The organism is Erwinia sp. OLFS4 (genome assembly GCF_002752165.1).
GTDB lineage: Bacteria > Pseudomonadota > Gammaproteobacteria > Enterobacterales > Enterobacteriaceae > Izhakiella.
The window spans coordinates 1-57671 of sequence record NZ_MOMB01000007.1 but is presented as its reverse complement, the minus strand read 5'-3'; the positions used below and the strand labels follow the sequence as shown (position 1 = coordinate 57671).

The 57671-nt window shown below is 53.0% G+C and carries 53 protein-coding genes (1 of these 53 running past the window's edge); 45 read left to right on the top strand and 8 right to left on the bottom strand.

The window, feature by feature from the left end; translation table 11 throughout:
* A protein-coding gene (gene nadB, locus BL249_RS03340) for an L-aspartate oxidase (protein ID WP_099704426.1) crosses the window boundary here: on the bottom strand, window positions 1-544 show its beginning. It extends 1058 nt beyond the left edge of the window; only the first 544 of its 1602 coding nucleotides appear in the window; the start codon lies at window positions 542-544; its stop codon lies beyond the left edge, outside the window.
* Window positions 545-1004: 460 nt separating this feature from the next.
* On the opposite strand from nadB, the gene rpoE reads away from it, so the two are divergent.
* The 11 genes from rpoE to acpS all read left to right on the top strand — a co-directional run bounded on the left by rpoE (window position 1005) and on the right by acpS (window position 10347).
* On the top strand, window positions 1005-1583 hold the full coding sequence (gene rpoE / locus BL249_RS03335; RefSeq protein WP_099704404.1) for an RNA polymerase sigma factor RpoE: 579 nt from the start codon (window positions 1005-1007) through the stop codon (window positions 1581-1583).
* Window positions 1584-1611: 28 nt separating this feature from the next.
* Window positions 1612-2262 (top strand): anti-sigma-E factor RseA, encoded by a 651-nt coding sequence (gene rseA / locus BL249_RS03330; RefSeq protein ID WP_099704403.1) that lies wholly within the window; start codon window positions 1612-1614, stop codon window positions 2260-2262.
* A complete protein-coding gene (gene rseB, locus BL249_RS03325; RefSeq protein WP_099704402.1) occupies window positions 2262-3215 on the top strand; it encodes a sigma-E factor regulatory protein RseB in 954 nt (317 codons plus the stop codon). Before rseA ends, rseB begins: the two co-directional genes overlap by 1 nt.
* Window positions 3212-3679: a SoxR-reducing system protein RseC gene (gene rseC, locus BL249_RS03320; protein ID WP_099704401.1), complete on the top strand. Its 468-nt coding sequence runs from the start codon at window positions 3212-3214 to the stop codon at window positions 3677-3679. The genes rseB and rseC overlap by 4 nt, the downstream gene beginning before the upstream one ends.
* Before the next feature lie 238 nt (window positions 3680-3917).
* A complete protein-coding gene (gene lepA / locus BL249_RS03315; RefSeq protein ID WP_099704400.1) occupies window positions 3918-5717 on the top strand; it encodes a translation elongation factor 4 in 1800 nt (599 codons plus the stop codon).
* 32 nt (window positions 5718-5749) lie between these two features.
* Window positions 5750-6724 carry a signal peptidase I gene (lepB, locus tag BL249_RS03310; RefSeq protein WP_099704399.1) on the top strand — a complete coding sequence of 325 codons (975 nt, stop codon included), beginning with the start codon at window positions 5750-5752 and terminating at the stop codon, window positions 6722-6724.
* Window positions 6725-6836: 112 nt separating this feature from the next.
* A complete protein-coding gene (rnc, locus tag BL249_RS03305; RefSeq protein WP_099704398.1) occupies window positions 6837-7517 on the top strand; it encodes a ribonuclease III in 681 nt (226 codons plus the stop codon).
* Entirely contained in the window at window positions 7514-8419 is a 906-nt protein-coding gene (era, locus tag BL249_RS03300; RefSeq protein WP_099704397.1) for a GTPase Era, read from the top strand. The genes rnc and era overlap by 4 nt, the downstream gene beginning before the upstream one ends.
* A 7-nt stretch (window positions 8420-8426) precedes the next feature.
* Window positions 8427-9164: a DNA repair protein RecO gene (gene recO / locus BL249_RS03295; RefSeq protein ID WP_099704396.1), complete on the top strand. Its 738-nt coding sequence runs from the start codon at window positions 8427-8429 to the stop codon at window positions 9162-9164.
* A 71-nt stretch (window positions 9165-9235) separates the two neighbouring features.
* Window positions 9236-9967 carry a pyridoxine 5'-phosphate synthase gene (gene pdxJ / locus BL249_RS03290; RefSeq protein WP_099704395.1) on the top strand — a complete coding sequence of 244 codons (732 nt, stop codon included), beginning with the start codon at window positions 9236-9238 and terminating at the stop codon, window positions 9965-9967.
* On the top strand, window positions 9967-10347 hold the full coding sequence (gene acpS / locus BL249_RS03285; protein ID WP_099704394.1) for a holo-ACP synthase: 381 nt from the start codon (window positions 9967-9969) through the stop codon (window positions 10345-10347). The genes pdxJ and acpS overlap by 1 nt, the downstream gene beginning before the upstream one ends.
* On the opposite strand, the gene BL249_RS03280 is transcribed toward acpS, so the two are convergent.
* From BL249_RS03280 to BL249_RS03270, 3 genes are all read right to left on the bottom strand, one after another.
* Entirely contained in the window at window positions 10348-10608 is a 261-nt protein-coding gene (locus BL249_RS03280; RefSeq protein WP_099704393.1) for a YfhL family 4Fe-4S dicluster ferredoxin, read from the bottom strand. It abuts the gene before it with no gap.
* A gap of 1814 nt (window positions 10609-12422) precedes the next feature.
* On the bottom strand, window positions 12423-12584 hold the full coding sequence (locus tag BL249_RS18915) for a hypothetical protein (RefSeq protein ID WP_158233066.1): 162 nt from the start codon (window positions 12582-12584) through the stop codon (window positions 12423-12425).
* 179 nt (window positions 12585-12763) lie between these two features.
* Window positions 12764-13603: a MurR/RpiR family transcriptional regulator gene (locus BL249_RS03270; protein ID WP_099704391.1), complete on the bottom strand. Its 840-nt coding sequence runs from the start codon at window positions 13601-13603 to the stop codon at window positions 12764-12766.
* 166 nt (window positions 13604-13769) lie between these two features.
* Between BL249_RS03270 and murQ the strand changes: the two genes are divergently transcribed.
* The 4 genes from murQ to tadA all read left to right on the top strand — a co-directional run bounded on the left by murQ (window position 13770) and on the right by tadA (window position 17221).
* A complete protein-coding gene (gene murQ / locus BL249_RS03265; RefSeq protein ID WP_099704390.1) occupies window positions 13770-14684 on the top strand; it encodes an N-acetylmuramic acid 6-phosphate etherase in 915 nt (304 codons plus the stop codon).
* Window positions 14684-16033: a PTS transporter subunit EIIC gene (locus tag BL249_RS03260; protein WP_099704389.1), complete on the top strand. Its 1350-nt coding sequence runs from the start codon at window positions 14684-14686 to the stop codon at window positions 16031-16033. The genes murQ and BL249_RS03260 overlap by 1 nt, the downstream gene beginning before the upstream one ends.
* Before the next feature lie 3 nt (window positions 16034-16036).
* Complete coding sequence (gene yfhb, locus BL249_RS03255) at window positions 16037-16675, top strand: phosphatidylglycerophosphatase C (RefSeq protein WP_099704388.1); 639 nt, start codon at window positions 16037-16039, stop codon at window positions 16673-16675.
* 69 nt (window positions 16676-16744) lie between these two features.
* The gene (gene tadA / locus BL249_RS03250; RefSeq protein ID WP_099704425.1) at window positions 16745-17221 is read left to right on the top strand and encodes a tRNA adenosine(34) deaminase TadA; all 477 of its coding nucleotides are present in this window, start codon (window positions 16745-16747) and stop codon (window positions 17219-17221) included.
* 1 nt (window position 17222) lies between these two features.
* Here tadA and mltF read toward each other — a convergent pair whose 3' ends face one another.
* Complete coding sequence (gene mltF / locus BL249_RS03245; RefSeq protein ID WP_099704387.1) at window positions 17223-18680, bottom strand: membrane-bound lytic murein transglycosylase MltF; 1458 nt, start codon at window positions 18678-18680, stop codon at window positions 17223-17225.
* A 274-nt stretch (window positions 18681-18954) separates the two neighbouring features.
* Here mltF and purL point away from each other — a divergent pair, with 274 nt between their 5' ends.
* The 5 genes from purL (at window position 18955) to glnB (ending at window position 27467) form a co-directional block, all read left to right on the top strand.
* Entirely contained in the window at window positions 18955-22845 is a 3891-nt protein-coding gene (gene purL / locus BL249_RS03240; RefSeq protein WP_099704424.1) for a phosphoribosylformylglycinamidine synthase, read from the top strand.
* A gap of 733 nt (window positions 22846-23578) precedes the next feature.
* Entirely contained in the window at window positions 23579-24961 is a 1383-nt protein-coding gene (locus tag BL249_RS03235; RefSeq protein WP_099704423.1) for a sensor histidine kinase, read from the top strand.
* Window positions 24958-25662: a two-component system QseEF-associated lipoprotein QseG gene (gene qseG / locus BL249_RS03230; RefSeq protein WP_241898828.1), complete on the top strand. Its 705-nt coding sequence runs from the start codon at window positions 24958-24960 to the stop codon at window positions 25660-25662. Before BL249_RS03235 ends, qseG begins: the two co-directional genes overlap by 4 nt.
* A 2-nt stretch (window positions 25663-25664) precedes the next feature.
* Window positions 25665-26999, top strand: a complete 1335-nt coding sequence (glrR, locus tag BL249_RS03225; RefSeq protein ID WP_099704386.1) for a two-component system response regulator GlrR — start codon at window positions 25665-25667, stop codon at window positions 26997-26999.
* A 129-nt stretch (window positions 27000-27128) separates the two neighbouring features.
* Window positions 27129-27467 (top strand): nitrogen regulatory protein P-II, encoded by a 339-nt coding sequence (gene glnB, locus BL249_RS03220; RefSeq protein ID WP_099704385.1) that lies wholly within the window; start codon window positions 27129-27131, stop codon window positions 27465-27467.
* Window positions 27468-27579: 112 nt separating this feature from the next.
* Here the strand turns inward: glnB and hmpA are convergent, their stop codons facing one another.
* Complete coding sequence (gene hmpA, locus BL249_RS03215) at window positions 27580-28758, bottom strand: NO-inducible flavohemoprotein (RefSeq protein ID WP_099704384.1); 1179 nt, start codon at window positions 28756-28758, stop codon at window positions 27580-27582.
* A 334-nt stretch (window positions 28759-29092) separates the two neighbouring features.
* Here hmpA and glyA point away from each other — a divergent pair, with 334 nt between their 5' ends.
* From glyA to BL249_RS03200, 3 genes are all read left to right on the top strand, one after another.
* Window positions 29093-30346, top strand: coding sequence for a serine hydroxymethyltransferase (gene glyA, locus BL249_RS03210; protein ID WP_099704383.1), 1254 nt, complete (start codon window positions 29093-29095; stop codon window positions 30344-30346).
* Between the two features lie 563 nt (window positions 30347-30909).
* Window positions 30910-31515: a DUF1007 family protein gene (locus BL249_RS03205; RefSeq protein WP_099704421.1), complete on the top strand. Its 606-nt coding sequence runs from the start codon at window positions 30910-30912 to the stop codon at window positions 31513-31515.
* Window positions 31506-32486: a nickel/cobalt transporter gene (locus BL249_RS03200; RefSeq protein ID WP_099704382.1), complete on the top strand. Its 981-nt coding sequence runs from the start codon at window positions 31506-31508 to the stop codon at window positions 32484-32486. Before BL249_RS03205 ends, BL249_RS03200 begins: the two co-directional genes overlap by 10 nt.
* A gap of 45 nt (window positions 32487-32531) precedes the next feature.
* On the opposite strand, the gene suhB is transcribed toward BL249_RS03200, so the two are convergent.
* Window positions 32532-33335 carry an inositol-1-monophosphatase gene (suhB, locus tag BL249_RS03195; protein ID WP_099704381.1) on the bottom strand — a complete coding sequence of 268 codons (804 nt, stop codon included), beginning with the start codon at window positions 33333-33335 and terminating at the stop codon, window positions 32532-32534.
* Window positions 33336-33735: 400 nt separating this feature from the next.
* On the opposite strand from suhB, the gene trmJ reads away from it, so the two are divergent.
* From trmJ to BL249_RS03095, 20 genes are all read left to right on the top strand, one after another.
* The gene (gene trmJ, locus BL249_RS03190; RefSeq protein ID WP_099704420.1) at window positions 33736-34461 is read left to right on the top strand and encodes a tRNA (cytosine(32)/uridine(32)-2'-O)-methyltransferase TrmJ; all 726 of its coding nucleotides are present in this window, start codon (window positions 33736-33738) and stop codon (window positions 34459-34461) included.
* A 131-nt stretch (window positions 34462-34592) separates the two neighbouring features.
* Window positions 34593-35093, top strand: a complete 501-nt coding sequence (gene iscR / locus BL249_RS03185) for a Fe-S cluster assembly transcriptional regulator IscR (protein ID WP_099704380.1) — start codon at window positions 34593-34595, stop codon at window positions 35091-35093.
* Window positions 35094-35181: 88 nt separating this feature from the next.
* Window positions 35182-36396, top strand: a complete 1215-nt coding sequence (locus BL249_RS03180; RefSeq protein ID WP_099704379.1) for an IscS subfamily cysteine desulfurase — start codon at window positions 35182-35184, stop codon at window positions 36394-36396.
* Window positions 36397-36420: 24 nt separating this feature from the next.
* Window positions 36421-36807 (top strand): Fe-S cluster assembly scaffold IscU, encoded by a 387-nt coding sequence (iscU, locus tag BL249_RS03175; protein WP_099704378.1) that lies wholly within the window; start codon window positions 36421-36423, stop codon window positions 36805-36807.
* A 15-nt stretch (window positions 36808-36822) separates the two neighbouring features.
* On the top strand, window positions 36823-37146 hold the full coding sequence (gene iscA, locus BL249_RS03170; RefSeq protein WP_099704377.1) for an iron-sulfur cluster assembly protein IscA: 324 nt from the start codon (window positions 36823-36825) through the stop codon (window positions 37144-37146).
* 77 nt (window positions 37147-37223) lie between these two features.
* On the top strand, window positions 37224-37739 hold the full coding sequence (gene hscB, locus BL249_RS03165; RefSeq protein ID WP_099704419.1) for a co-chaperone HscB: 516 nt from the start codon (window positions 37224-37226) through the stop codon (window positions 37737-37739).
* A gap of 11 nt (window positions 37740-37750) precedes the next feature.
* Window positions 37751-39601 (top strand): Fe-S protein assembly chaperone HscA, encoded by a 1851-nt coding sequence (hscA, locus tag BL249_RS03160; protein WP_099704376.1) that lies wholly within the window; start codon window positions 37751-37753, stop codon window positions 39599-39601.
* Between the two features lie 3 nt (window positions 39602-39604).
* A complete protein-coding gene (gene fdx / locus BL249_RS03155) occupies window positions 39605-39940 on the top strand; it encodes an ISC system 2Fe-2S type ferredoxin (RefSeq protein ID WP_099704375.1) in 336 nt (111 codons plus the stop codon).
* Window positions 39941-40073: 133 nt separating this feature from the next.
* Window positions 40074-41360 carry an aminopeptidase PepB gene (gene pepB / locus BL249_RS03150; protein ID WP_099704374.1) on the top strand — a complete coding sequence of 429 codons (1287 nt, stop codon included), beginning with the start codon at window positions 40074-40076 and terminating at the stop codon, window positions 41358-41360.
* A 45-nt stretch (window positions 41361-41405) separates the two neighbouring features.
* Window positions 41406-42176, top strand: a complete 771-nt coding sequence (gene sseB / locus BL249_RS03145; protein ID WP_168174271.1) for an enhanced serine sensitivity protein SseB — start codon at window positions 41406-41408, stop codon at window positions 42174-42176.
* 536 nt (window positions 42177-42712) lie between these two features.
* Complete coding sequence (ndk, locus tag BL249_RS03140) at window positions 42713-43144, top strand: nucleoside-diphosphate kinase (protein ID WP_099704417.1); 432 nt, start codon at window positions 42713-42715, stop codon at window positions 43142-43144.
* Window positions 43145-43339: 195 nt separating this feature from the next.
* A complete protein-coding gene (locus BL249_RS03135; RefSeq protein ID WP_099704373.1) occupies window positions 43340-44497 on the top strand; it encodes a bifunctional tRNA (adenosine(37)-C2)-methyltransferase TrmG/ribosomal RNA large subunit methyltransferase RlmN in 1158 nt (385 codons plus the stop codon).
* 96 nt (window positions 44498-44593) lie between these two features.
* Complete coding sequence (gene pilW, locus BL249_RS03130; RefSeq protein ID WP_099704372.1) at window positions 44594-45328, top strand: type IV pilus biogenesis/stability protein PilW; 735 nt, start codon at window positions 44594-44596, stop codon at window positions 45326-45328.
* Complete coding sequence (rodZ, locus tag BL249_RS03125; RefSeq protein WP_099704371.1) at window positions 45318-46319, top strand: cytoskeleton protein RodZ; 1002 nt, start codon at window positions 45318-45320, stop codon at window positions 46317-46319. Before pilW ends, rodZ begins: the two co-directional genes overlap by 11 nt.
* A 35-nt stretch (window positions 46320-46354) precedes the next feature.
* Window positions 46355-47476 carry a flavodoxin-dependent (E)-4-hydroxy-3-methylbut-2-enyl-diphosphate synthase gene (gene ispG, locus BL249_RS03120; protein ID WP_099704370.1) on the top strand — a complete coding sequence of 374 codons (1122 nt, stop codon included), beginning with the start codon at window positions 46355-46357 and terminating at the stop codon, window positions 47474-47476.
* A gap of 96 nt (window positions 47477-47572) precedes the next feature.
* Window positions 47573-48850, top strand: coding sequence for a histidine--tRNA ligase (gene hisS, locus BL249_RS03115; RefSeq protein ID WP_099704416.1), 1278 nt, complete (start codon window positions 47573-47575; stop codon window positions 48848-48850).
* A 39-nt stretch (window positions 48851-48889) separates the two neighbouring features.
* A complete protein-coding gene (locus tag BL249_RS03110) occupies window positions 48890-49510 on the top strand; it encodes a YfgM family protein (protein ID WP_099704369.1) in 621 nt (206 codons plus the stop codon).
* Between the two features lie 54 nt (window positions 49511-49564).
* The gene (bamB, locus tag BL249_RS03105; protein ID WP_099704368.1) at window positions 49565-50746 is read left to right on the top strand and encodes an outer membrane protein assembly factor BamB; all 1182 of its coding nucleotides are present in this window, start codon (window positions 49565-49567) and stop codon (window positions 50744-50746) included.
* A 174-nt stretch (window positions 50747-50920) separates the two neighbouring features.
* Window positions 50921-52414: a ribosome biogenesis GTPase Der gene (gene der / locus BL249_RS03100; protein ID WP_099704367.1), complete on the top strand. Its 1494-nt coding sequence runs from the start codon at window positions 50921-50923 to the stop codon at window positions 52412-52414.
* A 77-nt stretch (window positions 52415-52491) separates the two neighbouring features.
* Window positions 52492-52695: a zinc ribbon domain-containing protein gene (locus BL249_RS03095; protein WP_099704366.1), complete on the top strand. Its 204-nt coding sequence runs from the start codon at window positions 52492-52494 to the stop codon at window positions 52693-52695.
* A gap of 176 nt (window positions 52696-52871) precedes the next feature.
* On the opposite strand, the gene xseA is transcribed toward BL249_RS03095, so the two are convergent.
* Window positions 52872-54242 carry an exodeoxyribonuclease VII large subunit gene (gene xseA, locus BL249_RS03090; RefSeq protein WP_099704365.1) on the bottom strand — a complete coding sequence of 457 codons (1371 nt, stop codon included), beginning with the start codon at window positions 54240-54242 and terminating at the stop codon, window positions 52872-52874.
* Between the two features lie 169 nt (window positions 54243-54411).
* Between xseA and guaB the strand changes: the two genes are divergently transcribed.
* Window positions 54412-55878: an IMP dehydrogenase gene (guaB, locus tag BL249_RS03085; RefSeq protein WP_099704364.1), complete on the top strand. Its 1467-nt coding sequence runs from the start codon at window positions 54412-54414 to the stop codon at window positions 55876-55878.
* Window positions 55879-55944: 66 nt separating this feature from the next.
* A complete protein-coding gene (gene guaA, locus BL249_RS03080) occupies window positions 55945-57525 on the top strand; it encodes a glutamine-hydrolyzing GMP synthase (RefSeq protein ID WP_099704363.1) in 1581 nt (526 codons plus the stop codon).
* The last annotated feature ends 146 nt before the right edge of the window (window positions 57526-57671 follow it).

The window sequence follows — 57671 nt, the reverse complement described above, 5'->3', positions numbered from 1 at the left end:
ATGCGCCAACGGCGCGGCGCGGGCCGGGCAGCGCCGCTTTATCACTGGTGATAATATCCACGGCGTTACACCGCTCAAGTAGCCGTATATTAGGATGTGACATGGCCTGGCTGACCAGCGTGGTTTCCACGGCGCGGCCAGTTGCATCGGCGTTGTGAAGAATACGGCGATGGCTGTGACCGCCTTCACGGGTCAGATGGTACGGTTGTCTGCTGGTGTCCTCAGCGGTTTTATCAAAACTGACGCCGTTATCGATCATCCACTGTACGCAGTGCCGGGCATTACTGGCAATAAAAGCCACCGTGTCGCGATCGCACAGGCCTGCGCCGGCGGTCAGGGTATCCTCAATATGGGACTCAATGCTGTCAGTCTGATCAAAAACTGCGGCGATACCACCCTGAGCATAAAGCGTGGCACCTTCGTTTACCGGACCTTTACTCAGCACTATCACCCGATAAGCCGACGCCAGCCGTAATGCCAGTGACAGGCCCGCCGCGCCGCTGCCAATAATCAGAATGTCACAACTGTAATCAGAAGGGTTCATTTTGTTTAATTTACTAAACAACAGGTCGGTCGAGAATAGCACCGGTTTCGCCGCGGATACAGCCCTGAAACGGAGACTTTTTTCTAATTATGCAAGCGGTGTCTGGTGATAAAAGAGAAATCGGTCACCGCAGTTGCTGTTTTCCGCTAATGTTTATTATGGCGAACATTGTCACTAATCAGAGATTATCAGGTGAAAAAGCCTGTTTGATAATGTACCCTGCCAGCGTCATCAGATAATTGATGTGCGTCGGTGAGGTGAAAGCCGGGACGGCACAGCCAGGCTGCCATTAAAGCAATTACAGTGTCTGGTGCAAAAGGTGCTGGTGACAGGATAAAAACGTGCGTGCAGGAACTTTCCGTAAAATGACCAATCAAAGCCAATGCTTGCTCAATATGAATGTGTCATTACTGGCGGTACTACTACGCGTTAACAGAGATTTGGGGAGACATTACCTCGGATGAGCGAGCAGTTAACGGATCAGGTTCTTGTTGAACGGGTGCAGAAAGGAGATCAAAAGGCGTTTAATCTTCTTGTGGTACGCTATCAGCATAAGGTAGCGAGCCTGGTTGCCCGTTACGTCCCTTCCGGGGACGTTCCCGATGTGGTTCAGGAATCTTTTATTAAGGCATACCGGGCGCTGGAATCGTTTCGTGGTGACAGCGCTTTTTATACCTGGCTTTACAGAATTGCTGTGAATACGGCGAAGAACTATCTGGTTGCTCAAGGGCGTCGTCCCCCCTCCAGCGATGTTGACGCTATTGATGCGGAAAACTTCGAGAGTGCGGGCGCGCTGAAAGAAATTTCGAACCCAGAGAACTTAATGTTGTCTGAAGAATTGAAACAGATTGTTTTTCGCACCATTGAGTCATTGCCTGAGGATTTAAAAATGGCAATTACTCTGCGGGAACTTGACGGCCTGAGCTATGAAGAGATAGCCGCCGTGATGGATTGTCCGGTGGGTACCGTACGTTCGCGTATTTTCCGGGCGCGCGAAGCAATTGATAATAAAGTCCAACCGCTTATTCAACGTCATTAATTGGCGGGCACAGGAAGGGTACTGAAGCATGCAGAAAGAGAAACTTTCCGCTTTAATGGATGGTGAAGCTCTGGACAATGAGGCCATTGCTGCCCTGTCTGGTGATGTTACGCTACAGAAAAGCTGGGAGAGCTACCATCTTATCCGTGACACCCTGCGGGGTGATGTAGGCGAAGTCATCCATTTCGATATCGCTGCCCGTGTCGCTGCTGCCATTGAGCAGGAGCCAGTCAGAAACATAACCCCGTTAATGGCTGAATCTCAGCCGGTGCCTTCCAGCTGGGCCGCGTTGCCTTTCTGGCATAAAGTCCGTCCCTGGGCGGCGCAGTTAACCCAGGTCGGCGTGGCGGCTTGTGTTTCTCTGGCGGTTATTGTTGGCGTTCAGCATTATAATCAACCGGTTCAGGGGAAAAACGGTGCGTCTGAGTCACCGGTATTTAATACCCTGCCGATGATGGGACAGGCTTCCCCGCTGAGCTACGGTGTGCCGCAAAGTCCGAATGCCAGTGGTCAGCAGCAGGTTCAGGAGCAGCGTCGTCGGGTTAATGCTCTGCTACAGGATTACGAGCTGCAGCGCCGTTTACATGCTGAACAACTGCAGATTGAGCAGGATCCCGCTCAACAGGCTGCTGCAGTTCAGGTGCCAGGAAACCAATCTTTAGGAATACAGCAGCAGTAATGAAGCAATTTTGGTATGCCGTCTCTTTTCTGACCGGCAGCCTGTTGTATTCCTCTGTCGCCCCGGCCCAAACTACCTCCGGGGCGTTATTGCAACAGATGGAGCAGGCCAGCCAGTCGCTCAATTATGAACTCGCCTTTATTAGCGTTTCCCGTATGGGAATCGAATCATTGCGCTTTCGTCATGCGGTAATTGATAACAAACCCTATGCCCAGCTGCTGCAAATGGATGGTCCGCGCCGCGAGATTATTCAGCGCGGCAATGAAATCAGCTATTTCGAAGCGGGACTGGAACCCTTTACCCTCAACGGCGGCCACATTATTGATTCGCTGCCTTCGGTGGTCTACGGTGACTTTAATCGTCTTAGCCGCAGTTACGATTTTGTGCCGGTCGGGCGCACCCGCGTGGCAGACCAGGTGTGCGATGTCATTCGTATCGTGGCGCGTGACGGTACGCGTTATAGCTTTATTGTCTGGATTGATAGCGAAACCAAACTGCCGCTGCGGGTGGATATGCTCGATCGCGATGGTGAAACCCTTGAACAGTATCGGGTAATCAGTTTTGCCGTTGATGATGGTATTCGTAAAGTGATGCAGGGGCTGCCTAAAGCAGAGATGCCGCCTTCGCTGTCGCTGCCAGTTCCGAAAAAACAGCAATTTAGCTGGCGGGTGGACTGGCTGCCTCAGGGGGTGCAGGAAGTCTCGCAAAGCCGTCGCGATATCCCTTCATTGAGCAAGCCGGTTGAATCACGGCTATACTCCGACGGTCTATTCAGTTTTTCAGTTAACGTCAGCCTGGCCGATAAGAATAGCGTGCCACAGTTGTTGCGCAATGGCTGGCGTACGGTGCAAACTGAAGTCCGGGGGAATACTGAAATCACCGTTGTCGGCGAATTACCGACTTCAACAACCAAGCGCATTGCTGACAGCGTATCTTTGGGAACGCAGCCATGATGAGAGAATGGGCCACGGTGGTGGCCTGGCACAATGGTGTGGCAACGCTGCACGCTGAAATTAAAACGTCCTGCAACAGCTGCTCAGCCCGCAAAGGCTGCGGCAGTCACCTGCTGAATAAACTGGGGCCAAAAAATGCCCATGTGATGCAAATCACCAGTCCGCAACCGCTGCAGCCCGGGCAGCGCATTGAGCTGGGAATAGCCGAAAAAAGTCTGTTAGGTTCTGCGGTGCTGGTGTATATGACGCCGCTGGCAGGCTTGTTTCTGCTTGCCGGTCTTTTCCAGATGCTGTTTGCCAGCGATCTGGCGGCCGCCTGCGGGGCATTGCTGGGTGGCACCGGCGGGTTTATCATCGCTAAAGGTATTGCTTCATTAGTTGGCCATCGGGCAGATTATCAACCGGTGATTCTGAGCGTTGCCTTACCGCCGGATGCCCTGCGCGTTGAAACCTCTGAACGCTGAAACTGCGGCCGCGCCCCTGGTGACTTGCGGCTATTATGGTTTTTTACTTCCCTTCAGCGTCGTGTATTGCGCGACCCGGCTGCCAGATTGATGGCGCTTCTCTGCGTCAATTCTTTCGTGAAGCAGGGTAACAGTGTAAGATGCGTGCTCAATATTGGTGGGAGATATCAATAAGATGCCGGTATCCGTTACCATCAACAAGACTTCAACGTTATCTTATACGAACAAATTCATATAAATGAAGCATATACGTAATTTTTCTATCATCGCGCACATCGACCACGGTAAATCCACGTTGTCAGATCGGCTGATTCAAATTTGTGGTGGTCTGAGCGATCGCGAAATGGCGGCACAGGTTCTTGATTCGATGGATCTGGAACGCGAACGCGGCATTACCATTAAAGCACAAAGCGTTACCCTCGATTACACCGCACCCGACGGTCAAACTTACCAGCTCAATTTTATCGACACTCCCGGACATGTTGACTTTTCTTATGAGGTCTCCCGTTCGCTGGCCGCCTGTGAAGGTGCGCTGCTGGTAGTTGATGCCGGGCAGGGCGTTGAAGCGCAGACCCTGGCGAACTGTTACACCGCCATGGAAATGGACCTGGAAGTGGTACCGATTCTGAATAAAATCGATCTGCCCGCTGCCGATCCAGACCGGGTTGCTGAAGAGATCGAAGATATTGTCGGTATTGATGCCACTGATGCGGTGCGCTGTTCGGCAAAAACCGGCGTCGGTGTTCCTGAGGTTCTGCAGCGGCTGGTGCGTGATATACCCCCACCGGAAGGCGATCCCCAGGCGCCACTGCAGGCGCTGATTATCGATTCCTGGTTTGATAATTACCTTGGCGTTGTATCACTTATCCGTATTAAAAACGGCACCTTACGCAAAGGCGATAAGGTCAAAGTGATGAGCACCGGCCAGGTGTATAACGCCGACCGTCTCGGTATTTTTACGCCCAAGCAGGTCGACCGTAGCGAACTGAACTGCGGCGAGGTGGGTTGGCTGGTTTGCGCCATTAAAGATATTCTTGGCGCGCCGGTCGGTGACACCCTGACGCTGGCGCGTCAGCCAGCAGAAAAAGCGCTGCCGGGCTTTAAAAAAGTCAAACCGCAGGTCTATGCCGGCCTGTTTCCGGTCAGCTCTGATGACTACGAAAGTTTCCGTGATGCGCTGGGTAAACTGAGTCTGAATGATGCCTCGCTGTTTTATGAGCCGGAAAGCTCAACGGCATTGGGCTTTGGTTTTCGCTGCGGCTTTCTCGGACTGCTGCATATGGAGATCATTCAGGAACGCCTTGAGCGCGAATATGATCTTGACCTTATCACCACTGCGCCGACCGTGGTGTATGAAGTGCAGACTACCGCCGGCGAGACTTTGTATGTAGACAGCCCGTCTAAACTCCCGCCGCTGAATAATATTGAAGAGTTGCGAGAGCCGATTGCCGAATGTCACATGTTGCTACCGCAGGAATTCCTTGGCAACGTGATAACCCTGTGTATTGAGAAGCGCGGCGTGCAGACCAATATGGTTTACCACGGTAATCAGGTCGCGCTGACTTATGAAATTCCGATGGCGGAAGTGGTGCTGGACTTTTTTGACCGTCTGAAATCAACTTCCCGTGGCTATGCCTCGCTGGATTACAATTTTAAACGCTTCCAGGCCTCTGACATGGTGCGTGTGGACGTATTGATTAATAACGAGCGGGTGGATGCGCTGGCGTTAATCACCCACCGTGACAATTCGCAGTATCGTGGCCGTGAGCTGGTGGAAAAGATGAAAGATCTTATTCCGCGCCAGCAGTTTGATATTGCGATTCAGGCAGCGATCGGTAATCACATCATCGCCCGTTCTACCGTAAAACAGCTGCGTAAGAACGTTCTGGCGAAGTGCTATGGCGGCGACGTCAGCCGTAAGAAAAAATTGTTGCAGAAGCAGAAAGAAGGTAAAAAACGCATGAAGCAGGTTGGTAACGTTGAACTGCCTCAGGAAGCCTTCCTTGCTATTCTGCACGTGGGTAAAGACAGTAAATAATGCCGCCGGCGTGTGGCACAGAGGGAAGATAGATGGCTAATATGTTCGCCCTGATTCTGGCGATTGCAACCCTGGTAACGGGAATAATCTGGTGCGTGGATAAGGTTAAATTAGCACCTGCCCGCCGGGCCAGAAGGGAACAGGCACAGATTCAGGCTGGTGGCCAGCTGGATGAAACTGCTCTGAGTAAAGTGGCTAAGCCGCAGGGCTGGATAGAAACCGCAGTGTCGGTATTCCCGGTGTTGTTGGTTGTATTTGTCGTGCGGTCATTTATTGTGGAACCTTTTCAGATTCCATCTGGTTCGATGATGCCGACGCTGCTGGTCGGTGACTTTATCCTGGTGGAAAAATTCGCCTACGGTATTAAAGATCCCATTACGCAAACGACGCTGATTGAAACCGGTCATCCACAGCGTGGTGATGTGGTGGTATTTAAGTTTCCGAAAAATCCGAAAGAAGATTACATTAAGCGCGCCATCGGCCTGCCTGGCGATCGTATTACTTACGATCCACTGGCAAAAACGCTGACCGTTTTCCCGGCCTGTCGTGATGACAATCACTGTAAGTCGGCGCTGCCCATCACCTATTCTGACGTGCGTGATGCTGATTTTATCGAAACGTTTGGCGGTAACGGCGGGAGTGAAACCAGCAGCAATTTTTATCAGCGTCCCCCGGGACAAACCATCCCTGGCGGATTGCGTCTGGCTGAGCGTGAAGAGACGCTGGGTGAAGTGACCCACCGTATTTTACTGATTCCGGAAGCGCTGGGGCAGACCAACAGCTATTATCACCAGTCTGGCCAGCCGCAGGCCAGCTGGATTGTACCGCAAGGAATGTATTTTATGATGGGCGATAACCGTGATAACAGCTACGATAGCCGTTACTGGGGATTTGTTCCGGAAAAAAATCTGGTGGGCAGAGCTTTTGCAATCTGGATGAGTTTTGAAAAACAGCCAGGTGAGTGGCCTACCGGCATTCGTTTTAGCCGTATTGGCGGTATTCATTAAGTTTTAAAGGGATGGCTCCCTGCGGGGAGCCGCTGCACACGAAACTGATAGTGTTGTCATCCAGCCCCGTTCCGTATGCAGAGTATCTGACGCATTGACCGATTGGTAACACATGAACCCCATCGTAATTAACCGACTTCAGCGTAAGCTGGGCTACACTTTTATTCATTATGAGCTGTTGCAGCAGGCGCTGACTCACCGTAGTGCCAGCAGTAAACACAATGAGCGACTGGAATTCCTTGGCGACTCGATTCTGAGTTATGTGGTTGCCAATGCACTCTATCACCGCTTTCCTCGTGTTGACGAAGGCGACATGAGCCGCATGCGCGCAACCTTAGTTCGGGGTAACACGCTGGCGGAAATTGCTCGCGAATTTGAGCTGGGAGAGTGTCTGCGTCTTGGGCCTGGTGAACTAAAGAGCGGCGGTTTTCGTCGGGAATCGATTCTGGCAGATACGGTGGAAGCGCTGATTGGGGCCATTTTCCTTGATAGCGATATCCAGAACGTTGAAAATTTAATTCTGAGCTGGTATGCCTCGCGACTGGAGCAGATTAGCCCGGGTGATAAGCAAAAAGATCCGAAAACGCGTTTGCAGGAATTTCTGCAGGGGCGCCATCTGCCGTTACCATCTTATCTGGTGGTACAGGTGCGTGGCGAAGCGCACGATCAGGAATTTACCATTCACTGCCTGGTAAGCGGTATGACCGATCCGGTAGTGGGCGTCGGTTCCAGCCGTCGAAAAGCTGAACAGGCTGCGGCTGAACAAGCGCTGATAAAGTTAGGAATTGAATGAGCGAACAAACTCCCCACTGCGGCTTTATTGCCATTGTCGGCCGCCCGAACGTCGGTAAGTCGACGTTACTGAACCAGTTACTGGGGCAGAAAATCTCTATTACCTCACGTAAACCCCAGACAACCCGTCATCGCATTATGGGCATTCATACGGAAGGTCCCTGGCAGGCGATTTATGTCGATACCCCGGGGTTACACATTGAAGAGAAAAGGGCGATAAACCGCCTGATGAACCGTGCGGCCAGTAGTTCCATTGGCGATGTGGAGCTGATTATTTTCGTCGTTGAAGGAACGCGCTGGAACGATGATGATGAGATGGTGCTGCAAAAACTGAAATCCGGCAAAGTCCCGGTGCTGCTGGCTATCAATAAAGTCGACAATATCAGCGATAAGTCGCTGCTGCTGCCTTATATTCAGCAAATTAGTCAGAAAATGAACTTTCTTGACGTGGTGCCTGTTTCGGCAGAGCAGGGGAAAAACGTCGACACGATTGCTGCGATTGTGCGTCAGCGTCTGCCACAAGCCGATCACCATTTTCCGGAAGATTACATTACCGACCGCTCTCAGCGTTTTATGGCCTCGGAAATTATTCGCGAAAAGCTGATGCGTTTTCTTGGGGCAGAACTGCCTTATTCCGTTACCGTTGAAATTGAGCGGTTTGTAACCAATGCACGCGCGGGTTTTGATATTAACGGGTTGATTCTGGTGGAGCGTGAAGGCCAGAAGAAAATGGTGATTGGTAATAAAGGCGCGAAAATTAAAACCATTGGCATTGAAGCCCGTAAAGACATGGAAGAGATGTTCGGGTGTAAAGTGCACCTTGAACTATGGGTCAAGGTGAAGTCCGGCTGGGCGGATGATGAACGTGCGCTGCGCAGTCTGGGCTATATAGACGATCTCTGACCGCAATATGGACGGCTGGCAACGCGCATTCGTCCTGCATGGGCGGCCCTGGAGCGAAACCAGCCTGCTGCTCGACCTTTTTACTGAACATAATGGTCGCGTCCGCATACTGGCAAAAGGTGCCCGGGCAAAGCGTTCACAGTTAAAGGGAACCTTACAGCCCTTCACTCCCTTACTGGTGCGCTGGGGGGGACGCGGAGAGATGAAAATTCTGCGCAACGCAGAGGCGGTTTCCCTCGCGCTGCCTCTGTCCGGCAGAATGCTTTATTGCGGGCTTTACGTTAACGAACTGCTATCGCGTGTGCTGGAGCATGAGACGCCGTTCAGTGAATTATTTTTTGATTATCTTCACTGTATTCAGGCGCTGGCTGCCGCTGAAGGTACCCCGGAACCGGTGCTGCGTCGTTTTGAGCTGGCGTTGCTGGCTCAGCTTGGTTATGGCGTTGATTTTCTGCACTGTGCCGGCAGCGGTGAACCGGTTAGTGCCACAATGACTTACAGTTATCGTGAAGAAAAGGGCTTTATTGCCAGTCTGGTGGTCAATCATCGCAGCTTCAGCGGGCATCATCTGCAGGCACTGGCCCGGCGTGAGTTTCCCGATACCGACACGCTGCAGGCGGCTAAGCGCTTTACCCGTATGGCGCTGAAACCTTATCTGGGCGGCAAACCGCTTAAAAGTCAGGCGTTATTCCGCCAGTTTGTGCCGAAAAAGAAATCAGACGTTCCCCCGGCGGCAGAAGAATAGCGTGTTGCCATATCAGAAGAACGTACATCGTTGTAAACTGGTTATTCCGTCTGCTATTCGCTGAGAAAACTATGGCTGAGTTATTACTGGGCGTAAACATTGACCACATTGCCACCGTGCGTAACGCCCGTGGCACGGCTTATCCGGATCCTGTTCAGGCAGCGTTTGCCGCCGAACAGGCAGGTGCCGACGGTATTACCGTACATCTGCGAGAAGATCGCCGTCATATCAGTGACCGCGACGTGCGCATTCTGCGCCAGACCATTCAGACCCGCATGAATCTTGAAATGGCCGTGACCGGTGAAATGGTTGCGATTGCCTGTGAGCTGAAACCGCATTTTTGTTGCCTGGTGCCGGAAAAGCGCCAGGAGGTGACGACTGAAAGCGGGCTGGACGTCGCCGGACAGGCTGAAAATGTGACTCAGGCCGTTAGTCAGCTGCAACAGGCCGGGATTCTGGTTTCCCTGTTTATTGATGCCGATCGCCAGCAGATAGATGCCGCCGCCGCCACCGGCGCCCCCTATATCGAAATCCATACCGGTGCCTATGCCGACGCGCAGAACGACGAGGTGCGTCAGACCGAACTGGCCCGTATTGCCGACGCTGCACGCTATGCTGCGGCTAAAGGGCTGAAGGTCAATGCCGGCCATGGTCTGACCTACCATAATGTTATGCCTGTTGCGGCACTGCCAGAAATGCATGAACTGAATATTGGCCACGCTATTATCGGACGCGCGTTATTCAGTGGGCTGGCTGTGGCGGTGGCCGAAATGAAAACCCTGATGCGGGCCGCCCGTCGCTGATGGCTATTCTGGGGCTGGGAACAGATATCGTTGAAATTGCGCGGATAGAAGGCGTGGTTTCCCGCAGCGGTGACCGTCTGGCGCAGCGGGTGCTGAGTGTCGGAGAATGGCAACAGTACCAGGTGCACCAGCAGCCGGTGCGTTTTCTCGCTAAGCGTTTTGCCGTTAAAGAGGCGGCGGCAAAGGCTTTTGGTACCGGCATTCGCGGCGGACTGGCTTTTAACCAGTTTGAAGTTTATAACGATCCGCTAGGTAAGCCAGGATTGCGCTTTTTTGATCAGGCCGCAGTGATTGCCGATAAAATGGGGGTGCGCCGGGTTCACGTCACGCTGGCGGACGAGAGGCACTATGCCTGTGCGACGGTTATTATTGAAGATTAATCAGACGGAAACCGCGCCCTGTAGCATGACAAACTTTTCCCATAGCGCGTCCTGGCTTTCCGGGTGCTGCGGGTCAGCAACGATAGTTCTGTCAATCGGACACACTTTCTGACAGGTCGGGCTGTCATAAAATCCGATGCATTCAGTACAGCGCGCGCTATCAATCTGGTAAATCAAATCGCCCATGCTGATGGCCTGATTCGGGCATTCAGGTTCGCACATATCGCAATTAATGCAGTCTTCGGTAATCAGTAAAGCCATTTCAATCACTTGCCTTATTTGTCTTTTATATCAAATAATTATATTGGATTTGAGTCCCTTGCCATGATTAATTATCTGTGGATTTGACCCGTGTAAAAAAAACGGATATACGCATTTGCATAACCAAAACCATAGCTCAGCGCGAAAATTATCCCTCTGAAACCCTCATATGCGAGGCGGGCCTGTCTCGTGGGAGGCAGCAGATGGAATTTCACTGCCGCGCACTGTAACACAGAGCCACGAAAAGCCCAATAATGACGAATTTCGGCGTGTTTCAACGCTGAAAGGCGCCGCAATCTTAGACAAACTTACCTATACCAGTCTGTGTTATGGCAGCAAAATTATAATTTAATTTACGAAGTCCGCAGTAACAGGATAGAAACCTGTTGCGTACGCACAAAATTCTGTGCTAGAGTTAAAAAATAGAGATTTATAAGTTAATCTTACGATATACATTGCAAAGCCTCGTTTCTTCGGATGCGGGGCTTTGCTGTTTTTGGCTTATTGAAAACATAACTTCGTGAGCCTGATGGGATTTTCAGAAATGGACTTTCTGCTGTCAGTAATAATGACGATATCCGGGAACATTGCGCGGGGTTGACGATTGCAACATATCTTATCATCGTGCTTTCATTTCAGTTAGTCAGATGTTTTTATGCGGGGAATTATGTAAGTAGCTTATATGCATTAACTCAGAATCCAATATATATAATAATTTTACTGGCAGATATATAATATGCGAAGCTTATTGCAGCCTGTAATATATAACGCCGGGGTGAAGAGTCGCCGGTCTTAGTCAGAATCGGTAACGCAGGTAAGTATACCAATATCGTAACAGGGAGGAATATACTGGCGATGCAATGCCGGCTTTAATCAAAAATTTTTTATCAATTTACCGCTAAGGCTACGTGGCCTGAAGCTGGTTCCTGTTTTACAAGCGATTTATTTCAATGAACAGTAGGTTCATCTCAAAGATATAATCAATGTGATTATGTTGAACGTTATTATCGCTTGACTATTTTAATGTAATTTTCAACAAAAAAATCAATAAGGAGTTAGGATGATGAAAAAAACTATTTCTGCCATGGTAATTGGTTTGTCGTTAACATCACTGTATGCCACCGCTGGAACCTATGTTCAGTCAGGCTATATCAACTAGATACAAGCCAGTGTCTATAATAAGTGTGTGGGAGAGCTCGAATATTCACCCAATGATAATAGCAAGATGCAGGGATTTAGTTTCGGTTGTGATTCAAACGTTTTAGGTCTTCTTAAAACGGCTCAGTTAACAGGATCAAAAGTGGATTTGGAACTGGAAGGGGATGGTAGTACGTTCAAGGCATTATATTCTGTTAAGTTGTATCCAAGTAATGAATAATAATCAGGCCGCCTTTCCATCTTGAAGTTTTTTCGTCCCGCTATGCACTTCTGAATGATATAGCCGCTCTGTGGCCGGGGGCGATTTTTAAATACAGTCGCACTGAAGAGGTGGTAAAGGTGATTTATGCTTAAAAAATACCGGCTTTCGGCCTGACGATTGGCTCTGGATTCACGGAAATGCGTCAGACTATACCTGGTTTGCTGAAGTTATTGCGCTGCTGAAGGTGGCTTATGTCGGCCTCTCTCATAGATTGAGCGGAGACTGAAAAAGTCTGCTTGCCCAGGGAAGACTATAATGAAATATAATAAAGAATAATATCGCTAATATGGATATTATTTTAAGTTATTCAGGTTTTTTGGTTATAAGCCGGAAGTATCAACTTGTTTATTAAGAAAGCCTCTTGCGAGGCTTTCTTTTTTGTCCTGATACTTTATCAGCTGCCATGAGAGAGGACATGGTAACGGTTAATATATTCAGCATCGGCCGCGACCAACGGTTCGCTACGGCGGATTGGTAAGCAAGGCAGCGTGGCCTGAGTTTTTTCTGTTTTTGCCATTAACCGGCCAATATCCCCTTCAATCAACATCCCCCTCAATCAGCATTCCCTCTCACTCAACATCCCCACTTTGCCTGCATAATTGAAACTGGCCTGCCTGTTTTCCGCGCGGGTTGATTCCGACACCGCTTCGCTATTTTCCACGACTCATTCAAACGTGCCTTTCCGCTGGTTGCGACATCCTGCGGGCGGCGTGCTTCTGGCGCCCGTCAGCGACATTAAAGCAGTTTTTTCACCAGCGCTTCACTGTGACGGATATGGTGTCCGGCCCGCTCAGGATCACGCTGAATCAGAGCCATAAACAGCAGATCGGTCAGCGCTAGCTGTGCCGCGGTGGAAGAAACCGCGGCGCTGCGCGTGGTTTGTTCTTCCGCAACCGTATACAGGCAGTGGTGTGCACATTGTTGCAGGCTGTTGGGGGTGAAACCGGTGAATGCCAGCACGGTGGCACCACAGTGCCTGGCTTCCTGGGCGGCAAGGTTGATTTCCCGCCGTTCACCGCTATACGAGATAGCCAGCAGGACATCCTCATTACTCAGTGCCTGGACGCTGGCCAGCAAAGCATGCATATCCTGCTCGGCCACCGCGCTGATGCCAATTTTCATCAGTTTCCATGAAAAATCTTTCGCCACCAGACCGGATGCGCCAATCCCTACCAGTACGATACGACGAGCTTCTTTCAGCAGATGCAGTACTTCCAGCAGCTTTTCTTCACTGTTAATGTCGAGCGTGGCACGGATGGCTGAGGTTTTTTCTGTCAGAAGTTTTTCACCAACCCGCTTTAACGGGTCATCACTGAGTATATGGTTGTGAACCATGACGGCACTTTTATCGGCCAGCGCATCGCTCAGTGCCAGCTTAAGTGCCGGAAAACCACGATAGCCAAGTTTTTGCGCAAATTTAACCACGCTGGACTGGCTGACGCCGGCGGATTCCGCCAGTTTTTGTGAACTTTGATGACGAGCCTCATCCGGCTGAGTGAGAAGAAAATCAGCCAGACGGCGCTCGTTCGCGGCCAGTCCAGGATAGAGCTGGCGGATGCGTAACAGGGCACTCATATCATCTCCTCGTCAGGTTGCTTTCTGTGTGTCTGATGGTTCGCGTGAGTCTTTAGTGTCTGTCAGAGTGTGATACAGGATTTAATCAGAGAAAAATGGTACTGCATAATGAATAAAATATTCGTATATTGTGCAAATTATAGAATTAAAAATTCCTGGAGGGGAAATGAATCTTGCAACACTGATTTCTGAAACACGTAATGCTGACACGATGGATCTGGACAACCTCAGCACTCTTGAGCTGGTGCAGTGTTTTAATCGTGAAGATGGCAAAGTTGCCGCTGCCGTTGGCGTGACGTTGCCCGCGGTTGCCCAGGCGGTAGATGCCGCCGCGCAGGCACTGGCGGCCGGCGGACGTATTATCTATAGCGGAGCCGGCACCAGCGGTCGTCTGGGGATACTGGATGCGGCAGAATGCCCTCCCACGTTTGGGGTTGCAGCGGATCGGGTGATTGGCCTGATTGCCGGGGGAACGGGCGCCATCTTTAAAGCGGTGGAAGGGGCAGAAGATAACGCGGTAGCAGGGGCTGATGATTTGAAAGCCATCGGACTGCAGGCGCATGATATGGTAATTGGTCTGGCGGCGTCCGGCCGGACGCCGTATGTCATCGGCGCGCTGCGTTATGCTCGTCAGCTGGGCTGTGCAACGGCGGCAGTGTCCTGTAATCCCGACTCCCTGATTGCCCGCGAAGCGGATATTGCTATTTCGCCACTGGTGGGGCCGGAAGCGCTCACCGGTTCAACCCGGCTGAAAGCCGGTACAGCACAAAAACTGATTCTGAATATGATCTCCACCGGCGCAATGGTTAAAAACGGCAAGGTGTACCAAAACCTGATGGTGGATATGCAGGCCACCAATATTAAATTACTTGATCGTGCCAGCCGCATGGTGGTTGAGGCAACCGGGTGTAGCGCTGATGAAGCTAAAGTGGCGCTTAGCCACTGCGACAATCAGGTAAAAACCGCCATTCTGATGATACTGGCGGATATTGACGGTGAACTCGCGCGTAAGCAGCTGGCGGCGCATCACGGCTATCTGCGCGCGGCGCTGGCAGCCAGTCAGACCGGCAGGGGGAAATAATGAATAAAAATCACAAGCTGGCCGGGGCGCTGTTATCCGGCGTCGGTGGCGGGGCCAATATCGCCCGGCTGGAGAACTGTATGACCCGGGTGCGGCTGGAATTGCACGATGACAGTAAACTGGATGTGGCGACGCTCAAGGCTACTGATGGCGTGAAAGGCTATGTCCGTCAGGGCAGTCAGCACCAGTTTATTGTCGGGCCAGGGACCAGTTCGCAGGTTGTTGAAATAATGCGTACTTCTCTGTCAGCGGTTCATGGCGACGCTGAACAAAATAAACGCGCTGCAAAAGCACGCTATCGCGCCCCTTTCAGCGATTTTTTACGACAACTGGCGAATGTGTTTATTCCGTTGATTCCGGCTTTTATTGCTTCAGGTTTAATTACCGCCTGTGTCAATTTATTAAAACGCCCGGATATCAGTGGTGATTTGGCTCAGCATTATCCGCAGATGCTGGCGCTGGTTACCCTGTTTGGCAGCGCAATCTTTAGCATCATGAATATTCTGGTTGGCGTAAATACTGCGAAGGTGTTTGGTGGCTCGATGGCGCTGGGAGGCGTAATGGCCGGGATTCTTTCCAGTCCGCAGCTGGCGCAGATTAGCCTGTTTGGTGAAACGCTGCAGCCGGGACGGGGTGGGGTGATTGCTGTGCTGCTGGTGGTGATGCTGATGAGCTGGCTTGAACAGCTTTTGCGGCGCTGGCTGCCGGAATCGCTGGAGCTGATCCTCAATCCTTTGCTGACAACGCTGATTACGGCCACCGTTGCTATTGTGGCATTGCAGCCACTGGGCGGCGTATTATCCGATGCAATTGCTCAGGGGGCATCCCTGGCGATTGATCGCGGTGGCGCGTTGATTGGGGCGCTACTGGCGGGAAGTTTTTTGCCGCTGGTGCTTACCGGTCTGCATCAGGGAATGGTGCCCATCCATATGGAGCTTATTCAGGCTCATGGCAGCAATGCGTTACTGCCTATTCTGTCAATGGCCGGTGTTGGCCAGGTGGGTGCCGCCGTGGCGGTGTTACTGAAAACCCGTAACAGCCGACTGAAGAAAATTGTGAAAAGTGCCTTGCCGGTTGGTTTACTGGGGGTCGGTGAGCCGCTAATTTTTGGTGTTACGTTGCCGCTTGGCCGACCTTTTATTGCTGCCTGTCTGGGCGGGGCGATCGGTGGAGCGGTAATCAGTAGTAGCAAAGTCGCCACTCTGATAACGTTTGGTATTTCCGGTTTGCCGCTGGCGCTGACCATCGTCAGCGGAAAAGTAGCATTCTATTTATTGGGCTGGGCCACTGCGGCCGTTGCGGGCTTTATTTTTGCCTGGTTAATAGGATTTAACGATCCTGAGGAGTAAGGTTTGAGCCGTGTCGACGCAAAGCGTGTCGTGTTTTTTGATCTGGATGGCACGTTACATCGTCAGGATATGTTCGGTTGCTTTATGCGCTACCTGATCCGTCGTCAGCCGCTGAATTTGCTGTTAGTGATACCCTTATTGCCGGTGGTGGTACTCGCACTGCTGGTAAAAGGACGGGCAGCTCGCTGGCCGATGAGCCTGCTGCTGTGGTCGATTACTGTCGGCCACAGCGAAAAGAAACTGCGTCAGTATGAAGCGGATTTTGCCCGCTGGTTTCGTCAGCGCGTGGTTGCCTTTCCGCTTGTGCAGCAACGGCTGACTGAATATCTGAACAGCAGTGATGCGGATGTCTGGCTAATTACCGGATCTCCTCAGTCGCTGGTGGAACAGGTTTATCATGATTCCGCTTTTCTGCCGCGTGTCAGACTGATTGCCAGTCAGATGGGACGTGCCTTTGGCGGTCGGGTGTTGCTGTTGCGCTGTCTTGGCCATGAAAAAGTCGCGCAGCTGGAGGATCAGCTGGGTACGCCGCTGCAGCTTTACAGTGGTTACAGCGACAGCAACCAGGACAACCCGCTGCTATTTTTTTGTCAGCACCGCTGGCGGGTGACGCCGGATGGGGAACTACAGCAGCTGGAATAGCGTTTGCAAAGCGCTGGGTATCCGGATGATATCAGGTATAATCCCGGGGTTTTTTCACCGGAGCAAATTGTGACAGATCAACAAGACCAGTACTGGATGCGTTACGCCCTGCAGCTGGCTCAGCGTGCCTGGCAGGCGGGGGAAGTGCCGGTGGGGGCGGTGCTGGTGCATGACAATCAGGTGATTGGTGAAGGCTGGAATCAGCCTATCGGTCAGCACGATCCCAGCGCGCATGCTGAAATTATTGCCTTACGTCAGGGCGGTCAGGCCCGGCAAAATTATCGTCTGCTGGATGCGACGCTGTATGTCACGCTGGAGCCTTGTACCATGTGTGCTGGTGCCATGATACACAGTCGGATTGCCCGGCTGGTGTATGGCGCCAGTGACGAAAAAACCGGAGCGGCAGGATCGCTGCTTAATGTACTGGGGCATCCGGGGATGAATCATCAGGTGCAGGTCAGCGCCGGGGTGCTGGCCAGTGAGTGTGCCGCGCTGTTGAGTGATTTTTTTCGTATGCGGCGCCAGCAAAAAAAAGCACAGCGCTGAATCAGTTCATGGCTATCTGTGGGTCAACCGCCGGATAAGCGCTGCCGAGAGTGGCTTCCAGCGCCTTTTGCTGGGCAATTTTCTTTTCCCGTTCTTCTAAATATCCCACCAGACTTAACTGATATTTCCGGATATTTTCTACATAGTTATACGCTTCCTGACCGCGGGCATAACCATAGGTTGTCTGACTGTAGTAGCGCTTTTGACTCAGCATTGGCAGTCGCATTTTAACATCTGCCCAGCTATCGGGATTGCCTTTTTGCTTTTCCGTCAGTTTGCGTGCATCCAGCATATGGGCATAGCCCATGTTATAGGCCGCCAGCGCAAACCAGATCCTTTCATCTTCCGGAATCGATTCCGGAACCTTTTCCATCATTTTTTCCATGTATTCACTGCCTCCGCGGATACTCTGTTCCGGATCGGTGCGGTCAGACACGCTCAGGCTGTCGGCGGTATTACGCGTTAGCATCATTAAGCCGCGTACCCCGGTAGGGGAAGTGGCCTGGGGATTCCAGTGCGATTCCTGATAGGAAATGGCGGCCAGCAGGCTCCAGTCAATCTGGCGGGCATAGCGCTGAAACAGCGGTTTAATATCAGGCAGAATTGCATCGATGGCTTTAAGAAAAGTGCGTGTATCGACATAATCAAACGTGCCAACGTGGCCAAGATATTTTTCTTCCAGACGGGTCATGATCCCCTGTTCATCGAGGGAATTAAAGTAATCCAGCAGGGCGGCGTTGAGGCTGTCATCGCCATCCCGTGACAGATACCAGGTTACCGGTTCTTCGTCGGTGACGTCAAACGCCACTGCCAGCTGTGGATGAACCCGTTGCAATAGCGCAATGGTGACCGAATCGCCGATAGTATATTCCAGCTTACCGTCAGCCACGGCTTGTAACAGGGCCTGCGGGCTTTGATCGGTGGAAATCGCCCAGTCAAGGTCCGGGTATTTGTTCTCTTTTGCACTGCGCAAATCCGACAGGTAGGCAGAGCCGGAGGCGGCGGTCAGGTGGCCCTGAAGATCGCCAAGGTTGCGTGGCCGCGGCTTGCCAATACGATAAACCAGCTGTTGCGAAACGGAGTAATAGGTAGGGCCGGCGCGGAAGTGTGCCAGTCGCTCATTATTATAAATCAGCCCGGCGGCCAGAATATCTGCGTTGTTGTCGTCCAGATCGTCGAACAGGTCGTTAATGTTGGCACGTACAGTGACGTCCAGCCTGACGCCAAGATAATCGGCGAATCGCTTCGCCAGCTCATAATCAAGGCCCGCCGGTGCATTATTGACAGTGTAGTAAGTCAGCGGAGAGTTAATGGTGCTCATTCTTAAAACTCCCCGCGATTTTATCTGCGCGATTCGGTCTTCTGATCCCCCGTACCAGGGAATCGACGGCCATAGGGCAAGCGCCAGCAGCACCGTCAGTACGCCAACCAGCAGATAATTAATTTTAAGGCGTTTCAAATAGTTATCTCTCGATTTTTTCTCAGGCTTCTGCCGTTAACGGCAGTATTAGTGGTTTATAATCTTCCTGAGCGTGGGGCATTTTGCTCAACAACGCCTGGATCCGCAACTTAATTCAGCAGGTTTTGTGTAATTTTCAGTCAATATTCAGCCGTGATAAATTCAGCGCAAACGGTTTCGTTGATCGTGGGGATTCTCTATAATACGCCCGCTTTCCCTGTTGGTTGCGCCCAATGAAGCGTCCTCCTGGCGTTTCGAAGATGAGAGACCTGTGATAATGGAAATACTGCGTGGTTCGCCCGCTTTGTCGGCATTTCGTATTAATAAATTACTGGCCCGGTTTCAGGAAGCGCGTCTTCCTGTCAACGATATTTATGCCGAGTACGTCCACTTTGCCGATGTGAACCAGCCGCTTAGCGATGAAGAGCATCATCGCCTGGAGAAACTGTTAAAATACGGTCCCTCACTGACTGAACATACACCAGCCGGTCGTTTACTGCTGGTAACCCCGCGTCCGGGCACCCGCTCTCCCTGGTCTTCGAAAGCCACCGATATTGCGCATAATTGTGGTCTGCGACAAATAAAAAGGCTGGAGCGTGGCCTGGCGTTTTATGTCAGTGCACCCTCACTTACGGTGCCACAATGGCAGCAGCTGGGCGCGCTGCTACACGATCGGATGATGGAAACGGTATTCAGCGAATTACAGCAGGCAGAACAATTGTTTGCCCAGCACCATCCGCAGCCATTACAACGTATTGCTATACTGGAACAGGGGCGCAGCGCGCTGGTGCAGGCAAACAGTAAACTTGGCCTGGCGCTGGCAGACGATGAAATCGACTATCTGCTGGCGGCGTTTGAAAAACTCGGACGCAATCCCACCGATATCGAGCTGTATATGTTTGCACAGGCCAACTCAGAACATTGTCGTCACAAAATTTTTAATGCTGACTGGGTGATTGACGGTAAAAAACAGCCGAAATCGCTGTTTAAAATGATCAAAAACACCTGGGAACATACCCCTGACTATGTGCTCTCTGCCTATAAAGATAACGCGGCGGTGATGGAAGGATCGCGGGTGGGCCGTTTCTTTGCCGATCCTCACAACAATCGCTATGACTTTCATCAGGAGCAGGCCCATATCCTGATGAAAGTGGAAACGCATAACCATCCGACGGCGATTTCGCCGTGGCCGGGGGCGGCCACCGGCTCCGGCGGTGAAATTCGTGATGAAGGGGCAACCGGTCGCGGGGCCAAACCAAAAGCAGGCTTAGTGGGCTTTTCCGTGTCTAATTTGCGCATTCCCGGTTTCTTGCAGCCATGGGAACAGGATTTTGGCAAGCCGGCACGCATTGTCAGTGCGCTGGATATTATGCTGGAAGGTCCGCTGGGGGGGGCTGCGTTCAATAATGAGTTTGGCCGCCCGGCACTTAATGGTTATTTCCGCACCTATGAAGAAGAAGTCGACAGCCATAACGGCGTTGAACTGCGGGGTTATCACAAACCGGTTATGCTGGCGGGCGGTATAGGCAACATTCGCGCTGAGCACGTTCAAAAAGGTGAAATCAGCGTGGGGGCTAAACTGATCGTGCTGGGCGGGCCGGCAATGAATATCGGGTTGGGTGGCGGGGCCGCCTCATCTATGGCCTCCGGCCAGTCTGATGCCGACCTCGATTTTGCTTCAGTGCAACGAGATAATCCGGAGATGGAACGTCGCTGCCAGGAAGTTATTGATCGCTGCTGGCAGCTGGGGGAAGACAACCCGATTCTGTTTATTCATGACGTGGGCGCCGGCGGGCTGTCTAATGCAATGCCGGAACTGGTCAGCGACGGTGGGCGCGGCGGGCGTTTTAATCTGCGCGATATTCTCAGTGACGAACCGGGTATGAGTCCGCTGGAAATTTGGTGTAATGAATCCCAGGAGCGTTATGTCCTGGCGGTGGCTGCCGAAAAACTCAGCCAGTTTGCTGCGCTTTGTCAGCGTGAGCGTGCACCCTATGCAGTGATTGGTGAAGCGACAGAAGCACGCCATCTGACACTGTCAGACAGCCATTTTGCCAATAAACCCATTGATATGCCGCTTGAGGTGTTGCTGGGGAAAACGCCGAAGATGACCCGTGAGGTTACCAGTCTGGCAGCTAAAGGCCAGGCATTGCTCAGAGAGGGGATAACTCTGGAAGAAGCCGTCAGGCGCGTGCTGCATTTACCGGCGGTGGCAGAGAAAACCTTTCTGATCACTATTGGTGACCGCACGGTTAGCGGCATGGTGGCACGTGACCAGATGGTGGGGCCGTGGCAAATACCGGTGGCGGACTGTGCCGTCACCACCGCCAGTCTTGACAGCTATTACGGTGAAGCGATGGCGCTGGGAGAGCGCGCTCCGGTGGCACTGCTCGACTTTGCCGCTTCGGCGCGTCTGGCGGTGGGGGAAGCCATCACCAACCTGGCGGCAACGGATATCGGTGAATTGCGGCGGGTTAAGCTCTCTGCCAACTGGATGGCCGCTGCCGGCCATCCAGGTGAAGATGCTGGTTTATATGCGGCGGTTAAAGCGATTGGTGAAGAGCTTTGCCCGGCACTGGGGATCACCATCCCGGTGGGTAAAGACTCTATGTCGATGAAAACCCGCTGGCAGGAAGGTAACCAAGCGCGTGAAATGACGGCGCCTTTGTCGCTGGTCATCACGGCCTTTGCCAGGGTGGAAGACGTTCGCCGCACCGTTACGCCGCAGCTGCGGGTTGGCGAGGACAATGCGCTGTTGCTGATTGATCTCGGCAAAGGCCACAATGCGCTCGGCGCCACGGCGCTGGCCCAGGTGTATCGTCAGCTGGGCGACAACACCGCCGACGTACGCGATGTCTCTCAGCTGGCGGGCTTCTTTAACGCCATACAGACGCTGGTGCGTGAAGAAAAACTGCTGGCCTACCATGACCGCGCTGATGGCGGTCTGCTGGTGACGCTGGCTGAAATGGCGTTTGCCGGTTACTGCAGTCTTGACGCCGAGATCGCATCAGCGGGTGACGATCGCCTTGCCGTGCTGTTTAATGAAGAATTAGGTGCGGTTATTCAGGTGCGCGCGACAGAGCGTGGAGCCGTTGAACAGGTACTGGCGGCTAATGGCCTCAGTGATTGTGTACATTATCTGGGACAGGCGCAGGCTGGTGACCGTTTTACTCTTACCGTCAACGGTTCGACGCTTTACAGCGAAAGCCGCACCACGCTGCGTAGCTGGTGGGCAGAGACTACCTGGCAGATGCAGCGACTGCGCGATAATCCCCAGTGTGCTGACCAGGAGCATGCGGCGAAAAAAGAGGACGCCGATCCGGGGCTCAATGTTGCGCTGACGTTCCGTACCGATGAAGATATCGCCGCACCTTTTATTGCCACGGGAGTACGGCCAAAAGTCGCGATATTACGTGAACAGGGCGTTAATTCCCATGTTGAAATGGCTGCCGCTTTTCATCGGGCGGGTTTTGAGTCCATCGATATTCATATGAGTGATTTGCTGGCCGGACGCGGTGATCTGGCCGCGATGGATGTGCTGGTGGCTTGTGGAGGCTTTTCTTACGGTGACGTGCTGGGTGCCGGTGAAGGCTGGGCCAAGTCGATTTTATTCAATGCCCGCGTGCGCGACCAGTTTGAGACCTTTTTCCACCGTCCGCAAACGCTGGCACTCGGCGTCTGCAATGGCTGCCAGATGATGTCGAATCTGCGTGAGTTGATTCCGGGTAGCGCACTGTGGCCGCGTTTTGTGCGCAATCAGTCAGAACGCTTTGAAGCCCGTTTTAGCCTGGTGGAAGTGGCTTCAGGCCCGTCGCTGTTACTGGAGGGAATGGCTGGTTCACGTATTCCGATCGCCGTGTCACACGGTGAAGGTTATGCCGAAATGCGCGATGCAGCGCATCTGGCGGCGCTGGAAGCGAAAGGACTGGTGGCACTGCGTTATGTCGATAATTATGGCAAAGTGACAGAAACCTATCCGGCTAACCCCAACGGTTCGCCAAACGGCATCACCGCGCTTAGCAATGAAAGCGGAAGGGTGACCATTATGATGCCGCATCCGGAACGGGTTTTCCGCAGTGTGACTAACTCCTGGCATCCGGCTGAATGGGGCGAAGATGGCCCCTGGATGCGTCTGTTCCGCAATGCCCGCAGGCAGCTGGGTTAAACTGACAATAGTGTGCTGAGCGCTTGCCGGGCTGGCGCTGGCAGGCGCAGGTGGATGCGCAGACAAAAGCCAATTGAACGTGCGCCTGCCGGTCGCGTATGGCCGGCTGCCGGCAGTCAGTGCCGGGGCCGCTCAGAAGGCGTGATTGTCTGTCGTGGGTCGGCAACAATCCACTGCTAACACTGTCGCTATTTGGTAACACATAATAGGCTGTTTTATAAGTTTTTTATATTACTCTGCCGTTTTTGTCGCTAATGGGTGACATGTTTGCGGGGGAAGTGCAGGACAGACGGCAATGTTAGCGGCGGAATTTATCTTTAATTTTATTTAAAACTAATAGGTTATAAATTAATTTTTGTTTTTGGCATGATCTTTGCTAATATCATGCTGTTGCTCATTCTCCTGTCTATGATGTTCCGCCGTACTGGCCTGGTGCTCATAAAAATGGAATGATGCACAAAACGGTGCCTGTCGTCCTCCAGACCGATAAGCGTGCTTTACGGCCGTTATCAAGCATTGGACGCAACGTTGAGTTAGGCACCACCTATTATATTACGTCGCCAGCGGCGGCGTGACTGTAACGGCAGGCTGCTCAGGCGCTGCCGTTTTCTTTTTTAGTCGCAGGCTTCACTCCGGCACGTCACTCCAGTAGCATCATAGCCTTCATTGCGGAGGGCTTATCGTGTTCAGCCAATGGCGAATTTTTCCCCGTTCACTGCGTCAGCTGGTGCTGATGGCCTTTTTGCTGGTGTTACTCCCGCTGCTGGTTCTGGCCTGGCAGGCGTGGGAAAGCTTGTCTTTGCTCAGTCAGCAAGCGGCGGATACCAACCGCAATACCTTCAGTGATATCCGGCGTAGTGAGGCAATGGCTCGTACGGCCCTGGAGCTGGAACGCAGTTATCGCCAGTACTGCGTTCTCGGTGATGCGTTACTGGAAAAACTCTATCACACCCAGTATACCCACTATGCCAGTATGCTTGATGAGTATGTTGCCGCGCTGCCGGATGCCAGCGCGGCAGAAAAACTGCGTCAGCTGCTGCCAGAGCTGGCGAGCGTTCGCTGTGCCGGTAATCTGCCCGCAGGCGACATCTCGCAAACGCTGGAGGCATTTTCCCAGGCAAATGCCGGGCAGGTTCAGACCACGCGCAAAGTGGTGTTTTCCCGCGGGCTGGCGTTACAGCGTACCATCGCTGAACGTGGTCAGTTTTTTGGCTGGCAGGCATTGATTCTGTTCATTATTACACTGGCGCTGGTGTTATTGTTCACCCGCATGATTATCGGCCCGGTGAACGCAGTTGAACGGATGATCAATCGCCTTGGGGAAGGTTATGCGCCGTCGGCAGACAGCGCTTTCAGCGGCCCGCGCGAGATCCAGTCGCTGGCACAGCGTATCATCTGGCTAAGTGAACGACTTAACTGGCTGGAGTCTCAGCGCCATGAATTTTTGCGGCATATCTCGCATGAATTAAAAACGCCCCTCGCCAGTATGCGTGAGGGGACTGAACTGCTGGCGGACGAAGTTGCCGGTCCGCTTACCGCTGACCAGCGTGAAGTTGTGACTATTCTCGATAACAGTAGCCGCCATTTACAGCAACTGATTGAACAACTTCTCGATTACAATAGAAAACTATCCGATGCACCGGTTAATCTGACGCAGGTCAGTTTACCTGAGCTGGTGGCGGCGGTTGTTGCCTCGCACAGCCTGCCGGCGCGGGCAAAGCTTATCCGTACCGAGCTTGAGCTGGGGGTTTCTCACTGCCAGACTGAAGCCACGCTACTCAGTCGTGTGCTGGATAACCTCTATTCCAATGCAGTGCACTACGGTAAACACTCCGCTACCATCCGGATTAGTAGCTATCAAAAGAATCAGCGGGTGTTTATTGAGGTTGCGAATAGTGGCCGGCGTATTCCCGCCGATGAGCAGGCAATGATTTTTGAACCTTTCTGGCAGGGAAGCGCCCATCGCAGGGGGGCTGTCAAGGGCAGTGGACTGGGGTTGAGCATCGCCAGAGATTGTATGCGTCGCCTGCAAGGGGAATTACGTCTGATTAACAGGGATGATGTCGACGTTTGTTTTCAGATTGAATTACCGCTAGCCGGGGATAATGCGCAATGAAATCATCAGAAAATTTCACCCGGGCATACCGGGGGATGGCCGTGCTGTGTTTGTCACTCAGTGTGATCGCCTGTTCTGTTGCACCACCGCCTGAGGCGTCAGCAGATATGCCGGTTGCGGCGCAGACGACTCCGATTAACGTTAGTGCACTTGCCTGTGACACCCTGTGGTCGGTTAATGATAAAAGCGCGCTTAGTCATCCACTTTACTGGCTACGCGCGCTGGATTGTGCGCTGCGATTATCACCTGCTGAGGCCCGCGCGCAAGCGCATAACCTGGTGATAGCGGACTGGCAGAGTGCTTTTAAACAGGGCATTTTGCTGGATAATGGCAACGTCACCCCGCCTGAGCGTCGGGCGTATCTTGGCTATCTCGATCGCTATCAGTTTGCCTATCCGATGGCAGTGCGGCCATTGATTCAGCTATGGCGCCAGCGGCAGATGGCTGAATTACAGCTGGCTGACGCACGCATGCGTTATGCTCAGCTACAGCAGCAAAGTGACACTGAGCTGGACAGGCTGCGCCATCAGCAGACGCAGTTACAGCAGCAGCTCACGCAAACACAGCGAAAACTGCACTCGCTGACCGATATTGAGCGTCAGCTCTCCAGCCGTCGGTCAGCAGATAGCGCTGATGCCGGTCACGGCAAACATCAGCCCGCTGAGACATCTTCTGATAACGCGCCCGGAGGCGCTGAGTAACTATGATAAAAACGCCGGCCCGCCTGCTGTTGGTAGACGATGACCCCGGATTACTGAAGCTGCTCGGTATGCGTCTGAGCAGTGAGGGTTTTCACATTGCGACAGCCATTAACGGTATTGAAGCGTTGAGGTTGTTACAGCGTGAAAAAATTGATCTGGTGATCAGTGATTTGCGCATGGATGAAATGGACGGTATGGCGCTGTTTGCCGAGATTCAGAAGCTGCATCCGGGATTGCCGGTTATTATTCTGACGGCCCATGGTTCCATTCCTGACGCAGTGGCGGCGACACAGAAAGGGGTCTTTAGTTTTCTGACCAAACCGGTGGAGCGCGATGCCCTGTATAAAGCCATTGCCGAAGCACTGGCGCATTCAGCTCCCGCCAGTGATGATGCCTGGCGGGAATCGATTGTCACGCGCAGTCCGCTGATGCTGCGTTTACTGGAACAGGCCCGTATGGTGGCACAGTCGGATGTCAGCGTGCTGATTAACGGCCAGAGCGGCACCGGTAAAGAGATACTGGCACAGGCAATTCATGCGGCAAGTCCGCGCGCCAGCCGTCCTTTTGTGGCTATCAACTGTGGCGCTCTGCCGGAACAGCTGCTGGAATCAGAGCTTTTTGGTCATGCCCGTGGCGCTTTTACTGGCGCGGTCAGCCAGCGCGAGGGGCTGTTTCAGGCAGCTGAAGGCGGTACGCTGTTTCTGGATGAAATTGGCGATATGCCGCAGGCGCTGCAGGTTAAGCTGTTACGGGTGTTACAGGAACGCAAGGTCAGACCGCTGGGCAGCAACCAGGATCTGAATATTAACGTGCGTATTCTTTCCGCTACCCATCGTGATCTGGCGCGGGCGATGGAAAAAAAAGAGTTTCGTGAAGATCTCTATTACCGGCTGAATGTTGTTAATCTGCGATTGCCGGCGTTGCATGAGCGTGCCGAGGATATTCCGTTACTGGCAACACATTTGCTTAAACAGGCTGCCGCGCGCCATAAGCCCCAGGTACGCAGTTTCTCAACCGATGCGATGAAACGCCTGATGGCCGCCAGCTGGCCGGGTAACGTGCGACAACTGGTTAACGTTATTGAGCAGTGCGTAGCGCTGAGTTCGGCTCCGGTGATTGGTGAAGGATTGGTGGAGCAGGCCCTGGAAGGGGAAAATACCGTGCTGCCAACCTTTGTGGAAGCACGTAATCAGTTTGAGCTCAATTATCTGCGCAAACTTTTACAGATGACAAAGGGTAACGTGACCCACGCTGCACGGCTGGCCGGGCGCAATCGTACCGAATTTTATAAGCTACTGGCGCGTCATCAGCTGGATGTGGCCGAATTCAAAGAATAGTTATTTCAGCGGTAATTTATGCTAGTTTAAAGGCCGGGAAATAAAGAGACAGCCCGCACTGCGGAGTCTGTCCGCAGCACATATACTCAGGCTATCGCTTGCGAGGCACGGGAATAAAAAGGGTCTGTTATGAAGAAAATCGACGCAATTATTAAGCCATTCAAACTCGATGACGTGCGGGAAGCGCTGGCGGAAGTGGGTATAACCGGCATGACCGTGACGGAAGTAAAAGGTTTTGGTCGTCAGAAAGGACACACCGAGCTTTATCGCGGGGCAGAATATATGGTTGATTTTCTGCCGAAGGTGAAAATTGAGCTGGTGGTGGCTGACGATATCGCTGATACCTGCGTCGAAACTATCATGCAAACCGCGCAGACCGGTAAAATTGGCGACGGCAAAATTTTTGTTTTTGACGTGGCCCGTGTTGTGCGTATCCGTACAGGCGAAGAAGATGAAGAAGCAATCTGATTCATCTCTGCGGGCGGTTACCGTATCAGCAAAAAGGCGCGATTTTCGCGCCTTTTTGCTTTGTTGCTGTGGCTGATTTCCCCGGTGCCGATGACTGTTTTTTGCCGCGCAGTCAGAGAACTTTATGCGGGCCAAACATTTCATAATGAATGCGGCTGGCCTCAACGCCCAGTGCGCTGAGCTGTTGCGCGACAGACTGCATAAAACCGAGCGGCCCGCACAGATAATATTGCATTTCCGGCGCGCTGATTAACGCTTCCACGGCGGATAAATGTATATGTCCGGGGCGGGCCGGCGCATCGCCAGCGTCAGGCTGGCTGTACCAGATGGCTTTTTCAAAATTGGCCAGCCGTGCGCCGGTGGCAGATACTTCATCTGCGAAGGCATCCGCCGCGCCGTTTTTGGCGGCGTGCAGCCAGACAACCGGTGACGGATGTTGCTGATTAGCCAGCGTATGCAGCATTGCCAGCATCGGCGTTTGTCCCACGCCGGCAGAAATTAATGCAACAGGCATCTCAGGGAGCGACTGCATGAAAAAATCGCCTGCCGGTGGAGCCAGGTGGACGGTATCCCCCTCACGGGCGTGCTGGTGCAGCCAGCTGGAAACGGTCCCCTGTGCTTCATGTTTTACCGCGATACGGTAACTGTTGCCGTCTGCCGCTCGGGTCAGCGAATACTGACGTATTTCGCGGTTACTGAAACCCGCCTCTTTCAGCCAGAGCGCTATGTATTGCCCGGGGTGGTAGGCTGTGACCGGTTGTCCATCCAGCGGTTGCAGTTCGAAGCTTTTAATCAGGGTGCTCTTCGGCTGGATTTTGGCAATGCGAAAAGCACGTGTGCCGCGCCAGCCGCCGGGTTGATGTTCGTTATGCTGATAAATCTCTTCTTCCCGCTGAATAAATATATCCGCCAGCACCTGATAAGCTTTACCCCATGCTTCAATAATTTCATCGCCGGGATCGAGCATTTCTTTAATGGTCGCCAGCAGGTGGGTGCCGACAATCTGGTACTGTTCCGGACGGATGACGAAACTGCTGTGTTTCTGGGCGATTTTTTCTACGGTAGGCAGCAGTGCCGCCAGGTTATCGATATTGGCACCATAGGCACAAATAGCGTTAAACAAAGCCTCCCGCTGATGACCATTACGCTGGTTACTCATGTTAAACACATCTTTCAGTTCCGGATTGTGCAGAAACATGCGGTCATAAAAATGGGCAGTCAGGGCAGGGCCGGTTTGTTGAATAACCGGTAGCGTGGCTTTAATAGTTTTGATTGTTTGTGTGTCTAACATAGCAGCTCCTTTGCTTCAATAACATGTATATTAAATGCATCTTATTAGTTATGTGCCGGTGCTGTAAACAGAACGGGTAAAAAAGCGCTCTTTTTGCCTGTTGTAAACCCTGACGTCATGATGAAGAAATTGCAGGCGCTGCATGAATAATTATACGGTTAAGACTGCGCTTTATTTAGCGGCAGAGGCCTTGCTACAGCTGAGACCAATCGTTTGCGCAAAAAGCGGGAAGTGATCCTATTCATCCTGCAGCAAACCGTTTAAACTGTTGGCAAATTCCTTTACGGATAGTTATTCACTGCCGTTAATATGTTAGCTGAGCCGGGAGAAACAGATGTTAAAGCGTGAGATGAATATTGCCGATTATGATGCCGAATTATGGCAGGCAATGGAGCAGGAGAAGGTGCGCCAGGAAGAGCACATCGAACTGATCGCCTCAGAGAATTATACCAGTCCGCGGGTCATGCAGGCTCAGGGATCGCAGTTGACCAACAAATATGCGGAAGGGTATCCCGGCAAACGTTATTACGGCGGCTGTCAGTATGTTGATATCGTCGAACAGCTGGCCATCGATCGGGCGAAAGCACTTTTCGGCGCAGACTATGCTAACGTACAGCCGCATTCCGGTTCTCAGGCGAACTTTGCAGTTTACACGGCGCTGCTGCAGCCAGGTGATACCATTCTGGGAATGAACCTTGCGCACGGCGGACACCTGACGCACGGCTCACCGGTTAATCTTTCCGGTAAACTTTATAATGTCGTTCCCTACGGCATTGATGATAGCGGTAAAATTGATTATCAGGCGCTGGCTGACCTGGCGAAAGCACATATGCCGAAAATGATTGTCGGTGGCTTTTCCGCCTATTCCGGTATCTGTGACTGGGCGAAAATGCGCGAGATTGCCGACAGCGTTGGGGCTTATCTGTTTGTTGATATGGCCCACGTGGCTGGCCTGATTGCCGCCGATGTTTATCCCAACCCGGTACCGCATGCGCATATTGTTACTTCAACTACCCACAAAACGCTGGCGGGTCCACGTGGTGGCCTGATTCTGGCCAAAGGTGGCGATGAAGAACTGTACAAAAAGCTCAATTCTGCTGTGTTTCCCGGCGGTCAGGGTGGCCCGCTGATGCACGTGATTGCCGGTAAAGCCGTGGCATTTAAAGAAGCCATGGAACCTGCGTTTAAAGTGTATCAGCAGCAGGTAGCAAAAAACGCCAAAGCAATGGTCGAGGTGTTCCTTGCGCGCGGCTATAACGTGGTGTCTGGCGGAACCCATAATCATCTGTTCCTGCTGGATTTGGTAGAGAAAAACCTGACCGGTAAAGAAGCCGATGCCGCACTGGGCCGGGCAAATATCACGGTAAACAAGAACAGCGTACCTAACGATCCGAAAAGTCCGTTTGTCACCTCCGGGGTACGAATTGGGACACCGGCGGTAACCCGTCGCGGTTTTAAAGAAGCTGAAGTGCGTGAACTGGCCGGCTGGATGAGCGATGTGCTGGATAATATTCACGATGAGGCGAATATTGAGCGCATTAAAAAGAAAGTCCTTGATATCTGCGCGCGCTTTCCGGTCTATGCCTGATAGCACCCTCTGATTTCGCGCGGCGGCGGGACCTCTGCGGAGGTCCTGCCCGCAGACAGCGGGTTGTAAGCCGCCTTTTTCCGTCATCACACGTTATTGCGGTTTTCCCTCACGTTATTCTGTTGCATTCACGCTGGCAGCGGCAGGCAATAATATAGCCGTTATTCATCCCCGTGCTCGCCACCCGAACAACCCGCGTCGTCGGTATCATGAAGTGGCTGCGCTTTTTGCCGGCACTGGTCTGCGTCATCGCCAGCCTGAGACATCTTCTTGCATTTCAGGTTTCGCTTGATGCTGGATTTCTTGTCCCCCGTCCGCCATATTTTGTACGCTGCACCACCGTAACGATGATCATTGAGCGTCCTTGCAAAAGGAAGTGCGGTTTAACAATTGCCGTGCGGTAAGGGACAAGTGCGGTGAATTTGATACCAGGTCGCCTGCGGCAATTTTTCGCTGGATAGCTGTGCGCCGCTAGCTGTTAAATTCCAGCGATATAAAAAGTTTACAGGTCAAAGGTGGAATTGCATTTGTTATATTATAACGTTATTTTGGGGCTGCTGTTGATGCTGGCCGGCTGGCCACAACTGGCCCTGGCACATCCGCACAGCTTTATTGCGATAAAAACCACACCGGTGGTGAAAGGAGATAACCTGACCGGATTAAGTATGATCTGGACCATGGACGAGATCACGTCCGCTGATCTGTTATACGATGCCGGTAATGCCGGACCTGATTCTGTTGTCTGGAAAAAACTGGCTGCTGAGGTAATGGCCAACGTACTGGGGCAGCATTACTTTAGTGAGTTCTGGCACCAGGGCAAGGCGGTAAAATTTGATAATCTGCCGCCACAGTACCGGCTTTATCGTCAGGGGGCGAAAGCGGTGCTGGCATTTATTCTGCCGCTGGCACGGCCGCAGCCTCTGGCGGGACAACAGTATAAATTCTTAACCTTCGACCCGACCTATTTTGTTGATATGTATTACGATAAACCAGACGATCTTAGCTTACCCGATGCGCTAAAAGGGCGCTGTCATTTTGCATTACACACTCCGCCCGCCGACGCGGCGTTAAAGAATTATGCGCTGTCGTTGGATAAAGCCGATGCGCCTCCGGTTGATATGGATCTGGGCCGTCAGTTTGCTCAGACGGTGACCCTGACATGTCAGTGATCCTCGATGCAAAATCCCGGCAGCCAGCGGCGATGCGCTGGCTGTTGCTGATAACCGCCATTATGCTGGCATTGCTGGTGGCTGCATTATGGTATTTCTGGCCACAAATTTTGCTGCAGAGTATGCAGTGGCAACGGGTGCTGAATCAGCATATGGCGGCACTGTTAGAGAAGCTGGCAGAACACCGGCAACAGGCTGGTATGGCGCTGGTCGGATTCAGTCTGATCTACGGTGTGTTGCATGCCCTGGGGCCCGGCCATGGTAAGGTGGTGATTGGCGCTTTTCTTGCCACCCATCCTACCCGCCTGAAAAACAGCTTACAGCTGACCTTTGCCGCCGCGTTGCTTCAGGGCGGCGTGGCGATTTTTCTGGTCACCCTGATGCTGGGCATTTTACAGCTCTCCTCGCGTCAGCTGCATATCAGCAGTTTCTGGCTGGAAAAAGCAAGCTATCTGCTGGTTGGTCTGCTTGGCGTTGCGCTCTGTTATAAGGCGCTGAAACGTATTAAACGGCTGCTGCAGCCGGGCCGTTTCCGGCGTATCACGCCGCCGGCGCATCTGCATGATGCACACTGTGGTTGTGGTCATCAGCACGTGCCGGATGCGTCACAACTGGCGCAGGCGGTTACCCTGAAAACCCGGCTACTGGTGGTGTTGTCGATGGGGCTGCGTCCCTGCTCAGGGGCCATTATGATGCTGCTGTTTGCTAAAGTGATGAACGTCTACTGGTGGGGAGTTATCTCCGCGCTGGTGATGGCCGCGGGCACCGCGTTGACCGTGTCGTCACTGGCATTGCTGGTGCAAAGCTCGCGGACACTGGCAATGACGCTGAGCAAAAAAACGCGGGCGCCGCAGCCGATGCTGGTGGCCTGCCTGAGTCTGCTGGGGGGGATGCTGCTGGTTGTAGCCGCCAGTGTGCTCTGGCTTTCAGCACAACCGATGGCCTCTAACGGTATCCGGCCGGTCTTCTAAGAAAGCGATCGCGCGGGGATTGCCTGCGCGATCGACGGGAGATATTTAGCGCTTCAGCGCTTCGCTGAGTTCATCACGCATGGTTGCCAGCATTGATTTCACCACGCGTGGATTGCCTGCTACCAGGTTGCCGGAGGTGAGAAAATTATGGCCTCCGGTGAAATCGGTTACCAGTCCGCCTGCTTCGCGAACCAGCAGTTCACCCGCCGCGAAATCCCAGGGTTTAAGGCCAATCTCAAAATAACCATCAACGCGGCCAGCGGCGACATAGGCCAGGTCCAGCGCGGCTGAACCGCTACGACGGAAGTCTGCGCACTGGGTAAAAAGTTTGCCAAGAATGGCCAGATAACTCTGACTGTGCTGACGAGCTTTGAACGGAAAGCCGGTGGCGAGAATTGTGCCATCCAGATCGCGGGTGGTGCCGCCACGCAAACGGTAACCATTTAGCTGGGCACCCTGGCCGCGAACGGCGCTGAATAATTCGTTACGCATCGGATCGTAAACCACGGCAACTTCCGTGCGGCCTTTAATGCGCACCGCAATGGAAACCGAGAAGTGGGGAAGGCGTTTGATAAAATTGGTGGTGCCATCCAGCGGATCGATAACCCATTGTATATCCTGATCCTCAGCCGGCAGTTCACCGCTTTCTTCAGTGATGATAGTGTGCTGTGGATAGGACTTGCGAATCACCTCAATAATCTGGCGTTCCGCTTCATGGTCAACATTGGTAACAAAGTCATTGCTGCCTTTCTGACTGGTTTCAACCGCGTCAGGGGTTTCATAATTCCGGGCAATAACGTTTCCGGCTTTGCGCGCAGCGCGCACGGCAATGTTGAGCATTGGATGCATGATGGGAGTCTCTCACTCGCTGAATGTTAAAGAACAATTTCTGTCGCGATTCCGCGTTGCTGACGGACGCTTCCTGGGGGAAGGCATCTGGCACTGCAATTGATATCTGGCGACAAAAACTCTGCTGACTGTGTGCTTTGCACGGTGACGACGCGGGCCAGGTACTTCGCGGGAGACAGAGTCTGTCAGTCAGTACGGCGAGGCGTGGTCAGAGCGCAACAGCGTGAAATTTGTGAATTCAGCTTATCCGCCGGTCGCGTTGCCCATTTTTTACCCCTGTCAGGGCGTAACAACAAAGCCAGCGGCTGAATTTTACCGGGGCGAAGTATAGCAGCGTGTTCGGCACATGTCCTGTTTTATGTTAGGCTACGCCGATTATTTCTTATTTCTGCTGAAGACTATGCTGGAAAACATTCGTATTGTGCTGGTGGAGACCTCCCATACCGGCAACATGGGTTCTGTTGCGCGTGCAATGAAAACCATGGGGCTGACCAATCTTTGTCTGGTTAATCCGTTAGTTAAACCTGATTCTCAGGCGATTTCACTGGCGGCGGGTGCCAGTGATGTGATTGGGTCGGCAAAAATTGTTGCCTCGCTGGATGATGCCATTGCCGGTTGTGGTCTGGTCGTGGGAACCAGCGCACGTTCGCGTTCCCTGCCCTGGCCGATGCTTGACGCCCGTGAATGTGGCATTAAAAGCGTGCAGGAAGCGCAGCAGACGCCGGTGGCGCTGGTATTCGGTCGTGAACGTGTCGGGCTAACCAACGACGAGCTGCAAAAATGCCATTATCATGTGTCGATTCATGCCAACCCGGAATACAGTTCACTTAATCTGGCGATGGCGGTGCAGGTTATCAGCTATGAAGTGCGCATGGCCTGGCTGGCAGCACAGCAGAAAACGCAGCCGGTATGGCAGGCGTCTCCTTATCCTCTGGCAGAAGATCTGGCGCATTTTTATCAGCATCTTGAACAGATGATGGTACAAAGCGGTTTTATCCGGGAAGCAAATCCCGGCCAGGTCATGAGTAAGCTGCGGCGTCTGTTCACCCGTGCACGCCCGGAGCGTGATGAGCTGAATATTCTGCGCGGTATGCTGGCTTCTTTTGCCAAAAAAGAGCATAAATAGTTGAGTATTTTACCAGGTTAAATACTTGAGTGTTTTACTTGGTTAAATAGTTGACCAAAACACTCGGGAATGTCAGACTGTTGAGCATTAATCACGCCCATCCGGGACATTACCGAGGTTGCGAAAATCGTATGAGACTGACTTCCAAAGGCCGCTATGCCGTTACCGCCATGCTTGACGTTGCGCTGCATTCCCATGAAGGGCCGGTGCCGTTAGCCGACATTTCTGAACGCCAGGGGATTTCACTCTCTTATCTTGAACAACTGTTCTCACGCTTGCGTAAAAACGGGCTGGTTGCCAGTGTTCGTGGCCCGGGTGGCGGCTATCTGCTGGGTCGTGATGCCAGTGAGATCGCCGTTGGTGCGGTGATTACCGCTGTCGATGAATCGGTGGATGCCACGCGCTGTCAGGGTAAAGAGGGCTGCCAGGCCGGAGAACGCTGCCTGACCCACGTTCTGTGGCGCGATTTGAGCGAACGTATCAGCGATTTTCTCAATAACATTACGCTGGCTGAGCTGGTCAACAATCAGGAAATTCTGGACGTGGCTGACCGCCAGAATAACGAGACCCGCCGCCTTGCGCCTAACGGACGGGTGCAGGAAACCATTAGCGTTAATAACCTGCGCGCCTGACTTTACTGATGACATCAGCCCGGCCCTGAAGCCGGGCGAAATAATAAATATTGATACACATTGAAGTGATGTACGGAGTTTACGAGCAATGAAATTACCGATTTATCTGGACTACTCCGCGACGACGCCGGTGGATGCGCGCGTGGCTGAGAAGATGATGCAATTTCTCACCCTTGATGGCACCTTTGGCAATCCTGCCTCCCGTTCTCATCGCTTTGGCTGGCAGGCCGAAGAGGCGGTGGATGTTGCACGTAACCAGATTGCTGATTTAATTGGTGCTGACCCGCGCGAAATCGTGTTTACTTCCGGCGCGACGGAGTCCGACAACCTGGCAATTAAAGGTGCAGCAACTTTTTACCAGAAAAAAGGCAAGCACATTGTTACCTGTAAAACGGAACATAAGGCTGTACTGGATACCTGTCGTCAGCTGGAGCGTGAAGGTTTCGAGGTAACCTACCTGGCACCCCAACCTAACGGGATTGTCGATTTGCCAACGCTGGAAGCTGCGTTGCGTGACGACACCGTGCTGGTTTCTGTGATGCATGTTAATAATGAAATTGGCGTGATACAGGATATTAACGCAATTGGGGAGCTGTGCCGCGCTCGCGGCATTATTTTCCATGTTGATGCCACACAGAGTGTCGGCAAACTGCCCATAGATCTGGCGCAGCTGCCGGTGGATCTGATGTCTTTTTCGGGCCATAAAATATACGGCCCTAAAGGCATTGGTGGCCTGTATGTCCGCCGCAAACCGCGCATTCGTCTGGAAGCCCAGATTCACGGCGGTGGCCATGAGCGCGGCATGCGTTCAGGCACGCTACCGGTGCATCAGATTGTAGGGATGGGGGAAGCCTACCGCATTGCTAAAGAAGAAATGAGCAGCGAAATGGCGCGTTTGCGCGCCCTGCGCGACCGGTTATGGAATGGCCTGAAAGATATTGAAGAAGTCTACCTTAATGGCGACCTGGAAAAAGGCGCGCCGAATATTCTTAATGTCAGCTTCAACTATGTTGAAGGTGAATCGCTGATTATGGCGCTGAAAGACCTGGCGGTTTCGTCGGGATCAGCCTGTACTTCTGCCAGTCTTGAACCCTCCTATGTGCTGCGTGCGCTGGGTATGAACGATGAACTGGCCCACAGCTCGATCCGTTTTTCCCTCGGTCGCTTTACTACCGAGGAAGAGATCGATTACGCCATCGACCTGGTTCATAAGTCGATTGGCCGTCTGCGCGACCTCTCCCCGCTGTGGGAAATGTTTAAATCCGGTGTCGATATTAACGCGATCGAATGGGCACACCATTAATTTCAGCTATCAGGAGACAGGTTTATGGCTTACAGCGAAAAAGTAATCGATCATTATGAGAATCCACGTAACGTCGGTTCATTTGACAACAGCGATCCGACTATTGGTAGCGGAATGGTGGGGGCGCCTGCCTGCGGTGATGTGATGAAACTGCAAATCAAGGTCAATGATGCCGGCATCATTGAAGATGCACGTTTTAAAACCTACGGCTGTGGTTCGGCTATTGCTTCCAGTTCTCTTATCACCGAGTGGGTGAAGGGGAAGTCACTGGACGAAGCGCAGAGCATTAGCAATATGGCTATTGCCGAAGAGCTGGAGCTCCCTCCGGTGAAAATCCACTGTTCTATTCTGGCTGAAGATGCCATTAAAGCAGCGGTTGCCGATTATAAGAGCAAAAAGAACGCTGGTTAATCAGGAGGCTGACAGATGTCGATTAGATTAAGCGACACGGCAGCGGACCGGATAAACGCTTTTTTGCAAAACCGTGGTAAAGGCGTAGGCCTGCGACTCGGTGTGCGCACTTCCGGCTGCTCAGGCATGGCTTATGTGCTGGAATTTGTTGATGAGGTGCAGCCGGAAGACCAGGTGTTTGAAGAGAAAGGGGTTAAAGTTATCATTGATGGCAAAAGCCTGATTTACCTTGCCGGCACTGAGCTTGATTTTGTCAAAGAGGGGTTAAATGAAGGTTTTAAATTCAATAATCCCAATATCAAAGATGAATGCGGCTGCGGCGAAAGCTTTAACGTCTGAGTGTGTCCCTTTGTTTTTTGTCGCGCTGCGATGGGCAGCGCGATTTACTGATGCTGAAATGGCATGTTGAGTCTGCTATGGATTACTTCGCTTTATTTGGTTTGCCGCCGTCATTTGACATTGACAACGGTCAGCTGACTAGCCGTTTTCAGGAGCTGCAACGGCAGTTCCATCCCGATCGTGTTGCCAGTCGTCCGGAAAATGAACGCTTACAGGCGGTACAACAGGCGGCAACGATTAACCAGGCCTATCAGGCGCTGAAAAAACCCTTACCAAGAGCCGAATATCTGCTCAGCCTGCACGGTATCGATATCAGTAATGAACAGCATACCTTAAAGGACAGCGATTTTTTGCTGGAGCAGCTGACAATGCGTGAAGCGCTGGAAACTATCGGTCAGCAGCAGGATAGCGCGGCATTATACGATTTTATGCAGCGGCTTGATGGCCTGACGGCACCCCGGCATAATCAGCTGCGCGACCAACTGCTGCAGCATAACTGGGCGCAGGCTGCCGATAGCGTGCGCAAGCTGCGCTTTCTCGCCAAACTGCGCAGCGAGGCGGAAGCGCTTGAAGAGCGGCTGCTGGATTTATAAAGGGAAGTCTCATGGCGTTATTACAGATTAGTGAGCCGGGGCTGAGTGCCGCGCCTCATCAGCATCGCCTGGCTGTAGGTATCGATTTAGGTACGACCCACTCGTTGGTGGCAACGCTGCGCAGCGGTCAGGCGGAAACGTTGCCCGATGACCATGGCCGGCATTTGCTGCCTTCGGTGGTTCATTACCAGAAAACCACACGCAGTGTTGGCTGGCAGGCGCGCCAGCAGGCCGCACAGGACCCGGTAAACACTATCAGTTCGGTTAAACGCCTGATGGGGCGCACGCTGAGTGATATTCAGCAGCGTTATCCCCATTTGCCTTATCAGCTGCAGGCCAGTGAAAATGGCCTGCCTCTGCTGGTGACCGCCGGCGGTAGTGTTAACCCGGTGAGCGTTTCCGCCGCTATTTTAACCGTGCTGGCAGAACGTGCCCGTCACACGCTGGGGGGGGAACTGGATGGTGTGGTGATTACGGTTCCGGCCTATTTTGATGAGGCTCAGCGTCAGGGCACGAAAGATGCCGCCCGACTGGCCGGACTTAATGTTCTGCGTCTGCTAAATGAGCCCACTGCCGCTGCTATTGCTTATGGCCTTGATTCCGGCAAAGAAGGGATTATTGCGGTTTATGATTTAGGCGGTGGTACTTTTGATATCTCCCTGTTACGTCTCAGTGGTGGGGTGTTTGAAGTGCTGGCCACCGGCGGTGATTCGGCGCTGGGTGGCGATGATTTTGACCAGTTGCTGGCCGATTTTTTGCGCGAAAAAGCCGGTTTGCATGATCGTCAGGATAGCCGGCTGCAGCGCCAGCTGCTGGATGCGGCAACCGCAGCAAAAATAGCCCTTAGCGACGCTGAGCGTACGCAGATAACCCTGGCTGGCTGGCAGGGTGACATCACCCGCGCTGAGTTTGAAGCGCTGATTGCCGGACTGGTAAAACGCACTTTACTGGCTTGTCGCCGCGCGCTGAAAGATGCCGGGATCAGCGCCGCCGAGGTGCTGGAAGTGGTGATGGTCGGCGGGTCGACCCGCGTGCCGTTGGTGCGCGAACAGGTCGGCATGTTTTTTGGCCGTCAGCCACTTACCCGCATCGATCCCGATCGGGTTGTGGCGATCGGCGCCGCGATTCAGGCAGATATCCTGATTGGCAATAAGCCCGATAGCGAGATGCTGCTGCTGGATGTGATTCCTCTCTCGCTGGGACTTGAAACCATGGGCGGCCTGGTGGAGAAGGTGGTGCCACGCAATACCACCATTCCCGTCGCCCGTGCGCAGGAGTTCACCACCTTTAAAGATGGCCAGACGGCAATGAGTATTCATGTGGTGCAAGGCGAGCGAGAAATGGTTGCCGACAGTCGTTCTCTGGCGCGTTTTACCCTGCGGGGTATTCCAGCACTGCCGGCCGGTGGCGCCCATATCCGGGTAATTTTCCAGGTCGATGCCGATGGTTTACTGAGCGTTACGGCAACGGAAAAAACCACCGGTATTGCTGCTTCGGTGCAGATAAAACCTTCCTACGGCCTGACGGATAACGAAATTGCCAGTATGATCACCGAGTCAATGACCTATGCCGGTGAGGATATTGCTGCTCGCAAACTGGCGGAACAGAAGGTGGATGGCCTGAGAATACTGGAAAGTCTTGACGGTGCCCTGGATAACGATGGGCGGTTGTTAACGCCTGGCGAGCGTGACAGTATCCACCAGGCACAGCAGCGATTACGTGAAACGCTAAACGGTATTGCCAGCGCAGAGATTGCAGCAGCAATACAACAACTCGATAAAGTAACCCAGGATTTTGCTGCACGTCGTATGGACGATTCAATTCGTCGCGCGCTGGCCGGACAATCCGTGGATGAGGTTTAAGTCATGCCCAAGATTGTTTTTTTACCCCATCAGGAACTGCTGCCTGAAGGGGGCGTATTCGAGGCCGCTGCGGGTGAAACGATCCTCGACGTCGCGCTGCGTAACGGCATTGAATTAGAACACGCTTGTGAAAAATCCTGTGCCTGCACTACTTGTCATTGTGTGGTGCGTGAAGGTTTTGATTCGCTGACAGAAAGCAGTGAAGATGAAGATGATATGCTGGATAAAGCCTGGGGACTGGAGCCTGAAAGCCGTCTTGGCTGCCAGGCACGGGTCGCCGGGGCCGACCTGGTGGTTGAAATTCCACGCTATACCCTTAATCATGCGCGGGAACACTAAGCGGCACAAATAGTCGCTGGCCGGGTAAACTGGCCCTTTTTTATGCCGGGTGCTCAGGCGTAGAATAATTGCTGCCGCCTGATGCCTGCTAATCAGTTCGCTACGCGGCGTATAACCAATTAAGGACACTGTGATGAACAGCCAAACGATGAACGTGACACTCTCCAGTCAGGCCGCAGACCCGCGCTGGGGTGAAAAGGCCGTGCTAAGCATGAGCGATCAGGGGGTAACGATTCACCTGAGCTGTGGCGATGCGCTGGCGGTTATCCAGCGGGCGGCGCGCAAAATCGATAGCCAGGGGCTGAAACAGGTCACTCTGAGCGGCGAAGGCTGGGATCTCGAACGCTGCTGGGCCTTCTGGCAGGGCTATCGCGGGCCGAAAGGTGAGCGTCGTGTTAACTGGCCAGTGCTGGATGACCGGTCGGACGAGGAGCTGAAGAACCGCCTTAAAATTATCGACTGGGTGCGCGATTTGATTAATGCGCCGGCAGAAGATCTGTCACCTGAACAGCTTGCCAGCCGCGCGGTTGACCTGCTTAGCGATGTGGGCGGTGCGGCAATCAGCTACCGGATCACCAAAGGTGAAGATCTGCGCGAGCAAGGCTATATGGGGATCCATACTGTCGGGCGAGCATCCAGCCGGGTCCCGGCGCTGCTGGCGCTGGATTATAATCCTACCGGGGATGAAAACGCTGCGGTATACGCCTGTCTGGTGGGTAAAGGGATCACGTTTGATACCGGCGGCTACAGCCTGAAACCCAGCGGCTTTATGGACTCAATGAAGTCGGATATGGGGGGGGCGGCAACCCTGAGCGGTGCGCTGGCATTAGCCATTAGCCGCGGACTGAAAAAACGCGTCAAACTTTATCTCTGCTGTGCTGACAATATGGTCAGCGGCAATGCTTTTCGCCTGGGCGATATTATTCGCTATCGTAACGGTAAAAGCGTTGAGGTAATGAACACCGATGCAGAGGGACGTCTGGTGCTGGCGGATGGGCTGATTGATGCCAGCCAGCAGCAGCCAACGCTGCTGATTGATGCCGCCACGCTGACCGGCGCCGCGAAAACCGCCCTCGGCAATGATTATCACGCGTTATTTAGCTTTGATGATCAGCTGGCCGCGGCGTTACTCGATTCTGCTGCCAGCGAAAACGAACTGTTCTGGCGTTTACCGCTGGCTGAGTTTCACCGCAACCATACGCCGTCTAACTTTGCCGATCTGAATAATATTGCCGGTGCCGCTCACCAGGCCGGTGCCAGCACTGCCGCGGCTTTTTTATCTCATTTTGTCACCCGGTATCAGCAAGGCTGGTTACATATTGACTGTTCGGCAACCTACCGTAAGTCGGCGGTTGAACAATGGTCGGCGGGTGCTACCGGATTGGGCGTTCGTACGCTGGCAAACCTTTTACTGAAATGATTTCTCCCGCTGCGGCATTGCCCCGGCATCTGCTGAGTAACAGGCATGAAACTGATAAATGATCGTCTGGAAGCGGTGCTTGCACTGGCTGCCACGGAGCCGGCGCATCGCCCGGAATTTTTCCAGCTGTTGATGGCGTCGAGCGTACTGGTGCCAGGTAAAAGTGAGCAGACGATCATCGACGCGAATGCCACCGTTGATCTGCAGCACTGGAAAAAGGAAAACGGTGAAAGCGTGATTCCTTTTTTTACCTCTGAAGCGCTAATGTCACAGGTCATGCCTGATGAACAACCTTATCTGATTATGCCAGTGCGTACGCTGTTTGCTTTAACCCAGGGGGCAACGCTGTTTCTTAATCCGGAACTGCCGGCAGGCAAAGAGTTCCCGGCGCGTGAAATTGCTAACCTGCTGGGTGAAGAAGGTAACGCGCTGACGCAGCTCAGCGTGCTTGAAGGCAATGACAGCCTGTTGTTGTCCGAAGTGCCCGCGCCACCGCCACAGATGGTGGACTCGCTGACGCAGCTTTTTGCAAAACATAAACAGGTGCGGCGTGCTTTTGTTGCCTCGATTAAAGAAAGCCGTGATGGTCCGGCTAATCTGCTGATTGGTATCGAAGCAGACCATGATGTTGATACGGTGATCAACGCGGCAGGTCAGGTGGCTGCTGATACCCTCAGCGATGATGAACTGATTGATTTGTGTGAAGTGAAGGAAGGAGAACCGGGGATCAGCCATTTCTTCATCGCTCACATCACGCCATTTTATGAACGTCGCTGGGGCAGTTTTCTGCGTGATATTAAAGTGAAGATGATCTGACAGTACCAAACAGCTGCGTGGGATGAGTGTCGGACGATTATCAACCGAGGCCGGCAGACCGCGCTGGCTAGCCGATTTATACCCGGGCCACGCGTTCCCGGTGGACTCAGCGCCAGCAATATTTACGATACCAGTGCTGACGTCATCAAAACGCCTTGCTGACAAAGCATAATATTGCTGTATTACGCGCTTGTGCCATTCCTTAAGCAGCAAGCTGAAGGCGTCACAGCCCGCGAATAAATCGCCAGCCCTGAGATAAACCGTGATGACAGATAAGGATAATCTGAATTATTCCTGCCAGAAACTGCCCCCTGCGGAACGCGCCCCGCTGAGCCGCAGGCTTAAGCGGAGGTTAACGATGCCTGGCGGTCTGCTTCAGACACGGAAAACTTTATCTGGCAGTTGCGATAACGATCATGCTTTTTTATTAAATGGTTGAAATTCCGATAGGCAGGCTGGAGCATCCCCCCTATAATTTGCGCCGTTTCTCAGGCTGGTGGAACCGGCATAATTTTGCAGTTAAGACAGAGGTCACTATGACAATTGAACGTACCTTTTCTATCGTCAAACCGAATGCGGTGGCAAAAAATGTAATTGGTGCCATTTTTAACCGTTTTGAAGCTGCGGGCTTTAAAATCATTGCAACAAAAATGCTGCACCTGACGAAAGAACAGGCCGAAGGATTTTATGCTGAGCACAAAGGACGTCCATTCTTTGACGGACTGGTTGAGTTTATGACTTCTGGTCCGGTGGTTGTTTCGGTACTGGAAGGCGAAAACGCGGTACAGCGTCATCGTGACCTGATGGGCGCAACCAACCCCGCTAACGCGCTGGCTGGCACACTGCGTGCCGATTACGCTGATAGCTTTACTGAAAACGCGACCCACGGTTCAGATTCTGCAGAGTCTGCCGCGCGTGAGATTGCCTATTTCTTTGGCGAAGGTGAAATCTGCCCGCGTACCCGCTAAACCGAGGATAAGGCTGGTACTCTCAGGGGGATTATCTTAAACCGCTTTACAATTTATTCGCCCTGGCGGCTTTCCCCCTGAACGTTACGCTTGTACAATAATCCGCCCCCGCTGAGCCAGGCGCGCTCGGCGGGGGCGTTTCTTTTCACACCATGACCAGAGCCGTAACGTGTAATAACGAGGCCAGAGAATATTATGTCCGAACTGATTGTGACACCTTCGCCTGTCATCTCTGAAACAAAAAGCAAAATCAATCTGCTGGATTTGAATCGCCAGCAAATGCGCGAGTTTTTCACCTCAATGGGTGAAAAACCTTTTCGTGCCGATCAGGTGATGAAGTGGATCTATCACTACTGCTGCGATGACTTTGAGCAGATGACCGATATTAACAAGGTGTTGCGCGCTAAGCTTAAAGCACTGGCTGAAATCCGGGCGCCGGAGGTTGCGCTGGAACAGCGTTCTGCTGATGGCACAATCAAATGGGCGCTGCAGGTTGGCGATCAGCAGGTTGAAACGGTGTATATTCCGGAAGATGACCGCGCAACGCTGTGCGTCTCTTCTCAGGTTGGTTGTGCGCTGGAATGTAAATTTTGCTCGACTGCGCAGCAGGGATTCAACCGTAATCTGCGTGTGGCGGAGATCATCGGCCAGGTCTGGCGTGCGGCTAAAATTATCGGCGCTGCGCGCCTGACCGGTCAGCGTCCCATTACCAACGTGGTGATGATGGGCATGGGCGAGCCATTGCTTAATCTGACTAACGTGGTGCCGGCGATGGAAATCATGCTGGATGACTTCGGTTTTGGTCTCTCAAAGCGGCGCGTGACGCTCTCTACTTCCGGGGTGGTGCCGGCGCTGGATAAACTGGGTGACCTGATTGATGTCGCGCTGGCGATTTCTCTGCATGCGCCAAACGATCGCATCCGCGATGATATTGTTCCCATCAATAAAAAATACAATATTGCGACGTTTCTCGCCGGTGTGCGGCGTTATCTGGAAAAATCTAATGCAAATCAGGGGCGGGTCACCGTTGAGTACGTTATGCTGGATCATGTTAACGATAGCACCGAGCAGGCGCATGAGCTGGCGGCGCTGCTGAAGGACACGCCCTGCAAAATTAATCTGATTCCATGGAACCCCTTTCCGGGGGCACCCTACGGGCGAAGTTCTAACAGCCGGGTCGATCGTTTTTCTAAAGTATTGATGGAATATGGATTTACGACTATCGTTCGTAAGACACGTGGTGATGATATTGATGCCGCTTGTGGCCAGCTAGCCGGTGAGGTTATTGATCGCACCAAACGAACCGTGCGTAAAAAACTGGCTGGCGAAGCGATTTCTGTGAAAGCGCTCTGAAAATACGCACAGCTTACGCGTTCTTCAGGACGCTGGCATTCCCCCTGACGGCGCTTTGCAGTACATTGACTGCGAAACGATAACGCAGGGGGCGTAATGGGTAAAGGACTTCCCGTGCTGGTAACGCTATCTGTTCTGCTGTGTGGCTGCCAGCAAACTGCCCGGCAACAGGCGCTGGCAGAAACGCGACTGCAGCTTGGATTGGCACTGATGGCGCGTAACGCCATGTCAGCGGCGGCACAGAATCTTGATGAAGCTGAGCGTCTGGCACCCAATGATTATCGGGTACAGCTTGCTCAGGCACGCTACCAGCAGCAGAGTGGTCATCAGCAACAGGCGGCATGGCGTTATCGTAAGTTGCTGAAAATAACAGCAGATAACGGCTACGTACTCAATAATTACGGTGCGTTTCTCTGTAGTTTAGGGCAGTATGAAGCGGCACAGCAGCAATTTACCGCTGCTTTGCACAGCCTGCAACCGGGTGCCAGAGCAGACAGTTTCGATAATGCAGGGTATTGTTATCTGAAGGCAGGGCAAATGACCCTCGCGCGTCAGGCATTTGCCAGTGCGGTAAAGGCGGATCCGGAAAAAGCGAACCTGATGCTGGCCGAAGCCAGCTGGCAGTTCAGTCAGGGACAGCGTGAACAGAGCCGCCTTTTACTGGAGGTATATCAACGCCAGGCTCCGGCTACGGCTGAGAGTTTATGGCTACAGATTCGTTTCGCCGCGTCAGAAGGTCGCAGCCGTGATGTTAAACATTACGCTGCGTGGCTGGCGCAACGTTTTCCACAATCGTCACAGTACCAGCAACTTTTAGCTAATGAATACTGAAGCCACTCAAGATAACTTAGCAGCAAAATCCACAGGCGAACGTTTGCGTACCGCCCGTGAAGAGCGGGGACTGACTCAGCAAAATGTTGCTGAGCGGTTGTGCCTTAAACTTTCCACAATCCGTGAAATTGAAGAAGACAGGCTGCCTTCTGGCCTGGCGCCAACTTTTTTGCGTGGCTATATCCGTTCCTATGCCCGCCTGGTGCATGTTCCGGAAGACGAATTACTGCCTATGCTGGCAAAACAGGCACCGGTGACTGCAACAAAAGTTGAGCCAATGCCTGGTTTTTCCCTTGGCAAGCGTCGCAGAAAACGCGATGGCTGGCTGATGATTTTCACCTGGTTAATATTGTTCGTGGTCGTTGGCCTTACCGGCGCATGGTGGTGGCAGAATCACAAAGCGGCACAGGAAGACCTGATTTCGCTGGGGCAGCAGGGAGACGACGGCAGCAATAGTCCGTCAATTCCGCTGTCAGATTCTGCGGCGGCCAATAGTGCTTCCACGCCGGCGCCGTCACAAAACCAGGAGAATAACGCGGCGGCTGGTAACACCCCGGTCGCGCCATCCTCCACTGACAACCAGAATGCGGCAGCACAGCCGTCATCACCGGCCTATGACAGTGGTAATGCAGGCGCTGCGGTGGTTGCGCCCAGTCAGGCTGCAATCGATAATAATACGCTGGCGGCCAGTACGGTACAGAATCCGTCAGGCAGTAACGGTGATGGGGCTGCTGTGCCGGCTGATCCCAATGCTATCGTGATGAATTTTACCCGCGACTGCTGGCTGGAAGTGACCGATGCCGCGGGCAAAAAACTGTTCAGTGGTATGCAGCGCAATGGTGGTAAACTGAGTCTCGCTGGTACGCCGCCTTATCGGCTGAAAATTGGTGCGCCGGCGGCAGTACAGATCCAGTTTGAAGGGAAGCCTGTGGATCTGAGTCGTTTTATTCGTAGCAACCAGGTTGCTCGTCTGACTCTGGGCTCGCACTGACATCCAGTCTGTGCGAGCGATCGTGGAGAATCTCTATGCATAACCAAGCGCCCATTACCCGGCGTAAATCCACGCGTATTTACGTCGGCAAGGTGCCGGTGGGTGATGGTGCGCCCATCGCCGTTCAGTCTATGACCAATACCCGCACGACAGACGTCGAGGCAACGGTCAGACAAATTCAGTTACTTGAGCGGGTCGGCGTTGATATCGTCCGTGTTTCTGTGCCAACCATGGATGCCGCTGAGGCGTTTAAACTCATCAAACAGCAGGTTAATGTCCCGCTGGTCGCCGATATCCATTTTGATTATCGCATTGCGCTGAAAGTTGCCGACTATGGCGTAGACTGCTTGCGCATTAATCCGGGCAACATTGGCAATAATGAGCGCATTCGCCAGGTGGTGGACTGTGCGCGTGACAAAAATATTCCCATTCGTATTGGCGTGAATGCCGGTTCGCTGGAAAAAGACTTGCAGGAAAAGTACGGGGAACCGACTCCCCAGGCACTGCTTGAATCGGCAATGCGCCATGTTGATCACCTTGATCGGCTCAACTTTCATCAGTTTAAAGTCAGCGTAAAAGCCTCTGATGTCTTTCTGGCGGTTGAATCTTATCGCCTGCTGGCAAAACAAATTGAACAGCCTTTACACCTGGGTATTACTGAAGCCGGTGGCGCCCGGGCGGGTGCAGTAAAATCAGCAATCGGCCTCGGACTCCTGCTTTCCGAAGGCATTGGCGATACTCTGCGTATTTCGCTGGCTGCCGATCCGGTTGAAGAAGTTAAAGTCGGCTTTGATATTCTGAAATCACTGCGTATCCGTTCGCGCGGCATTAACTTTATTGCCTGTCCGACCTGCTCACGCCAGGAATTTGACGTTATTGGTACCGTGAATGCCCTTGAGCAGCGGCTTGAGGATATTATCACACCAATGGATGTCTCTATTATCGGCTGCGTGGTAAACGGACCCGGTGAAGCACTGGCTTCTACGCTGGGGGTCACCGGTGGTAACAAGAAAAGTGGTTTTTATGAAGATGGCGTGCGTCAGCGCGATCGTCTTGATAATCAGTATATGATCGATCAGCTGGAAGCCCGCATCCGCGCCAAAGCGTCGATGCTTGATGAGAATCAGCGTATCAGTATCCAGCAGGTGGAAAAGTAAGTCAGCATTATACCGTCAGCAGGGTATCATGCGCTGTCATATTAAACCCGGGCCGAAGCGATTCGGCCTGTGTTATTAACAGATGAGATGAATTTAGTGGCAAAGAATATTCAGGCCATTCGAGGCATGAACGATTACCTCCCGGCAGATACCGCCTTGTGGCAACGTATTGAAAATATTCTGAAACAGGTGTTGGCCAGTTACGGTTATAGCGAAATTCGCGTGCCGATTGTAGAGCAGACGCCACTTTTCAAACGTGCTATTGGTGAAGTAACTGATGTGGTTGAAAAAGAGATGTATACCTTTGATGACCGCAATGGTGAAAGTCTGACGCTGCGACCGGAAGGCACCGCAGGTTGTGTACGCGCCGGCATTGAGCATGGCCTGCTGTACAACCAGGAACAGCGCTTGTGGTATATCGGGCCGATGTTCCGTTACGAACGCCCGCAAAAAGGCCGTTATCGCCAGTTTCATCAGATTGGTGCTGAGGTTTTTGGCCTGCAGGGGCCGGATATCGATGCCGAAATGATCATGATGACCGCCCGCTGGTGGAAAGCGCTGGGTATTGACGGCCACGTTTCTCTTGAGCTGAACTCAATTGGTTCCCTGCAGGCGCGCGCTGATTACCGTCAGGCACTGGTGGCTTTTCTTGAAAAGCATCAGGATAAGCTGGATGAAGACTGTAAGCGACGGATGTATACCAATCCACTGCGGGTGCTGGATAGCAAAAATGAAACGGTGCAGCAGTTGCTGAATAGCGCGCCGGCCCTGCACGATTATCTGGATGACGCCTCGCGCGAGCATTTTAACGGGCTTTGTGCCTTGCTGCAGGCTGCCGGCATTTCCTATCGGATTAATCAGCGGTTGGTGCGGGGACTCGACTATTACAACCGTACCGTGTTTGAATGGGTAACAACCAGTCTTGGATCGCAGGGTACCGTTTGCGGCGGTGGCCGCTACGATGGTCTGGTTGCTCAGCTGGGTGGCCGGGAAACCCCTGGCGTCGGTTTTGCCATGGGGATGGAACGGCTGGTACTGTTAGTTCAGGCAGTGAATCCGGATTTTGAACCGACGCGCATTGTTGATGTCTATCTTATCGCTTCAGGCCAGGGGGTTCAGACGGCGGCCATGGCGTTTGCTGAACAGCTGCGTGATGCCAGACCGGATCTGAAGCTGATGACCAACTTTGGCGGCGGCAACTTCAAAAAGCAGTTTGCCCGTGCTGACCGCTATGGCGCACGCCTGGCGTTGGTACTGGGTGAAGATGAAGTGGCGGCGCGTCAGATCGTTATCAAAGATTTACGTACCGGGGAACAACAAACCCTAGCGCAGAATCAGGCCGCTGCGGCCATTGAAACCTTATTACAAGCATAATGCCGCACAGGCTGACTGAAAGCGAAAGGAGAGGGTTGCGTGGAAATTTATAGCAACGAGAATGAGCAGGCTGATGCTCTGCGTCGGTTCTTTTCCCGGAATGGAAAAGCGCTGGTACTGGGCGTTATCCTCGGGGCTGGCGTGCTGGCAGGCTGGCACTACTGGAACAGCCATGAAACCAACTCGTCGCGCGAAACATCCGCGGCCTGGCAGCAGGTGGTGTCGTCGCTGGAAAACAGCAAACCGCAAACGCTGGAAGCGGCTGCCCGGTTTGTCAGCGATAACCGTAACACTTACGGTGCGCTGGCGTCGCTGGAACTGACTAAGCGTTATGTTGACCTCAATCAACTGGACAAGGCAGCCGCACAGTTAAAAGCGGGCCTGCAGGACACTGATGATGCCGGACTGCAGTCAGTACTGAATTTGCGGCTGGCACGCATCCAGCTGCAGCAGAAGCAGCCAGATGACGCCCTGAAAACCCTTGATCAGATCAAAGGGGATGCCTGGGTCGCCATCGTTGCCGATGTGCGTGGTGAAGCGCTGCTGAGCAAAGGTGATATTAAAGGTGCGCGCGAGGCCTGGCAGAAAGGTGCTGAAGCCAACGGTTCCTCGGCGCTGAAAGAAATGCTGCAAATGAAAATGAATAATCTGCCGAGTTAAGGCCTGGCGGGATCGGTAAAAAAAATTGGCCTTAACGGGCACACGAGGGACTTCATGGAATTGCGTAAGATACTTCTGCCGGGATTGATTTCAGTCACATTACTCAGCGGATGTTCATGGTTCAGCGGTGAAGAGGACGCGGTGAAAATGTCGCCGCTGCCGAAAGTAGAAAATCAGTTTACTCCGGAAAAATTGTGGAGTGAGTCTGTTGGCGATGGTGTTGGTGACTTTTATTCCAATCTTCATCCCGCATGGCAGGATAACGTGATTTATGCCGCCGATCGTTTTGGCGTGGTGAAAGCGCTTAATGCTGCTGATGGTAAAGAACAGTGGCGGGTCGACCTTTCCGAAAAAACCGGTTTCTTTTCGAAAAACCTGTCGGCCATGCTTTCTGGTGGCGTGACTGCCGCTGGATCGTTTTTGTACATCGGGAGTGAGCGTGGCCTTGTTTACGCACTCAGTGCCAGTGATGGCAGCGTAGCCTGGAAAACACAGGCCGGTGGTGAGGTGCTTTCACGTCCGGTTGTCAGTGACGGACTGGTGCTTGTTCACACCAGTAACGGTCTGCTTCAGGCACTGGATACCAGCAGTGGCGCTGTTAAGTGGACGGTAAATCTGGACCAGCCAACCCTTTCGTTGCGCGGCGAGTCTGCGCCGGCAACCGCATTTGGTGCGGCTATTGTCGGGGGGGACAATGGTCGTGTGAGTGCGGTTATGCTCAGCCAGGGTCAGATTATCTGGCAGCAGCGCATTTCGCAGCCAAGTGGTGCCACTGAAATTGACCGCCTGGCCGATGTTGATATGACGCCGGTCATTGTTAACGGCGTGGTGTATGCACTGGCTTATAACGGCAACCTGTCGGCACTGGATTTGCGTACCGGACAGATTATGTGGAAACGTGAAATTGGCGGTATTCACGATATTCTGGTTGACGGTAATCACCTTTACCTGGTGGATCAGAACGATCGCATTGATGCCCTCAGCACTGAGGGTGGCGTATCGCTATGGCGCCAGAGCGCACTGTTGCACCGTAATCTGACGTCGCCAGTGCTGTTTAACGGTTATCTGGTGGTGGGTGATGGTGAAGGCTACCTCCACTGGATGAATACCACCGACGGTCGTTTTGTCGCGCAACAGAATGTTGACAGTTCCGGTTTCCAGACTGAACCGGTGGTGGCAGGCGATAAGCTGGTGATTCAGTCGAAAGACGGTAAAGTTTACGTCTTTAAACGTTAAAGTCTGAGCAAGTGCTGACCTTAAACGGCTCCTGAGTTTATCAGGGGCCGTTTCGTTTTACTGACAGCGTGTTATTCTTGTCGCCATCCGCTGGTTCGCCCCGTCACTCGAAGACGTCTGCGCAGGAAGGATTTCCTGGAATGACCGGATAATTTTTTATATGAGGCTTTATTTATGGTACCTGTGGTTGCGCTGGTTGGGCGTCCCAATGTCGGCAAATCCACTCTGTTCAATCGCCTGACGCGTACGCGTGATGCGCTGGTTGCAGACTTTCCTGGTCTGACGCGCGATCGGAAATACGGTCGTGCTGAGGTTGAAGGACGTGAGTTTATCTGTATTGATACCGGCGGCATTGACGGTAGTGAAGAGGGCGTTGAAACCCGTATGGCGGCGCAGTCGCTGCTGGCAATTGAAGAAGCCGATGTGGTGCTGTTTATGGTTGATGCCCGCGCCGGCCTGATGCCGGCAGATGAAGGCATTGCTAAACATCTGCGTATGCGCGATAAGCCGACATTTCTGGTGGCAAATAAAACTGATGGTGTTGATGCCGATTCAGCGGTTGTTGAATTTTATGCGCTCAGTCTGGGGGAGATTTACCCCATTGCTGCATCGCACGGTCGCGGGGTTACCAGTTTGCTGGAAACGGCGCTGCTCCCCTGGATGAGCGGCGACGAAGCTGACCCGCAACCGCTGACGGAAGAGGAAGAGAACCAGGCTTACTGGGCTGAACAGGAGGCGCTGGAAAACGGCGAGGCTTCCGGGGAGGAGGAAGAAACCTTCAATCCACAGGATCTGCCAATTAAGCTGGCTATCGTTGGTCGTCCCAATGTCGGCAAATCAACCCTGACCAATCGTATCCTTGGTGAGGATCGCGTGGTGGTGTTTGATATGCCGGGGACTACCCGCGACAGTATCTATATCCCGATGGAGCGTGATGAACGCCAGTATGTCCTGATAGATACCGCCGGCGTGCGCAAACGCGGCAAAGTGACCGACACGGTGGAAAAGTTTTCGGTGATTAAAACGCTGCAGGCGATTGAAGATGCCAATGTGGTGCTGCTGGTGATTGATGCGCGGGCCGGAATTTCCGATCAGGACCTGTCGCTGCTTGGCTTTATACTGAATGCCGGGCGTTCGCTGGTGATTGTGGTCAATAAATGGGACGGGTTGTCGCAGGAGGTCAAGGATGAAGTGAAAGAGACCCTCGATTATCGTCTGGGCTTCATCGACTTCGCCCGTGTACATTTTATCTCTGCCCTGCATGGTAGCGGAGTGGGTAATCTGTTTGAATCGGTCACCGAAGCATATGACGGTTCAACGCGTCGCGTCAGTACATCTTTACTGACACGTATTATGCATATGGCCACGGACGATCATCAGCCGCCGCTGGTACGCGGCCGGCGTGTGAAGTTAAAATATGCCCATGCCGGTGGCTACAATCCGCCCATTGTGGTGATTCACGGTAATCAGGTGAAAGATTTGCCGGATTCATATAAACGCTACCTGATGAACTACTTTCGTAAATCGCTGAACGTGATGGGTACCCCGATTCGTATTCAGTTTAAAGAAGGGGACAACCCGTATGCCGGTAAACGTAATTTACTGACGCCGACTCAGCAACGTAAGCGTAAGCGGCTGTTATCGCATCTGAAGAAGAATAAACGTTGATTTGACAAGGGCCGGCTAATCCGGCCCTGATTTTTTACTACAATCGGCGCGTTGATCCCTGCTATGGAGCATTGCCCATGCCTTTATGTCCCGATGATAAGCAGTTGCTGGATGAGTCAGCCGGAGGTTTTGACTGCCCGGCCTGTGGCCGCCATTTTGGCAGTCAGCTGCGGTGTCCTGAATGCGCTGAGCCGCTGGAGGTGCTGAAAGCCTGCGGCGCGGTGGATTACTTTTGCCGTCAGCATGGCTTGATTTCACGATCGCGGGTGATAGTCGCCTGACGCTAAGCGCGATAACAGTATCATCACCCGCTTCAGGCAGTTGGTTTATCACCGCACATCTGGCGCTTTCCGCCGCTGTTCAATGGCACTGGCAATGTTGTGTCATTGAAGCGCGCTTTATCATGACTGACAGTCAGTCGGGCGGTCGGTCGTCTGCTGTAAGCAGTGCGCCGCCTTCAGCCGGCGGGTTTCTTTCTGGCGGCAGGGCGGTGCAGACGGGTGACCTGACTCTCAACCCAGCCATCATCCAGCCGGGTTTTCAGGGTATCGCCGGTTTTTAACTGGCGAACCTTTTTCACGACTTTATCGTCAGCCGTGGTGGTAACGCTAAAACCGCGCGCCAGCGTTGCCAGCGGACTCACGCCTTCAAGCTGGCCGGCAAGCGTAGCAAAATGCTGGCGCCGGTTTCCAAGCTGTTGGCCGATAGCCTGACTGAGCTGATAGTACTGTTGCTGAAGGCGCTGTTGTAGTCGCGATATATGCGGCAGTGGTTGCTGGGCGTTCAGCCGCTGCGCGATACGTTCTTGCTGCTGTGTGGCGCGACGTAACTGACGTTGCAATGCATCGTTTAGCCGACGCTGCAGCTGCAGCAGAGTGCTTTGCTGACGGGCCAGCCGCAGCTGGGGGTGCTGGTGTTGCAGACGATGGGCCAGCTTTGTGTAGTGCTGACGTTGCCGGGCCAGATAATAATCCAGTGCCATTTCCAGTCGCTGTTGCTGCCCCTGCAGTTGACGCAGAAGATCGGTCTGATTACGGCTCACCAGTTCAGCTGCCGCTGAAGGGGTTGGTGCCCGCAGGTCAGCGACAAAATCAGCGATGGTCACATCCGTTTCATGGCCGACGGCGCTGATGAGTGGCAGCCGGCTGGCAAAAATAGCCCTTGCCACCCGTTCATCGTTAAAGCTCCATAAATCTTCCAGTGAACCGCCACCACGTCCGAGGATCAGTACATCACATTCGTTACGTAAGTTCGCCCGCTCGATAGCCGCAACGATAGACGCAGGTGCAGCCGCACCCTGTACCAGCGTCGGGTAAATAATCACCGGCAGAGAGGGATCGCGCCGCTGCAGAATATGCAGAATATCGTGCAGCGCTGCACCGCTTGCCGAGGTGATTACCCCCAGCCGGCGGGCGGGTTCCGGAAGCCGCTGCTTATGTTCAGCATTGAACAGTCCTTCTGCGCCAAGTCGCTGCTTTAACTGTTCGAACTGCTGCTGAAGCAAGCCTTCACCAGCAGGCTGCATGCTCTCAATAATCAGCTGGTAGTCGCCACGGGGTTCATACAGCGTAAGGGTAGCGCGTACCAGAACCTGCTGACCATGCTGCGGGCGAAAGGTGACACGCCGGTTGCTGTTACGGAACATGGCACAGCGGACCTGTGCAGCGTCGTCTTTCAGGGTAAAGTACCAGTGGCCGGAAGCGGGCTGGGAAAAATTGGAGATTTCAGCATTCAGCCATACCTGACCCATTTCTTGTTCCAGCAGCTGACGGACGGTGGTATTCAGCCGGCTGACGGTAAAAATTGTGCCTGAAGGAGGTAGTGACATGTGACAGAGATCAAATAGTATATCGGCAGGTTAATTAGCTGATATTACATGGCTGTCGGTGATGAGCAAGACTTTTTGTAAAAAAAAGCTGGAGGCAATCGGTTACGCCCTGTATAATGCCGCGGCAATATTTTATCTGTTCTCATTCACCCCAGGTTGAGATATTGCCATGCTACGAATCGCTAAAGAAGCACTCACTTTTGATGACGTTCTGCTCTTGCCCGCTCACTCCACTGTTCTGCCCAATACCGCTGACCTCAGCACCCGGCTTACAAAAAATATTCGTCTGAATATTCCCATGCTTTCTGCTGCCATGGATACCGTGACAGAAGCGAACCTGGCGATTGCGCTGGCGCAGGAAGGGGGCCTTGGCTTTATCCATAAAAATATGTCGGTTGAACGCCAGGCAGAAGAAGTCCGTAAGGTGAAAAAACATGAAAGTGGTATTGTCACCGATCCACAAACCGTGTTGCCGACAACGCCACTGAGCGAAGTGAAAGCACTGACTGAACGTAACGGCTTTGCCGGTTACCCGGTGGTGAATGCTGACAACGAACTGGTGGGTATTATTACCGGGCGTGATGTGCGTTTTGTCACTGACCTGACGCAGCCGGTGTCGGCAGTTATGACGCCAAAAGAACGGCTGGTTACCGTTAAAGAGGGCGAGTCACGCGAAGTGGTTTTGCAGAAGATGCATGAAAAACGCGTTGAAAAAGCGCTGGTAGTGGATGGCAGCTTTCACCTGCTGGGGATGATAACGGTGAAAGATTTTCAGAAAGCAGAGCGTAAGCCTAACGCCTGTAAAGATGCGCAGGGTCGTTTGCGGGTTGGCGCGGCGGTGGGTGCCGGGGCAGGAAATGAAGAGCGTGTCGATGCGCTGGTGGCGGCGGGTGTTGACGTTCTGCTTATTGACTCCTCGCATGGCCATTCTGAAGGCGTGTTACAGCGCATTCGTGAAACCCGGGCAAAGTATCCCGATCTCGATATCATTGGCGGTAATGTTGCTACCGGTGCTGGTGCACTGGCGCTGGTGGATGCTGGTGTCAGCGCAGTAAAAGTCGGCATCGGCCCCGGTTCTATCTGTACCACCCGTATTGTTACCGGTGTTGGTGTACCGCAGATTACCGCGGTGTCTGACGCTGTCAGCGCGCTGGAAGGCAGCGGGATCCCGGTGATTGCCGATGGCGGTATCCGTTTCTCCGGCGATATCGCCAAAGCAATTGCCGCCGGTGCGTCAGCGGTGATGGTCGGTTCAATGCTGGCCGGCACAGACGAGTCTCCTGGTGAAATTGAACTTTATCAGGGGCGTGCGTTTAAATCATACCGTGGCATGGGTTCACTGGGGGCTATGTCGAAAGGATCGTCCGATCGTTATTTCCAGAGCGATAATGCGGCGGATAAACTGGTGCCGGAAGGCATTGAAGGGCGGGTAGCCTATAAAGGCCGTTTAAAAGAGATCGTCCATCAGCAGATGGGAGGCCTGCGCTCCTGTATGGGTCTGACCGGTTGTGGCACCATTGATGCACTACGTACCCAGGCGGAATTTGTCCGCATCAGCGGTGCCGGCATTTCAGAAAGCCATGTGCATGATGTGACCATCACCAAAGAGTCGCCGAATTACCGTATGGGATCTTAATCCCGCAAATTACTCTGCCCGGCCTGGCCGGGCGTTCTTCCCTGTTTACGCTCTGGAACAGCCTTAATGACAATGGAAAATATTCATAAGCACCGCATTCTTATCCTTGATTTCGGTTCTCAGTACACGCAGCTGGTAGCGCGTCGGGTGCGCGAGCTCGGTGTGTATTGCGAACTCTGGGCCTGGGATGTCAGCGAAGCGCAAATCCGCGAGTTTAACCCCAACGGGATTATCCTTTCCGGGGGGCCGGAGAGCACCACGGAACATAACAGTCCGCGCGCTCCAGAGTATGTCTTTCGGGCCGGCGTGCCGCTGCTGGGAGTGTGCTACGGCATGCAGACCATGGCCATGCAGCTTGGCGGTCAGGTTGAAGGGTCGGTTGAGCGTGAGTTTGGCTACGCACAGGTTGAAGTACAAAACGACAGTGCGCTGGTGCGGGATATTGAAGATGCGATCAGTGATGCGGGTAAACCGCTGCTGGACGTGTGGATGAGCCATGGCGATAAGGTGACGGCAATCCCGGCAGGTTTTGTTACCGTTGCCAGTACCGAAACCTGTCCTTTCGCCATTATGGCTAACGAAGAAAAACGCTTTTATGGCGTGCAGTTTCATCCGGAAGTGACTCATACCCGCCAGGGACAGCGTATTCTTGAACGCTTTGTGCGTGATATCTGCCAGTGCCAGGCACTGTGGACGCCGGCTAAAATTATTGAAGATGCCGTTGAACGTCTGCGCGAACAGATTGGTGGTGATCGGGTAATTCTCGGTCTGTCCGGAGGGGTTGATTCCTCGGTAACGGCTATGCTGCTGCATCGCGCTATTGGCGACCGCTTAACCTGTGTGTTTGTTGATAATGGCTTACTGCGTCTCAATGAAGCTCAGCAGGTAATTGAAATGTTTGGCGATCACTTCGGACTGAACATTATCCATGTTGCGGCCGAAGCACGTTTTCTTGATGCGCTGGCGGGGACTGATGACCCGGAAGCTAAGCGCAAAATTATTGGCCGGGTATTTGTTGAAGTCTTCGATGAAGAAGCCAGTAAACTTCAGGAAGTCAGATGGCTGGCGCAGGGCACCATCTATCCGGATGTGATTGAATCCGCCGCCTCAGCTACCGGTAAGGCACACGTCATTAAATCTCATCACAATGTTGGTGGTCTGCCGGAAGAGATGAAACTTGGCCTGGTTGAACCGCTAAAAGAACTGTTTAAAGACGAAGTGCGCAAGATTGGTCTTGAACTTGGCTTGCCTCACGCCATGCTCTATCGCCATCCGTTCCCCGGACCAGGCCTTGGCGTGCGGGTGCTGGGCGAGGTTAAAAAAGAGTATTGCGACCTGCTACGCCGTGCTGATGCTATTTTTATTGAAGAACTTCGCAAAGCGGATCTGTATGACAAAGTCAGTCAGGCTTTTGCCGTCTTTTTACCGGTGCGCTCAGTCGGTGTAATGGGGGATGGCCGAAAATATGATTGGGTAGTCTCACTACGCGCGGTGGAAACCATTGATTTTATGACCGCGCACTGGGCGCACCTGCCATATGAGTTCCTTGGACGGGTATCTAACCGCATTATCAATGAAATCAACGGTATTTCACGCGTAGTCTACGATATTAGCGGCAAGCCACCGGCAACCATTGAGTGGGAGTGATCCCGCGTCCGGCATAGACTGTTACCAACGGTGCAAAACTGATCCACCCCAACGGTTGAAAACTGATCCAGGGGTTAATCTGCTCCTCTGAATACAGGGGAGCTTATGATCACTTTTGAGATTCGTATGGAAATTAAAGTCTTGCA

Excerpts from the sequence above, each read along its gene's own strand:
- rpoE (WP_099704404.1), top strand. The coding sequence starts at position 1,005 with ATGAGCGAGCAGTTAACGGATCAGGTTCTTGTTGAACGGGTGCAGAAA.
- rseA (WP_099704403.1), top strand. The coding sequence starts at position 1,612 with ATGCAGAAAGAGAAACTTTCCGCTTTAATGGATGGTGAAGCTCTGGAC.
- rseB (WP_099704402.1), top strand. The coding sequence starts at position 2,262 with ATGAAGCAATTTTGGTATGCCGTCTCTTTTCTGACCGGCAGCCTGTTG.
- rseC (WP_099704401.1), top strand. The coding sequence starts at position 3,212 with ATGATGAGAGAATGGGCCACGGTGGTGGCCTGGCACAATGGTGTGGCA.
- lepA (WP_099704400.1), top strand. The coding sequence starts at position 3,918 with ATGAAGCATATACGTAATTTTTCTATCATCGCGCACATCGACCACGGT.
- lepB (WP_099704399.1), top strand. The coding sequence starts at position 5,750 with ATGGCTAATATGTTCGCCCTGATTCTGGCGATTGCAACCCTGGTAACG.
- rnc (WP_099704398.1), top strand. The coding sequence starts at position 6,837 with ATGAACCCCATCGTAATTAACCGACTTCAGCGTAAGCTGGGCTACACT.
- era (WP_099704397.1), top strand. The coding sequence starts at position 7,514 with ATGAGCGAACAAACTCCCCACTGCGGCTTTATTGCCATTGTCGGCCGC.
- recO (WP_099704396.1), top strand. The coding sequence starts at position 8,427 with ATGGACGGCTGGCAACGCGCATTCGTCCTGCATGGGCGGCCCTGGAGC.
- pdxJ (WP_099704395.1), top strand. The coding sequence starts at position 9,236 with ATGGCTGAGTTATTACTGGGCGTAAACATTGACCACATTGCCACCGTG.
- acpS (WP_099704394.1), top strand. The coding sequence starts at position 9,967 with ATGGCTATTCTGGGGCTGGGAACAGATATCGTTGAAATTGCGCGGATA.
- BL249_RS03280 (WP_099704393.1), bottom strand. The coding sequence starts at position 10,608 with ATGGCTTTACTGATTACCGAAGACTGCATTAATTGCGATATGTGCGAA.
- BL249_RS03270 (WP_099704391.1), bottom strand. The coding sequence starts at position 13,603 with ATGAGTGCCCTGTTACGCATCCGCCAGCTCTATCCTGGACTGGCCGCG.
- murQ (WP_099704390.1), top strand. The coding sequence starts at position 13,770 with ATGAATCTTGCAACACTGATTTCTGAAACACGTAATGCTGACACGATG.
- BL249_RS03260 (WP_099704389.1), top strand. The coding sequence starts at position 14,684 with ATGAATAAAAATCACAAGCTGGCCGGGGCGCTGTTATCCGGCGTCGGT.
- BL249_RS03235 (WP_099704423.1), top strand. The coding sequence starts at position 23,579 with ATGGCCTTTTTGCTGGTGTTACTCCCGCTGCTGGTTCTGGCCTGGCAG.
- qseG (WP_241898828.1), top strand. The coding sequence starts at position 24,958 with ATGAAATCATCAGAAAATTTCACCCGGGCATACCGGGGGATGGCCGTG.
- glrR (WP_099704386.1), top strand. The coding sequence starts at position 25,665 with ATGATAAAAACGCCGGCCCGCCTGCTGTTGGTAGACGATGACCCCGGA.
- glnB (WP_099704385.1), top strand. The coding sequence starts at position 27,129 with ATGAAGAAAATCGACGCAATTATTAAGCCATTCAAACTCGATGACGTG.
- hmpA (WP_099704384.1), bottom strand. The coding sequence starts at position 28,758 with ATGTTAGACACACAAACAATCAAAACTATTAAAGCCACGCTACCGGTT.
- glyA (WP_099704383.1), top strand. The coding sequence starts at position 29,093 with ATGTTAAAGCGTGAGATGAATATTGCCGATTATGATGCCGAATTATGG.
- BL249_RS03205 (WP_099704421.1), top strand. The coding sequence starts at position 30,910 with ATGCTGGCCGGCTGGCCACAACTGGCCCTGGCACATCCGCACAGCTTT.
- BL249_RS03200 (WP_099704382.1), top strand. The coding sequence starts at position 31,506 with ATGTCAGTGATCCTCGATGCAAAATCCCGGCAGCCAGCGGCGATGCGC.
- suhB (WP_099704381.1), bottom strand. The coding sequence starts at position 33,335 with ATGCATCCAATGCTCAACATTGCCGTGCGCGCTGCGCGCAAAGCCGGA.
- trmJ (WP_099704420.1), top strand. The coding sequence starts at position 33,736 with ATGCTGGAAAACATTCGTATTGTGCTGGTGGAGACCTCCCATACCGGC.
- iscR (WP_099704380.1), top strand. The coding sequence starts at position 34,593 with ATGAGACTGACTTCCAAAGGCCGCTATGCCGTTACCGCCATGCTTGAC.
- BL249_RS03180 (WP_099704379.1), top strand. The coding sequence starts at position 35,182 with ATGAAATTACCGATTTATCTGGACTACTCCGCGACGACGCCGGTGGAT.
- iscU (WP_099704378.1), top strand. The coding sequence starts at position 36,421 with ATGGCTTACAGCGAAAAAGTAATCGATCATTATGAGAATCCACGTAAC.
- iscA (WP_099704377.1), top strand. The coding sequence starts at position 36,823 with ATGTCGATTAGATTAAGCGACACGGCAGCGGACCGGATAAACGCTTTT.
- hscB (WP_099704419.1), top strand. The coding sequence starts at position 37,224 with ATGGATTACTTCGCTTTATTTGGTTTGCCGCCGTCATTTGACATTGAC.
- hscA (WP_099704376.1), top strand. The coding sequence starts at position 37,751 with ATGGCGTTATTACAGATTAGTGAGCCGGGGCTGAGTGCCGCGCCTCAT.
- fdx (WP_099704375.1), top strand. The coding sequence starts at position 39,605 with ATGCCCAAGATTGTTTTTTTACCCCATCAGGAACTGCTGCCTGAAGGG.
- pepB (WP_099704374.1), top strand. The coding sequence starts at position 40,074 with ATGAACAGCCAAACGATGAACGTGACACTCTCCAGTCAGGCCGCAGAC.
- sseB (WP_168174271.1), top strand. The coding sequence starts at position 41,406 with ATGAAACTGATAAATGATCGTCTGGAAGCGGTGCTTGCACTGGCTGCC.
- ndk (WP_099704417.1), top strand. The coding sequence starts at position 42,713 with ATGACAATTGAACGTACCTTTTCTATCGTCAAACCGAATGCGGTGGCA.
- BL249_RS03135 (WP_099704373.1), top strand. The coding sequence starts at position 43,340 with ATGTCCGAACTGATTGTGACACCTTCGCCTGTCATCTCTGAAACAAAA.
- pilW (WP_099704372.1), top strand. The coding sequence starts at position 44,594 with ATGGGTAAAGGACTTCCCGTGCTGGTAACGCTATCTGTTCTGCTGTGT.
- rodZ (WP_099704371.1), top strand. The coding sequence starts at position 45,318 with ATGAATACTGAAGCCACTCAAGATAACTTAGCAGCAAAATCCACAGGC.
- ispG (WP_099704370.1), top strand. The coding sequence starts at position 46,355 with ATGCATAACCAAGCGCCCATTACCCGGCGTAAATCCACGCGTATTTAC.
- bamB (WP_099704368.1), top strand. The coding sequence starts at position 49,565 with ATGGAATTGCGTAAGATACTTCTGCCGGGATTGATTTCAGTCACATTA.
- der (WP_099704367.1), top strand. The coding sequence starts at position 50,921 with ATGGTACCTGTGGTTGCGCTGGTTGGGCGTCCCAATGTCGGCAAATCC.
- BL249_RS03095 (WP_099704366.1), top strand. The coding sequence starts at position 52,492 with ATGCCTTTATGTCCCGATGATAAGCAGTTGCTGGATGAGTCAGCCGGA.
- xseA (WP_099704365.1), bottom strand. The coding sequence starts at position 54,242 with ATGTCACTACCTCCTTCAGGCACAATTTTTACCGTCAGCCGGCTGAAT.
- guaB (WP_099704364.1), top strand. The coding sequence starts at position 54,412 with ATGCTACGAATCGCTAAAGAAGCACTCACTTTTGATGACGTTCTGCTC.
- guaA (WP_099704363.1), top strand. The coding sequence starts at position 55,945 with ATGACAATGGAAAATATTCATAAGCACCGCATTCTTATCCTTGATTTC.